52 protein-coding genes (2 of these 52 only partly in view) are annotated in these 56049 nt (G+C 63.0%); 31 read left to right on the top strand and 21 right to left on the bottom strand.

The genetic code is table 11. The annotated features are described in order from the left end of the window. Both pta and I6L45_RS02375 read right to left on the bottom strand, forming a co-directional pair. Positions 1 to 80 carry the beginning of a phosphate acetyltransferase gene (gene pta, locus I6L45_RS02380; protein WP_043758167.1) on the bottom strand. 2074 nt of this gene lie to the left of the window's left edge, so only the first 80 of its 2154 coding nucleotides appear in the window; it begins with the start codon at positions 78 to 80; its stop codon lies beyond the left edge, outside the window. A gap of 70 nt (positions 81 to 150) precedes the next feature. Then, positions 151 to 1353 carry an acetate kinase gene (locus tag I6L45_RS02375; RefSeq protein ID WP_010673162.1) on the bottom strand — a complete coding sequence of 401 codons (1203 nt, stop codon included), beginning with the start codon at positions 1351 to 1353 and terminating at the stop codon, positions 151 to 153. A 301-nt stretch (positions 1354 to 1654) separates the two neighbouring features. Here I6L45_RS02375 and yfbV point away from each other — a divergent pair, with 301 nt between their 5' ends. Continuing rightward, positions 1655 to 2095, top strand: coding sequence for a terminus macrodomain insulation protein YfbV (yfbV, locus tag I6L45_RS02370; protein WP_216983351.1), 441 nt, complete (start codon positions 1655 to 1657; stop codon positions 2093 to 2095). Between the two features lie 61 nt (positions 2096 to 2156). On the opposite strand, the gene I6L45_RS02365 is transcribed toward yfbV, so the two are convergent. The 3 genes from I6L45_RS02365 to I6L45_RS02355 all read right to left on the bottom strand — a co-directional run bounded on the left by I6L45_RS02365 (position 2157) and on the right by I6L45_RS02355 (position 4083). After that, complete coding sequence (locus I6L45_RS02365) at positions 2157 to 2657, bottom strand: YfbU family protein (RefSeq protein ID WP_043758173.1); 501 nt, start codon at positions 2655 to 2657, stop codon at positions 2157 to 2159. Positions 2658 to 3052: 395 nt separating this feature from the next. Continuing rightward, positions 3053 to 3532 (bottom strand): thioredoxin-dependent thiol peroxidase, encoded by a 480-nt coding sequence (gene bcp, locus I6L45_RS02360; protein WP_216983350.1) that lies wholly within the window; start codon positions 3530 to 3532, stop codon positions 3053 to 3055. A gap of 17 nt (positions 3533 to 3549) precedes the next feature. Further along, positions 3550 to 4083: a glycine cleavage system protein R gene (locus I6L45_RS02355; protein WP_043758179.1), complete on the bottom strand. Its 534-nt coding sequence runs from the start codon at positions 4081 to 4083 to the stop codon at positions 3550 to 3552. A gap of 201 nt (positions 4084 to 4284) precedes the next feature. Here I6L45_RS02355 and dapA point away from each other — a divergent pair, with 201 nt between their 5' ends. From dapA to I6L45_RS02340, 3 genes are all read left to right on the top strand, one after another. Beyond that, the gene (dapA, locus tag I6L45_RS02350; protein ID WP_216983349.1) at positions 4285 to 5172 is read left to right on the top strand and encodes a 4-hydroxy-tetrahydrodipicolinate synthase; all 888 of its coding nucleotides are present in this window, start codon (positions 4285 to 4287) and stop codon (positions 5170 to 5172) included. Further along, entirely contained in the window at positions 5165 to 6283 is a 1119-nt protein-coding gene (gene bamC, locus I6L45_RS02345; protein ID WP_043758184.1) for an outer membrane protein assembly factor BamC, read from the top strand. The genes dapA and bamC overlap by 8 nt, the downstream gene beginning before the upstream one ends. A 168-nt stretch (positions 6284 to 6451) precedes the next feature. Continuing rightward, complete coding sequence (locus tag I6L45_RS02340; protein WP_216983348.1) at positions 6452 to 7555, top strand: phosphoribosylaminoimidazolesuccinocarboxamide synthase; 1104 nt, start codon at positions 6452 to 6454, stop codon at positions 7553 to 7555. 123 nt (positions 7556 to 7678) lie between these two features. Here the strand turns inward: I6L45_RS02340 and I6L45_RS02335 are convergent, their stop codons facing one another. Beyond that, positions 7679 to 8281 carry a short chain dehydrogenase gene (locus tag I6L45_RS02335; RefSeq protein WP_210547952.1) on the bottom strand — a complete coding sequence of 201 codons (603 nt, stop codon included), beginning with the start codon at positions 8279 to 8281 and terminating at the stop codon, positions 7679 to 7681. Positions 8282 to 8379: 98 nt separating this feature from the next. Here I6L45_RS02335 and I6L45_RS02330 point away from each other — a divergent pair, with 98 nt between their 5' ends. The 4 genes from I6L45_RS02330 to I6L45_RS02315 all read left to right on the top strand — a co-directional run bounded on the left by I6L45_RS02330 (position 8380) and on the right by I6L45_RS02315 (position 11308). Further along, positions 8380 to 9282, top strand: a complete 903-nt coding sequence (locus tag I6L45_RS02330; protein ID WP_216983347.1) for a LysR family transcriptional regulator — start codon at positions 8380 to 8382, stop codon at positions 9280 to 9282. A 76-nt stretch (positions 9283 to 9358) separates the two neighbouring features. Next, positions 9359 to 9979, top strand: a complete 621-nt coding sequence (locus I6L45_RS02325) for a DUF2057 domain-containing protein (RefSeq protein ID WP_216983346.1) — start codon at positions 9359 to 9361, stop codon at positions 9977 to 9979. 71 nt (positions 9980 to 10050) lie between these two features. Further along, positions 10051 to 10497, top strand: a complete 447-nt coding sequence (locus tag I6L45_RS02320) for an HIT domain-containing protein (protein ID WP_043758265.1) — start codon at positions 10051 to 10053, stop codon at positions 10495 to 10497. 118 nt (positions 10498 to 10615) lie between these two features. Then, positions 10616 to 11308, top strand: a complete 693-nt coding sequence (locus I6L45_RS02315; protein ID WP_043758200.1) for a DUF3334 family protein — start codon at positions 10616 to 10618, stop codon at positions 11306 to 11308. A 63-nt stretch (positions 11309 to 11371) separates the two neighbouring features. Here I6L45_RS02315 and I6L45_RS02310 read toward each other — a convergent pair whose 3' ends face one another. Further along, positions 11372 to 12370, bottom strand: coding sequence for a DUF2860 family protein (locus I6L45_RS02310; protein ID WP_216983345.1), 999 nt, complete (start codon positions 12368 to 12370; stop codon positions 11372 to 11374). Between the two features lie 203 nt (positions 12371 to 12573). Here I6L45_RS02310 and arcB point away from each other — a divergent pair, with 203 nt between their 5' ends. The 6 genes from arcB (at position 12574) to I6L45_RS02280 (ending at position 24417) form a co-directional block, all read left to right on the top strand. Continuing rightward, the gene (gene arcB, locus I6L45_RS02305; RefSeq protein WP_216983344.1) at positions 12574 to 14886 is read left to right on the top strand and encodes an aerobic respiration two-component sensor histidine kinase ArcB; all 2313 of its coding nucleotides are present in this window, start codon (positions 12574 to 12576) and stop codon (positions 14884 to 14886) included. A gap of 33 nt (positions 14887 to 14919) precedes the next feature. Continuing rightward, on the top strand, positions 14920 to 16296 hold the full coding sequence (gene dgt / locus I6L45_RS02300) for a dGTPase (RefSeq protein ID WP_216983343.1): 1377 nt from the start codon (positions 14920 to 14922) through the stop codon (positions 16294 to 16296). 282 nt (positions 16297 to 16578) lie between these two features. After that, complete coding sequence (locus tag I6L45_RS02295; RefSeq protein WP_134696418.1) at positions 16579 to 16782, top strand: hypothetical protein; 204 nt, start codon at positions 16579 to 16581, stop codon at positions 16780 to 16782. Positions 16783 to 16924: 142 nt separating this feature from the next. Beyond that, on the top strand, positions 16925 to 21199 hold the full coding sequence (locus I6L45_RS02290; RefSeq protein ID WP_216983342.1) for a transporter substrate-binding domain-containing protein: 4275 nt from the start codon (positions 16925 to 16927) through the stop codon (positions 21197 to 21199). Then, positions 21192 to 22403 (top strand): EAL domain-containing protein, encoded by a 1212-nt coding sequence (locus I6L45_RS02285; protein WP_167576824.1) that lies wholly within the window; start codon positions 21192 to 21194, stop codon positions 22401 to 22403. Before I6L45_RS02290 ends, I6L45_RS02285 begins: the two co-directional genes overlap by 8 nt. A 37-nt stretch (positions 22404 to 22440) precedes the next feature. Further along, positions 22441 to 24417, top strand: coding sequence for a methyl-accepting chemotaxis protein (locus I6L45_RS02280; protein WP_216983341.1), 1977 nt, complete (start codon positions 22441 to 22443; stop codon positions 24415 to 24417). Between the two features lie 163 nt (positions 24418 to 24580). Here I6L45_RS02280 and rfaH read toward each other — a convergent pair whose 3' ends face one another. From rfaH to metN, 4 genes are all read right to left on the bottom strand, one after another. After that, entirely contained in the window at positions 24581 to 25081 is a 501-nt protein-coding gene (gene rfaH, locus I6L45_RS02275) for a transcription/translation regulatory transformer protein RfaH (RefSeq protein ID WP_043758217.1), read from the bottom strand. Positions 25082 to 25177: 96 nt separating this feature from the next. Continuing rightward, positions 25178 to 25978 (bottom strand): methionine ABC transporter substrate-binding lipoprotein MetQ, encoded by an 801-nt coding sequence (gene metQ / locus I6L45_RS02270; protein ID WP_043758219.1) that lies wholly within the window; start codon positions 25976 to 25978, stop codon positions 25178 to 25180. Between the two features lie 26 nt (positions 25979 to 26004). Beyond that, positions 26005 to 26658, bottom strand: a complete 654-nt coding sequence (locus I6L45_RS02265; protein WP_043758222.1) for a methionine ABC transporter permease — start codon at positions 26656 to 26658, stop codon at positions 26005 to 26007. Further along, positions 26639 to 27682: a methionine ABC transporter ATP-binding protein MetN gene (gene metN / locus I6L45_RS02260; RefSeq protein ID WP_043758223.1), complete on the bottom strand. Its 1044-nt coding sequence runs from the start codon at positions 27680 to 27682 to the stop codon at positions 26639 to 26641. Before metN ends, I6L45_RS02265 begins: the two co-directional genes overlap by 20 nt. 474 nt (positions 27683 to 28156) lie before the next feature. Between metN and I6L45_RS02255 the strand changes: the two genes are divergently transcribed. After that, positions 28157 to 28612, top strand: a complete 456-nt coding sequence (locus I6L45_RS02255; RefSeq protein WP_216983340.1) for a hypothetical protein — start codon at positions 28157 to 28159, stop codon at positions 28610 to 28612. Between the two features lie 55 nt (positions 28613 to 28667). On the opposite strand, the gene ppgK is transcribed toward I6L45_RS02255, so the two are convergent. Both ppgK and queG read right to left on the bottom strand, forming a co-directional pair. Further along, positions 28668 to 29411 (bottom strand): polyphosphate--glucose phosphotransferase, encoded by a 744-nt coding sequence (gene ppgK, locus I6L45_RS02250; RefSeq protein ID WP_043758227.1) that lies wholly within the window; start codon positions 29409 to 29411, stop codon positions 28668 to 28670. Between the two features lie 84 nt (positions 29412 to 29495). Continuing rightward, a complete protein-coding gene (gene queG / locus I6L45_RS02245) occupies positions 29496 to 30650 on the bottom strand; it encodes a tRNA epoxyqueuosine(34) reductase QueG (protein WP_216983339.1) in 1155 nt (384 codons plus the stop codon). Positions 30651 to 30722: 72 nt separating this feature from the next. On the opposite strand from queG, the gene I6L45_RS02240 reads away from it, so the two are divergent. The 10 genes from I6L45_RS02240 (at position 30723) to I6L45_RS02195 (ending at position 41478) form a co-directional block, all read left to right on the top strand. Further along, positions 30723 to 32225, top strand: coding sequence for an NAD(P)H-hydrate dehydratase (locus tag I6L45_RS02240; protein WP_216983338.1), 1503 nt, complete (start codon positions 30723 to 30725; stop codon positions 32223 to 32225). 17 nt (positions 32226 to 32242) lie between these two features. Beyond that, positions 32243 to 32716 carry a tRNA (adenosine(37)-N6)-threonylcarbamoyltransferase complex ATPase subunit type 1 TsaE gene (tsaE, locus tag I6L45_RS02235; protein ID WP_043758231.1) on the top strand — a complete coding sequence of 158 codons (474 nt, stop codon included), beginning with the start codon at positions 32243 to 32245 and terminating at the stop codon, positions 32714 to 32716. Then, on the top strand, positions 32707 to 34266 hold the full coding sequence (locus I6L45_RS02230; RefSeq protein WP_216983337.1) for an N-acetylmuramoyl-L-alanine amidase: 1560 nt from the start codon (positions 32707 to 32709) through the stop codon (positions 34264 to 34266). The genes tsaE and I6L45_RS02230 overlap by 10 nt, the downstream gene beginning before the upstream one ends. A 209-nt stretch (positions 34267 to 34475) precedes the next feature. Next, entirely contained in the window at positions 34476 to 36383 is a 1908-nt protein-coding gene (mutL, locus tag I6L45_RS02225; RefSeq protein WP_216983336.1) for a DNA mismatch repair endonuclease MutL, read from the top strand. A 93-nt stretch (positions 36384 to 36476) separates the two neighbouring features. Next, a complete protein-coding gene (gene miaA / locus I6L45_RS02220; protein WP_254204363.1) occupies positions 36477 to 37394 on the top strand; it encodes a tRNA (adenosine(37)-N6)-dimethylallyltransferase MiaA in 918 nt (305 codons plus the stop codon). Between the two features lie 72 nt (positions 37395 to 37466). Beyond that, on the top strand, positions 37467 to 37730 hold the full coding sequence (gene hfq, locus I6L45_RS02215; RefSeq protein WP_005304228.1) for an RNA chaperone Hfq: 264 nt from the start codon (positions 37467 to 37469) through the stop codon (positions 37728 to 37730). 63 nt (positions 37731 to 37793) lie between these two features. Beyond that, a complete protein-coding gene (gene hflX / locus I6L45_RS02210; RefSeq protein ID WP_043758245.1) occupies positions 37794 to 39080 on the top strand; it encodes a ribosome rescue GTPase HflX in 1287 nt (428 codons plus the stop codon). Positions 39081 to 39172: 92 nt separating this feature from the next. Next, positions 39173 to 40324 (top strand): FtsH protease activity modulator HflK, encoded by a 1152-nt coding sequence (gene hflK, locus I6L45_RS02205; protein WP_043758246.1) that lies wholly within the window; start codon positions 39173 to 39175, stop codon positions 40322 to 40324. Positions 40325 to 40327: 3 nt separating this feature from the next. Then, positions 40328 to 41212, top strand: coding sequence for a protease modulator HflC (gene hflC / locus I6L45_RS02200; RefSeq protein WP_043758249.1), 885 nt, complete (start codon positions 40328 to 40330; stop codon positions 41210 to 41212). A gap of 77 nt (positions 41213 to 41289) precedes the next feature. Further along, positions 41290 to 41478, top strand: a complete 189-nt coding sequence (locus I6L45_RS02195) for a DUF2065 family protein (RefSeq protein WP_134696409.1) — start codon at positions 41290 to 41292, stop codon at positions 41476 to 41478. Positions 41479 to 41546: 68 nt separating this feature from the next. Here the strand turns inward: I6L45_RS02195 and ispB are convergent, their stop codons facing one another. Then, positions 41547 to 42518 carry an octaprenyl diphosphate synthase gene (ispB, locus tag I6L45_RS02190; protein WP_216983335.1) on the bottom strand — a complete coding sequence of 324 codons (972 nt, stop codon included), beginning with the start codon at positions 42516 to 42518 and terminating at the stop codon, positions 41547 to 41549. A gap of 242 nt (positions 42519 to 42760) precedes the next feature. On the opposite strand from ispB, the gene rplU reads away from it, so the two are divergent. The 4 genes from rplU (at position 42761) to I6L45_RS02170 (ending at position 46476) form a co-directional block, all read left to right on the top strand. After that, complete coding sequence (rplU, locus tag I6L45_RS02185; protein ID WP_005304210.1) at positions 42761 to 43072, top strand: 50S ribosomal protein L21; 312 nt, start codon at positions 42761 to 42763, stop codon at positions 43070 to 43072. Between the two features lie 17 nt (positions 43073 to 43089). Further along, positions 43090 to 43347 (top strand): 50S ribosomal protein L27, encoded by a 258-nt coding sequence (gene rpmA / locus I6L45_RS02180; protein ID WP_010673199.1) that lies wholly within the window; start codon positions 43090 to 43092, stop codon positions 43345 to 43347. A 189-nt stretch (positions 43348 to 43536) separates the two neighbouring features. Next, entirely contained in the window at positions 43537 to 44739 is a 1203-nt protein-coding gene (gene cgtA / locus I6L45_RS02175) for an Obg family GTPase CgtA (protein ID WP_216983334.1), read from the top strand. 366 nt (positions 44740 to 45105) lie between these two features. Continuing rightward, positions 45106 to 46476 (top strand): YjiH family protein, encoded by a 1371-nt coding sequence (locus I6L45_RS02170; RefSeq protein WP_216983333.1) that lies wholly within the window; start codon positions 45106 to 45108, stop codon positions 46474 to 46476. A 67-nt stretch (positions 46477 to 46543) separates the two neighbouring features. Here the strand turns inward: I6L45_RS02170 and I6L45_RS02165 are convergent, their stop codons facing one another. After that, complete coding sequence (locus I6L45_RS02165) at positions 46544 to 49426, bottom strand: HD domain-containing phosphohydrolase (RefSeq protein WP_216983332.1); 2883 nt, start codon at positions 49424 to 49426, stop codon at positions 46544 to 46546. Positions 49427 to 49680: 254 nt separating this feature from the next. Between I6L45_RS02165 and I6L45_RS02160 the strand changes: the two genes are divergently transcribed. Both I6L45_RS02160 and I6L45_RS02155 read left to right on the top strand, forming a co-directional pair. Next, entirely contained in the window at positions 49681 to 50670 is a 990-nt protein-coding gene (locus I6L45_RS02160; RefSeq protein WP_134695496.1) for a luciferase-like monooxygenase, read from the top strand. Positions 50671 to 50918: 248 nt separating this feature from the next. Next, positions 50919 to 51404, top strand: coding sequence for a 2TM domain-containing protein (locus I6L45_RS02155; RefSeq protein ID WP_134695495.1), 486 nt, complete (start codon positions 50919 to 50921; stop codon positions 51402 to 51404). Positions 51405 to 51555: 151 nt separating this feature from the next. On the opposite strand, the gene I6L45_RS02150 is transcribed toward I6L45_RS02155, so the two are convergent. The 6 genes in view from I6L45_RS02150 to lptD are tightly spaced (at most 30 nt apart) and all read right to left on the bottom strand, a layout consistent with a single transcriptional unit that may run on beyond the window. Continuing rightward, positions 51556 to 52377: a symmetrical bis(5'-nucleosyl)-tetraphosphatase gene (locus I6L45_RS02150; RefSeq protein WP_216983331.1), complete on the bottom strand. Its 822-nt coding sequence runs from the start codon at positions 52375 to 52377 to the stop codon at positions 51556 to 51558. Positions 52378 to 52383: 6 nt separating this feature from the next. Then, a complete protein-coding gene (apaG, locus tag I6L45_RS02145; protein ID WP_043758284.1) occupies positions 52384 to 52746 on the bottom strand; it encodes a Co2+/Mg2+ efflux protein ApaG in 363 nt (120 codons plus the stop codon). 4 nt (positions 52747 to 52750) lie between these two features. Beyond that, the gene (rsmA, locus tag I6L45_RS02140; RefSeq protein WP_210558424.1) at positions 52751 to 53563 is read right to left on the bottom strand and encodes a 16S rRNA (adenine(1518)-N(6)/adenine(1519)-N(6))-dimethyltransferase RsmA; all 813 of its coding nucleotides are present in this window, start codon (positions 53561 to 53563) and stop codon (positions 52751 to 52753) included. Beyond that, positions 53553 to 54548, bottom strand: coding sequence for a 4-hydroxythreonine-4-phosphate dehydrogenase PdxA (gene pdxA / locus I6L45_RS02135; RefSeq protein WP_216983330.1), 996 nt, complete (start codon positions 54546 to 54548; stop codon positions 53553 to 53555). The genes rsmA and pdxA overlap by 11 nt, the downstream gene beginning before the upstream one ends. Continuing rightward, positions 54548 to 55840, bottom strand: a complete 1293-nt coding sequence (gene surA, locus I6L45_RS02130) for a peptidylprolyl isomerase SurA (protein ID WP_043758294.1) — start codon at positions 55838 to 55840, stop codon at positions 54548 to 54550. Before surA ends, pdxA begins: the two co-directional genes overlap by 1 nt. 30 nt (positions 55841 to 55870) lie before the next feature. Then, a protein-coding gene (gene lptD, locus I6L45_RS02125; protein WP_216983329.1) for an LPS assembly protein LptD crosses the window boundary here: on the bottom strand, positions 55871 to 56049 show its end. It continues 2254 nt past the right edge of the window; the window shows 179 of its 2433 coding nt (coding positions 2255-2433); its start codon lies off the right edge, out of view; it ends in the stop codon at positions 55871 to 55873.

The following is a 56049-nucleotide window of genomic DNA, read 5'->3' as shown; positions in this document are numbered from 1 at the left end:
ATGGCGCGAACGACGCCAAGACTCACGGAAGTTACGCCGACACCAGTGCCGACCGGGATGAGCATAATAGTGCGTGCCACTTATTACCCCTTGTTCATTTTTTGGGATCAGGAAAAGGCCGCCCTGGGGCGGCCTTGCTCTACAGCTAATTTATGCGCCGACCAGTTCCAGCGCGTCGTGGGCGATGACCCACTCTTCGTTGGTCGGGATAACCAGGGCCTTGGTGGAACCAGCCTTGGTGATCTCGCCGCCCTTGCCGAAGCGCGCTTTCAGGTTGGCGTCGTGGTCGACGTCAAAGCCCAGCAGGCCCAGCTTGTTCAGGGTGATCTCACGGATCGGGGCGGAGTTCTCGCCGATGCCACCGGTGAAGACCACGGCATCCAGACGACCGTCCATGGCGGCGGCGTAGGCACCGATGTACTTGGCCAGACGGTAGCAGTACACGTCCATGGCGCGCTTGGCTTCTTCCTTGCTGTCGTAGTTGTCTTCAACGAAACGGCAGTCGGAGGTGACTTCGGTCAGACCCTGCAGGCCGGATTCCTTGGTCAGCATGGTGTTGATCTCGGCAACACTCATGCCCAGTTTGTCGTGCAGGAAGAAGATGATGGCCGGATCGATGTCACCGGAACGGGTACCCATCACCAGGCCTTCCAGCGGGGTCAGGCCCATGGAGGTGTCGACGGACTGGCCGTTCTTGATGGCGCAGACGGAGCCGCCGTTGCCCAGGTGGCAGTTGATGATGTTGAGCTCTTCCACCGGCTTGTTCAGCTGCTTGGCGGCTTCCAGGCTGATGTAGTAGTGGCTGGTGCCGTGGGCGCCGTAGCGACGGATGCCGTTCTCTTTGTAGAGCTTGTACGGCAGGGCGTACAGGAAGGCTTCTTCCGGCATGGTCTGGTGGAAGGCGGTGTCGAACACGGCGACGTTCTTCTCGGCCAGTTCCGGGAAGACCTTCAGGGCGGCACGGATACCGATCAGGTGAGCCGGGTTGTGCAGCGGCGCGTAGGGGATGGCGGCTTCGATGCCGGCGATCACGTCGTCACAGATGCGCACGGAGGAGGTGAAGCGCTCGCCGCCGTGTACCACGCGGTGGCCGATGGCGATCAGGTTCTTGGACAGTTCGGGGTTGAGCGGCAGGATCTTGTGAACGATGAAGTCCAGCGCTTCCTGGTGAGCGGCACCGGCCCCCAGATCGGCGTTGCCTTTCTCGCCGTTCAGCTTCCACTTGATGCGGGCATCGTCGAGGTTGAAGCATTCGGCCAGGCCGGACAGCAGGTCATCACCGGTGGTTGCGTCAATGACAGCAAACTTCAGGGACGAGCTGCCACAGTTAAGAACAAGAACCAGCTTACTCATGAATAAATCCTATCGCAGATTGGGTTGGGTTGGAGGATGCGCCGGACGCGGTGCGTCCAAAAACAATCAACTTATCCTTATGAGGGTTGGCAATCTGTTGCTTGCCCCTTGTATAGTGATACAAGACCCGAAACTCAGACGTCCCTGACTGGCCAGCGAGCGTGCGCCAGCGTAAAAATGGGCGTACAAAGGATAACCTGATTGTTGAAAAATAACAAAGTCATCCTCAACCTTTGTTATTGCCTCTCAAATATTGTCGAGGTTTTGCCGTTAATGCGTTCGAAAAGAGCTCGGAGGTAGCATGAGCATGAACATTTTTGGAACTAAATTACAGCAAGGCCGTCATTATATGACTCTTTGGCCGCGCCGTCCCGAGCTTAATTCCATGTTCCCGGAGAATCGGGTGATCAGAGCTACCGAGTTCGCTCTCAAGGTGATCCCGGCGCTGGCGGTGCTCAGCGTCATGCTGCAGTTCCAGTTCGGCGAACAGCACTACTGGCCTTCCGTCATGACCTCCGTACTCTTCCTGCTCAGCCTGCCGCTGCAGGGCTACTACTGGCTGGGTCAGCGCGCCGACACCCGGCTGCCGCCTTCGCTGGCCAACTGGTACCGGGAGATCAACGGCAAGATGAACGAGCAGGGCGGCCAGCGCCAGCTGGTGGCCCGTCCCCGCTATGAGGAACTGGCTGACACCCTCAACGCCGCCTTCAAGCAGCTGGACAAATCCTTCCTCTACGAGTGAGGCCCGTGGGCCTGCCAACCGGACAAAGGCGCCTCGCGGCGCCTTTTTCATACCTGTCGTATCAGGCGGCCAGTATCTTGCCGATCTCCTGGATGGAGAGTTTGTACTGGCGGGGGCACTGACGCCAGACCGCCAGCATGCGCTGGTATTTGTCCCGCATGGCGATATCGCTGGAGAGCTCGTCGCAGGGGCAGGGCAGTTCGGGGAAGCGCTTGTCCACCTCCAGCAGGAAGCAGACATAATCCGCCAGCTCCCGCTCCTGGCTGCGGCTGTAGCCGTTGAAGGCCAGGCGGCTCTCGTTGACCTCGGCCCGGGCGCCTGCGTCGAGATTGCCCCAGGAGATAGCCAGCGCGTGGTGCATCTCCATGGTGTCCAGCACCTCCCGGCAGGTGGCGAGATCCAGGTGGCCGAAGCTCTTCTCCAGCTCGAGGATCTGCAGGCAGTAGCCGCGCTCGACTATGGTGCTGGCCCGCTGGTAAAACGCCGCCTTCTCCGGATTGAGTTTGGCCAGGATCTCGTACTGATTGCTCAGGATCAGGCGTTCGGTGTGGCTCATGTTCATGGGCTGTCTCACTGGAAAATGAATCTGGGGTCACGTTAACCCATATCCAGGATGAATTTTTTGATCTGGCAGGGGAGGTTGGCGAGAAAAACGGGGAAGAGGGGCCGCGCTGGCCTGCAAGCTCTGGTTAATTAAATACCGCCGACACAGCTTGCATTTTGTGCCGGGTCGGCAAGAATGGAGGCGTCATTCGGCTCATGCCAGATGACCCACCACCAAGGCACCCAACAGGGTGCAAGCAATCCTGATAAGTATCTCGCCGCAGCCCTTGGCTCGCAGGCGGGGCAGGCAGCTGCTTGCCCACCTTCCTATAAGAGTGGCCTCAGGCCATCGAAGCGTGACAACAAAGAGGGCCTGCAACAGCAGGCCCTCTTTGTTGTCAGAAGTGGCAGGAATCAGGCGCCCGCAGACTGTTTTTTAACCAGTTCGAGCACCACCTGGTGGTGATCACTGGTCTTGAACTTGTCGAAGCGATGGCTGATCTTGCCCTCCGGGTCTATGAGGAAGCTCAGGCGGTGGATGCCGTCATACTCCTTGCCCATGAATTTTTTCGGGCCCCAGACGCCGAAGGCATCGGCCACGGCGTGATCCTCGTCGGCCAGCAGGCGGAAGTTGAGGTTGTCGCGTTCCTCGAATTTCTTCAGGCGCTTGGCGCTGTCCGGGCTGATGCCGAGCACCACTACACCGAGGGCCGCCAGCTCGCTGTTGACGTCGCGCAGGCCGCAGGCCTGGCTGGTGCAGCCCGGGGTCATCGCCTTGGGATAGAAATAGACGAGCACCTTCTTGCCGCGCAGATCGGCAAGCCGTACCAGGTTGCCATCCTGATCGGAGAGGGAGAAGTCGGGGGCCTGGGTACCAGCTTCTAGTGGTGACATGGGGTCTCCAAACGCCGTCAGGCGTACTTGTGGTTGATGATGAATTCGAATGACTCGGCGCCCAGTTCGCGGCAGAAACCGGCAAAGGCGGCCTTGGAGCCGCTCTCGTCCCCCTGTTTGGCCAGGTTCAACTGGAAGTTGGCCTTGAGCAGGTTGAACGGCTGTTGTTCGAGAGTCATGGTCTGCATGGCCTGGATGTCCCAGCCGTGATCGCTGAAGAACTGGGTACACTGGCTTACGATGCCGGGCTGATCCCGGATCAGCACCTCGGCGCTGGCGCTGATGTCGTATTGCAGCGACTGGTGGCGCTCGGTGCGCTTCATCATGGTGATGAGATCCCACTCCTGACTGCGCAGGGGGAGGCTGATTTCGAGCTGCATCAGGCTGTTCCAGTCACCGGACAGCAGCATGATGAAGGTGAATTCGTTGCCGAAGATGCCAAGACGGCTGTCGACAATGTTGCAACCGCAGCCACTGACGTGGCGGGTCACCTCATTGACGATGCCAGGCCTGTCCGTGCCGATGGCCGTTACGACCAGGTAGTGAGTCATAAATCGTCTCTCGTCCATTTATTGCGAATGCGGAGACAGCGAGCGTTGCTGGCGGGCATGACACCCTGCTCCGGGCCCTGTCCTGCCCTCGTGCATCCATACGTTTTGTGGCGGATGGTAACACGGCTTGTCCCTTGCCTCCCTTGTTTTTCAAAAGGGGCAGCTTTACCATTACGCCCCTGAAAATCGGGAGAATTATCCATGTTACGCGGTAGTATTGTTGCGCTCGTTACCCCCATGCTGGCCTCGGGTGACATCGATTGGAGCAGTCTGGCTGCACTGGTTGAATATCATGTCGATGCCGGCACCAGTGCCATCGTTGCGGTGGGCACGACGGGAGAGTCGGTCACCCTGAGCGAACAGGAACACATCGCCGTCGTCGAAAAGACGGTGGAGTATGCCGCAGGACGCATTCCGGTCATCGCAGGATGCGGTTCCAACAACACGGCCCACGCCATCGCCCTCTCCAGGCGTTTCGCCAGCACCGGCGTGGTGGCGGGTCTCTCGGTCACCCCCTATTACAACAAACCCACCCAGGAAGGCCTCTATCGTCACTATTGTGCGATCGCCGAGGCTAGTGGTCTGCCCCAAATTCTCTATAATGTGCCCGGTCGCACCTGCTGTGACCTCAAACCTGAGACGGTGGCCCGTCTGGCCAGGGTGCCCGGCATCATCGGTTTGAAAGAGGCGACCGGCGATCTGAGTCGCACCCCGCTGCTGCGCGAGCTGTGCGGGCCGGATTTTGCGCTTTATAGTGGCGATGATGCCAGCGGATGTGATTTTATGCTGCAGGGGGGCGACGGAGTCATTTCGGTCACCACCAATATTGCGGCGCCCCAGATGGCCGACATGTGTTGTGCTGCGCTGGCCGGTGATGCCGGGCAGGCTCATGACATCAACAATCGATTGATGCCGTTGCATCAGACTCTGTTCTGCGAACCGAGTCCCATCCCGGTGAAATGGGCCTGTGCCCAGCTGGGATTGATGGCGACGGCGACCTTGCGCCTGCCCCTGACCGACCTCACCCCAGAGGGAGAACAGGCGATGGCGCGAGCACTGACGACTGCGGAGTTGATGGCGAGTGTTTAAAGCAAATGGAAAGGGAAATGCAGCGCGCCTGGTGCTGAGTGTCGCGACGGTGGCCGTGCTGGCCGCCTGTAGCTCGCCTCAGGATCGCAAGATGGCCAACCGTGGTTTCGAGTACGAAGAGAGCCGCCTCGAAGGCCGCGCCTTCCTTGTGCCCGCCGGGTTGAGTACCCCCGCCTTTAACAGCAATTTCGACATTCCCGCCCTGCCGGAAAGCAGCCGTGAGGGGGCCCTCGGGGCCAAGGTGGACGTGCGTCCTCCTGCCCAGCTGCTGACCGTGGTACCGGGTAGCCAGGTGGTGGCCAATGCCAGCGAACCCACCGTGGCCTTCTATGCCCTGAGCACCAGCCAGAGCGTCGAGCGCGACACCTGGGCCTTCCTGATGAACTTCCTGGCCGAACACAAGGTCACCACCGAGAGGCTGGATCAGCAGGCTGGAGTCTTGCAGACCGGCTGGTTCGACAACTCCGCCGTGCTTGATGGCTGGGCGGAAGAGGATGATGACTTCCAGATCCGCCAGCGCTACCAGTTCACCCTGCGCAACGATGAGCAGCGCCACGCCACCATGATGTCGGTACGGGTGCTGGATCATGAAGAGACCATCGATGGCGAGACCAGCACCGAGCTGACGCCGGCCGATGCCCAGCGCTACGCGACCCGCGCCCTGAACCAGTTCTCCCTCTATTACGACAAGCAGCTCAAGGCCCGGGAACAGCACAAGTCCAGCGATGGCATGGGGCTGCAGCTGGGACTGGACAACAACGAGCTGAGCGCCTGGATTGCCGAGGGGTCGTTTGACCAGGTCTGGCGCCGCCTCAACCAGGTGCTGCCGGCCTACGGCTTCACCATCAAGGATACCCAGCAGTCCCTGGGCTGGATCGACGTCGAGTATGACGATCCGGGCAGCGAATTCTGGCAGGCCAAGGGTGCCGAACCGTTCAAGCTGGAGGAAGACAAGTACCGCTTCCAGCTCGGTGAGATGGCGGGGGGCAAGACCTCCATCACCCTGTTCGACAAGGACAAGAAGCCTGTCTCGTCTGGCGTCATCTCCCAGATGTACATCAGCCTGTCCGAGGCCTTTGCCAAGGGCTTGGCCGATCAGGGAACAAAATAAACATGAAAACAGGGGCCTCGCGCCCCTGTTTTGTTATGCCCGACTCGCCGCAGGGCCTGCATGTCGGGCCGACGGCAAGGAGCCTTCGGGCTTGATGATGAGAATCCCCCACAGACAGGGGCCTGTGCGCCTGTCTTACTAGTCCCACAACAGGAAGTGTTATTAGCCATGAGTCTTGCAGATCAAGTATTGGCGGTGAACGACGATTTGCCGATCCGTACCGATAAACCTGTCCATTCCGGCAAAGTGCGCAGCGTCTACTGGTTGACCCCCGCAGACAGTGCCCGACTCATCAAAGAGAAAGGCTATGATGTGCCGGCCGATACGCCGCTGGCCCTCATGGTGATCAGCGACCGTATCTCGGCCTTCGACTGCATCTGGCAAGGGGTGGACGGCCTGAACGGCGTCCCGGGCAAGGGCGCGGCGCTCAACGCCATCTCCAGCCACTGGTTCAAGCTGTTCAAGGAGAAGGGGCTGGCGGACAGCCACATCCTGGACATCCCGCACCCCTTCGTCTGGATAGTGCAAAAAGCCCGTCCCGTGATGATCGAGGCCATCGCCCGCCAGTACATCACCGGCTCCATGTGGCGTGCCTACAAGGATGGCGAGCGCGAGTTCTGCGGCATCACCCTGCCCGAAGGGCTCAAGAAGGATCAGAAGCTGCCCGAGATCCTCATCACCCCCTCCACCAAGGGGATCCTCAAGGGGCTGGACGGTGTGCCGGAAGCGGACGATGTCAACGTTTCCCGCAGCGACATCGCGCGTCACCATCAGGCGTTCGGCTTCCGCTCCCCGGCGGACATCGACCGCTACGAGGCGCTGCTCAAGGAAGGTTTCAACGTCATCAGCGAGGCGTTGGCTGCGCTGGATCAGGTCTTCGTCGACACCAAGTTCGAGTTCGGTTACGTGACCGACGCCGCCGGCAACGAGAAGCTGATCTACATGGACGAAGTGGGCACCCCCGACAGTTCCCGTATCTGGGATGGCGCCGCCCTGCGTCATGGAGAGATCGTGGAGAAGTCCAAAGAGGGCTTCCGCCAGTGGCTGCTCAACCACTTCCCGGATCCGGACATCCTGCTCAACAAGAACCGCATGCCGGAGCGCTTCGCCCTGGCCCGGGACAACAAGCTGCCCACCGAGGTGATGATGGACATCTCCAACACCTATGTGGGGATCGCCGAGAAGATCATCGGTCAGCCGCTGGTGCGCAGTGCCAATCCGAAGCAGGAGATCATCGAGGTGCTGCACGAGCAGTACGGTCTGATCGACTGAGACCGGGCGCATTTTTTGCCGCTGGTGAACAAACGTTTGCTGATGGCGGGCGAGGTGTTCTCAAAACGGATAAGGAAACGGGCCCCATGACGGGGCCCGTTTTCATTGGTGTGTCCGGTGAATTCAGCCATTGACCCGGAAGATCTGGCCGGTCTGCACTCCCAGCACCGACTTCTTGTAGGCCTGGGCCACCCTGGCGGCGGGCACAGGCACGAAGCCCGGAAAGAAGTCGGCGTATTTACCCATGGACTCTTCCAGCACGGTGGGGCTCACCACGTTGATGCGCAGCCCCCGGGGCAGTTCGCAGGCGGCCGCCTTCACGAAGTGCTCGATGGCACCGTTGATGGTGGTGGCGCTCACCCCCCAGTTGATGGGGTCCTCGCTCAGGATGCCGCTGATGAGGGTGATGGATCCCCGATCGCTCAAGTGGGGGATGGCGGCCCGGGTCAGGTTGATCTGGCCCATCAGCTTGCTCTGGAGGCCCAGCTGCCACTGCTCGTCGCTCATCTCCGTCAGGGCGTTGAAGGCGACGCTGCCGCTGGCGACCACCAGGGCGTCGAAGGTCCCGATCTGGTCGAACAGCGCCTGGATGGAGGCCTGGTCCCGCATGTCGACGGTCGCATCGCCCCGGCTGTGGCCGACCCGGATCACCTGGTGCTCCTTGGCCAGCAGGTCGCTCACGGCGGAGCCTATGGTGCCGGAAGCACCCACAATCACAATTTTCATCTGCGTCACTCCTGGTTGGGATAGGTTGATGATAGCTGGATGAAAAGAGAGAAAAAGCGCTTATGATGAACCCATTGTTTCCGTATTGGAGCTAATGGATGGACATCGCCCATCTGAGCAGTTTCTATGAGGTGGTGCGGCGGGGCAGCTTCTCCGCCGCTGCCGATACCCTGGGGGTGAGCAAGGGGATGCTGAGCCGCCACGTCAGCGCCCTGGAGTCCTCCCTCAATGCCCAGTTGCTGCAGCGCACGACGCGCCGGCTGAGCCTGACCGAGGCGGGCAAGACCCTCTATCAGCAGGCGGGGGAGATCTTCGCACTGGCCCGCCAGGCGGAGCAGGACATCCAGGCCCTGACCGAGGAGGACGGCGGCCGACTGCGGTTCACCTGCCCGGTCAGCACGGGGGACAGCATGGTGAGCGATCTGCTTGCCCGCTTCGCCGAGCTTTGCCCCGGCGTCCAGGTGGAGCTCAACTTCACCAACGCCATGATCGACATGAGCCAGGGGGAGCATGACATCGCCCTGCGCGCCATGAGCCGCATCCCCGACAACCTGGTGGCGCTCTCCCTCGGGCAGTTGAAGGACGTGGTGGTGGCCAGCCCCGCCCTGCTGGCCCGGGAGGGGGTCCCCGCCACCCCCTATGAGCTGGGAGGGCGTCCCTGCCTGCTGCAGGGGCACAACCCGGACTGGGAGCAGTGGCACTTTCGCAAGGGGGAGGAGGAGGCGCGCATCCTGGTGCAAGGCAAGGTGCGGGCCAACCACTACAGCACCGTGCTGCAGCTGGCCCGGGCGGGCATGGGGTTTGCCAAGTGTCCCCTGATGCTGGTGGAGGCCAGCCTGGCGAGGGGGGCGCTGGTACCGGTGCTGGAGAGCTGGCAGACCGGGCTGCACCCGATCCATGTGCTGCACGCCCAGCAGCGGCGGGTGCCGCGCAAGATCCGGCTGTTCAAACAGGTGCTGGCCCAGTGGTTCGCCGAGCGCCCCCACTACCTGCTGCGGTGAGCCAGGGGGCCGTTATTTTTCTGTCATATGGGGCTGCTACCCTGCGCCATCATCGCGAAAATGAGAGAGACAGGGAATGAAGCGTCATCAGGGTTGGGCAGGCGTTGCGCTGCTGTGCTGCGCCGGTGTGCAGGCCGAGGTCAGGGTAGAGGTGCCCCGGGATTTCCAGATCCTGGCGGTGAGTGCGGGCAAGGTGCAGGACGAGCAGCACGCGGTGCTGGCGGACGGGGTGCAGCAGTTGCTGGTGCGCTATGAGGGGGTGATCCCGAGCCGCAACAGCAGCGACAACGATCGCCAGATCCGCTCCGAGCCCCAGGTGCTTCGCTACGAGGCCAGCGGGCAGTCGGTGCGTCTGCAGGCCACAGTGCCCAGCGACGAGAAGGGGATGGAGCGCTACGCCAGTGCGCCGACCCTGGGCCTGGTGGCCGGTGGGCAGCCCCTTGGCGTGCAGCAGGATGTGCTGGTGGTGCAGGGGATGCAGATAGGCATGGACTGGCATGCCAGGCTGATGGAGTACAACCGTGGCACGGGCGCTGCGGTGCTGGCCAGCGTGGCGCCCGTCACCCAGACTACCCCGATCCCCCAGGCAGCCACCGTCCCGGCCAGCGCCCTGGAAGGGCAGTTGCAGCAGCTCTTCCTGCAGGCGGACCCCGAGCTTCGCAAGCGCTTCATCGGCTGGGCAGTGCCCCGCCTTTAAGTTTGCCTCCCGTTGCAGTAACGTGGGCACTCTCATCCCCTGACGTGCCCATGTTGACCAGCGAGGCCCCCATGTTCGAATTGCATCCCCGCCTGCAGGCGGATACCCGTGTCCTCGGGGATCTGCCCCTTTGCCGCGTCCTGCTGGCCAGGGACAGCCAGTATCCCTGGCTTATCCTGGTGCCCAGGGTCGCCAACCTGCGGGAGATCCACCACCTGCCCCCTGCGCAGCAGCAGCAGCTGATGCAGGAGTCCTGCGCCGTTGCCACCCTGATGGAGCAGGCGCTGAACCCGGACAAGATCAACGTGGCGGCCCTCGGCAATATGGTGCCCCAGCTGCACCTGCACCACGTCGCCCGCTTCGCTTCGGATGCCGCCTGGCCAGGTCCCATCTGGGGTGCTCACCCCGCCGTGCCCTATGAGACGCAAGCATTGCAAACCGCGGCCGATAACTGGCGAACCCGGTTGCTTCCCCTCGCTGGATTCCAGCCCTGGCCGGACGATAATTGCATCAAGTGAGAGGTGGCTCCCGCTTTGCGCATCGGGAGCATGCAATCTGTTAGCGTCTCGCGCCCGTGCGTGATGACATGGGCGGCAAGCGAGACAAGCCTATTTTTTCGATCAGCAGGAAGGTTCCATGATAGTGACAAGATCCGAGGATGATGCCGTATTGACCACAGAGGATGTGCTGCTGAGTCTGTGCAATTCGGTGACGAGCGTATTGAGTGCGGCGACCCAGACCCAGGTGCGCTTCTCCGGCATGGTGCAACGGATCAGCAAGACCTGCCTCAAGCCTGACATCGGCTGCTTCGTGCTGTTTGACGGTGGCTTCTCCGGCCTGGTGGTGATCAACTTCTCCGCCGCCGCGGCAATGGAGCTCTACGAGAGCTACATGCTGAGCATGGGGCTCTCCAAGGAGGATCTCGCCATCTCCCACACCTCTGACGAGGTGAGCAACGTCATGGGCGAGCTGATGAACCAGATCGTCGGCAGCTTCACCACCAAGGTGGGGCGCGAGTTGCAGACCCACATCACCCAGAACCAGCCCAAGATGCTGGCTCTGAACAAGCAGGTGATGCTGAGCGTGGACACCAACCTAGACAACCCCGAGACTCGCCGGGTCACCTTCTTCACCGCCAGCAACAACATCTTCTATCTGGAGCTGGCCATGGACAAGACGGAGTTCATCCGGATTCACGATGGCGGCGTGCAGGAGGAGGTGGATCCTGACGAGCTGATCGCCCAGGCCAAGCTGGCGGCCAAGCCGGCCCCGGCCGCCGCCCCGGCGAGCAACGAGCACGACGATCTGCTGGATTCCCTCGGCATCTGATCGCGCCGGCACAAGACATGAGAAAGGCCACCCAGAGGGTGGCCTTTCTCGTTGGCAAAGGGCCTAGAAGTTGTAGAGCAGGCCGGTGCTGACGCGGGTGGCCTGGCTGTCGTAGAAGTCGATGTCGGAATCGGCGCTGGAGTAGGCCAGGGTGAAGGTGGAGGAGAGGGACTTCACCCCGAACAGGTTGTGCCAGAAGAAGGTGCCGTTGAGGGCGAACTCGCTGGCATCCGCGCGCTGGCCAAACAGGGGGTTCGCCTCGTCATACTTGCGCTTGCCGCCATAGACGTTGCTCACGATGGACCACTGGGGGCCGCGTTTGGCATAGGTCAGCTGCAGGCCGGTGTTCTGGTAGCTCTCGGCGCTGCCGTCGAGATCTGCCTCTTTGTAGAGGATCGCGGGCTCCAGCAGCTGGTTGCCGGCGAGGTGCCACTGGTAGGAGAGCTCAATGGCGTGGATCTTGCCGTTGCGATCCAGCATGGGGGCGTAGTGGGTGCCGTGGGTCAGATCGTATTGCTGGCCGCTGCGCTCCTCGTCGAGCTCCACTTCCCGGCTGGTCAGGGTGCCGTAGAAGTTGCTGCCCCAGATCCTGTCCCAGGCGAAACGCACCCCCTTCGACTCGAGATCGGTCTCGCTGCGATCCACCCCGGTGGCGAAGGGATCGCTCCACAGCTTCACCGGCATGAGGTTGAACACCAGGGAGGTCGCGACTATGCCCTTGTCGCCCATCTCCTGGCGCAGGCCGAACTGCTGGGTGAAGTCGAAGCGCACCGCGTCCTGGATCAGGTTGCCGAGGAAGATCTGGGTGCGGGTATCAGCGAAGGTGTAGCGGATGTCGGCGTTGATGAGGGGGCTTAGGCCGCTCTCGCTGTCGGGGGAGCCGAGATCCTGGATGCGGTTGTTGCTGTCATCGCCGGCATAGAAGTTGGACTCGTAGCTGGTGGCGTTGACCCCGCCCAGCAGAAAGCCGGACCAGCCTGACTGCTTGGGGATCTCGCCCAGGTCGGCGTGGGCGGCGTTGGCGACCAGCAGGCCAAGACTCAACAGAACATGATTGCGCATCGGGAGTGCTCCTGACATAACGGATGACAAGGGAGTCAGCAAGATCCGGCCTGGCAGGCTGAACCGGCGCTGACTGACGCATGGCGGGCATGCTACTCCAGTCGGAGTGTGACGTTAATCAATAATTTATGGTGCGGCGGGCAAGAGTTCAGGGCGCCGTACTGGTATCCTGTTTGCGCAATAAAAGGGGAGAAAATACCGCGATGAAGCAGATCAAATCCTGGGCGCAATATTACGTCGACCTGATGACCAAGCTGGGGCTGGTGCGATTCAGCATGCTCCTGGCGACCGGCATCATAGTGCTGGCGGTCTCCATCCAGATGGGGGTCACCCTGTTTCTGCGCGGCACCGTGGACATCGTCGACCTGGTGCGCTCGGTCTTCTTCGGCCTGCTGGTCACCCCCTGGGCCGTCTACTTCCTCTCCATCGTGGTGGATCAGCTGGAAGACTCCCGGCAGCGGCTGACCCGCATGGTGCGCAAGCTGCAGGACATGCGGGAGCGGGATCTCGAGCTCAACAGCCAGTTGCAGGAGAACATCAGCCGCCTCAACGCCCAGATCGCCGAGACCAACCGGGCCGAGACCCTGCGCCAGCAGGCCATCGAGGATCTGGAGAACGAGGTGTTCCAGCGGGAGAAGGCCCAGCTGCACCTGGGGGAGCGCACCGCCCTGCTGCGCTCCTTCATCGACTGTTCGCCGGACCTGGTTTACTACCGCAACGAGGACGAGCAATTCTCCGGCTGCAACCGCGCCATGGAGGAGCTGACCGGCAAGGTGGAGGCGGAACTCATCGGCCTGACCCCCTTCGACGTCTACAAGCACGACATCGCCAGCAAGGTGGTGGAGACCGACAAGCAGGTCTTCGCCAGCAACGAACCCCTCACCTACGAGCAGTGGCTGGAGTACCCGGACGGTCGCAAGGCCTACTTCGAGCTGCGCAAGGTGCCCTTCTTCGACCGCTTCGGCAAGCGTCTCGGCCTGCTCGGCTTTGGCCGCGACATCACCGAGCGCAAGCAGTACCAGGACAAGCTGGAGAAGGCGAGCCGGGACAAGACCACCTTCATCTCCACCATCAGCCACGAGCTGCGTACCCCCTTGAACGGCATCGTCGGCCTGAGCCGGATGCTGATGGACACGCCGCTGGATGCGAAACAGCAGCAGCAGCTCAAGACCATCCACCTGAGCGCGGTCACGCTCGGCAACATCTTCAACGACATCATCGATCTGGACAAACTGGACCGTCGCCGGCTGGAGATTGCGCCGGCTCCGCTGGATCTGCCCGCCTTCCTCGACGAGCTGGAGACGCTGTCGCGCATCCAGGCGGAGCAGAAGGGGCTCTATCTGCATTTCGACCGGGATGGCGACATGCCGCAGTTCGTGATGGCGGACGGAACCCGGCTGCGCCAGGTGCTGTGGAATCTGGTGGGCAACGCGGTCAAGTTCACCGACGAAGGAGGGGTAACGGTGCGCTGCCTCGCCCACGCCGCCGACGCGCCGGGCAAGCTGGCGCTGCACTTCGAGGTGGAGGACACTGGGGTAGGCATTCCCCGTGCCCAGCAGGAGAAGATCTTCGCCATGTACTACCAGGTGCAGGGCAAGAAGCACGCCACCGGCACCGGCATCGGCCTCGCGGTCTCCCGCCAGCTGGTGCAGGCCATGGGGGGCCAGCTCTATGTGGACAGCGATCCGGGTGAGGGCTCCTGCTTCACCGCAGAGCTGGAGGTGGCATGCGTCGAGCCCCAGGCCGCGGCCCCGGAGCCCGAGATGCCCTCCCTCGACATCCTGCTGGTGGAGGACGTGGAGCTCAACGTGACCGTGGCCTGCGCCCTGCTGAACAAGCTCGGCCACCAGGTCAAGGTGGCCCGGGATGGCGCCCAGGCGCTGGCCATGGCCAATCCGGACGATTTTGATCTGATCCTGCTCGACATCCAGCTGCCGGACATGACCGGCTTCGATGTGGCTGAGCAACTGCTGGCGCGCTATGGCGACAGCCTGCCCCCCATGGTGGCGCTCACCGCCAACGCCACCGGAGATCGCCAGTACTACCGGGATCACGGCATGCAGGACGTGATCAACAAGCCGCTCGGCTCCAGGGCGGTGCGGGAAGTGATTGGTCACCTGTTTGCGGATCTCGCCGACGACGAGGCGGACGAGCAGGATGATGCCCACCACCAGGATGCGCTGCTGGATCTGCCCTTCCTCACCGATTACGCCAGCACGGTCGGCAAGCCGGTGCTGCTCTCCAGCGTCGAGCTGTTCGAGAAGATGATGCCGGACTACATGGCGGTGCTGGACTCCAACATGATCGCCCGGGATCAGGCCGGCGTGGTGGAGGAGGCACACAAGATAAAAGGGGCGGCGGGGTCCATCGGCCTGCGCCGGCTGCAGCAGACGGCCCAGCTTATCCAGAGCCCGGATCACCCCGCCTGGTGGGAGAACGTGGAAGACTGGATTGAGACGCTGCGCCGGGAATACCCGGGCGATATCGCTCGCCTGCGGCGCTGGTTGCTGTCGTGACGCCACCGGGAGCCGCTGGCAAGGAGCCACACCATGTATGACCGTTTGATAACCCCCGAGCGCATCCACCCCTGGGGCGACGGCAGCCTGCTGGAGGCGACCGAACAGGATCGCGCACGCATCGTGCAGGCGGCGCCGGTGCGCCGACTGCAGCAGAAGACCCAGGTCTTCCCCCTGGACGTGAAGGCCTCGGTACGCAGCCGCCTCACCCACTCCCTGGAGGTGCAGGAGACCGGCCGCCAGATCAGCCGACGCATCCTGTCCCTGCTGCCTGCCAACACGGTGTGCGAGGGGGCCTTTATCAATCTGGTGGAGATGTCCTGCCTGCTGCACGACGTGGGCAACCCGCCGTTCGGCCACTTCGGCGAGCAGGTGATGAGCCAGTGGCTGGCTCAGGCGCTGGACGACCTCTTCGCCCGCGCCCACGATCGGCTGCCGAGCGCCCAGTGGGCCGAGCTTCGCCAGGATCTGCTGGTGTTCGACGGCAATGCCCAGAGCCTGCGGCTGGTGCACAGCCTGCACGAATTGAACCTCACCCTGGGCCAGCTGGCGGCCCTGTGCAAATACCCGCAGCAGCCCCAGCCGGGGCTGCACAGTCCCCAGGGTTATGGCCAGCATCATGGCTGGACCAGCAAGCGCGGCATCTTCTTCAGCGAGCAACCCCTCTACAGCGCCCTCGGCCAGAGCCTGGGGCTGGCGCCCGGGTGCCGCCATCCGCTGGTCTACATCATGGAGGCGGCGGACGACATCTCCTACTGCATTGCGGATCTGGAGGATGCGGTGGACAGGCATATCCTCACCCAGGGGGAGCTGCTGACGGCGCTGCGCACGGCCGATCAGGGAGACTACATGGCCGCCCTGCTCGACGAGGCGCTGGCCTCGGGCCGGGGCTTCTTCCCCCATTTCCGCCAGCAGCTGACCCGGGATCTGGTGGCACTGGCGGCCCACACCTATGTGAGCGAGCACGAGAGCATACTGAGCGGCGCCTACCCCAGGGCGCTGCTGCACGGCCAGGCCCCGGCGGCCCGGGTGCTGGATGTGCTCAAACAAGTCGCGAAGGCGCAGGTGTTCATGCGCCCCGAGGTGGAGGCCCTGGAGCTGGAGGGCTACGCCGCCCTGCGCGGCGTGCTCTCCACCTATGCCTGTCTGCTGGCCCTGCCTGCCAGCCAGTTCGAGCGGCTGCTGGCCGGTGACGGGGGCAGCGAGCTCTTCTTTGCGAGGCGGCTGTTCCACCGCCTGTCGGCCCGCCACCTCAAGGCGTATCGGCTGGCGGTGGCGAGCCGGGATCCGCGCTTCGCCGAGGAGGCCGAGCAGGAGTGGTACTACCGGGTGCGCCTGCTGCTCGACTACGTGAGCGGCATGACGGATACCTATGCGCTGGAGGAGTTCCGGCTGTTGTCCGGCATATGACGGTGTCTTGCCCCCACCCATATGGGTGGGAGCGATATTGCGTAAAATTCGGTGTTTTTTTACACTGTGGCAACTTGTTCAACTTTCACACGGTAAGGAGACGAATATGCAACATTCCATGCTAAACGTTGCGTTCGATCGCTGCTCTGGCAGCGCGAAGACTCGTGCTCTTTATTCACCGCGTGGAGGGAATAGGTAACACCTGCTTTTCCATCACCCGCGGTTGTCCCGCAGGGTGATCACCTCTCTCCGGGAGAACCGCACGTTCAACTGGAGATGATTATGTCTATCGAACTCACCCTGCTGCGCCACGTCGAGACCCTGGTTCAAAAACGGATCACCCGGCTGGAGCGTCGCGTCAGCTACCTGCACCTCTCCCCGGCCCTGCTCAAGGACATCGGGCTGGAAGGACAACAAGTGCACGTCGCCCATATCCGTGAGCGGGAGTTTCAAACCGGTTTCCGGCTCGGGAATCGAATAACCTGAGGGGAGGGGCACAAGCCCCCCCATCTCGTGGATGGCAGGCCTGGGCCTGCCATTTTTCTTTGCCCCCAGGCACGACGGCAATTTATATGTTTTAAAGGGGTCAAACCCCCTATGATCCCCCCAGTCTGTCAGGGAGTTGATTATGTTCCGCCGCTGTTGCCACCTCATCCTGTTCTGCTGGTTGACCTGCTGTAGCCTGGTGGCGACGGCGCATTCGTCTTACATGGACAGAAGCGTCTTCACACCGGCCGAGCAGCATTGGCTCGCGACCCACGACGAACTGGTGATCGGCATGCCGACGACGGCCTGGCCTCCCTATGTCTATACCGATGGCCGGGGCAATTTCACCGGTCCCCTGAACGAGTTTGCCTTGCTGATAGCGCAGCGGTTGGGGCTCGGGGTGCACTACCGGACCTATGTCAGCAACGCGGCGCTGCAGCAGGCCTTGCTGGATGGTGAGATAGACATGCTGTTTGGCGCGTCGCCGAGCCCGACCCGCACCTTGCGGATGCTGTTCACCACCGAGCTGATGGCGCTGCCCCGCGCCGTCCTGCTGGTCGGGGGACGGGAGAGCCTCTCCCTGGAGGAGGCTTATGGGGTGCGCTGGGTCTGCGTCTTCGGCGTCGGCGCCTGCGACGCGCTGCTGCACCTTGGCATCTCGAACCTGGTCACGGTCGACAGCCGGGACGAGGCTATCTTCATGCTCAAGGAGGGGAGGGCGGACGCCTACCTGGCAGATCTCCCCATGTTGAGTCGCCTGCAAGCCATGGCGGGCATGACCCTGACCACGGTGGACTGGATGAGGGACTCCTCGCTCACCATGGCGGTCGCCCCGGATCAGGCACCCTTGCAGGGGCTGCTGGAGCGTGCCCTCGACGACATATCCCCTCTGGAGCGCCGTCGCATCCTGGAGGCGGGGGGCATTCTCGACTACGACCTGGTGCAGGAGAGCAGGGCGATTGCCTTCACGGCGCAGGAGCAGGCGTGGCTGCAAACGCACCCGGTGATCCGCTACGGGGTCGCTCCGCAGTGGACCGGCATGAGCGAGCTCGACGATCAGGGGCGGCTCAAGGGGTTCGTCGCCGACCTGCTGGCGATGATGAGCCAGCGTGCCGGGCTCCAGTTTACCCTGGTGCCGACCAGGAGCTGGGCCCAGACCGTCGAGCTCTTCCAGGGACACAAGCTGGATCTGATCCCGGCCATGACCCCAACCGCGGAGCGGCAGCAGTTCGCCCGCTTTACCCCCCACTTCGCCTCCCTCAACCGGGTGGTCGTGGCCAGGCAGGGCACGGCCGAGCTGGCCAGCCTCAAGGAGTTGAAGGGACGCAGGGTGGGCATGGTGGGAGGCTCGGTGGAGCAGTCCCTGCTGAGGGAAATGGGGGCCGAGTCCGTTGCCGTCGGGAGTGACGCCGAACTGTTGCCGCTGCTGGATGCGCAGAAGGTCGACTATGTGCTGATGGGGGTGACCTTGCTTGGGCAGTCGCTGCAGAAGGGATTCAGCGATCGCTACCAGGTGGTCTTCTCCGGCAGCGATCTGCGGGTTCCCATCGCCATGGCCACGCACCTGCAGGATCCCATGCTGCAGCAGATCATGACCAAGGTGCTGCTCTCCCTGCCGCCGGAGGAGCTGACCGCCCTGGAGAAGAAGTGGCTCTCCCTGACCATACAGACGGGGCTGGATCCCCACAAGGTGCTGCTCTGGTCCTCCCTCGGAGTCGGCCTCTTCCTGTTAAGCCTGCTGCTGTTCCTGGGCTGGAACCGGACGTTGCGCCGCCAGATGAGTCAACGACGGGAGGCGGAGCGGCGGCTCGAGGAGCAGCTGGCGTTCGTCCAGATGATGCTCGATGCCCTGCCGAACCTGGTGGTACTGACCAACGAGCACTACGAGGTCGCGATGACGAACCAGGCGTACCGACAGGTTTTCTTCGGGGGAGAGAACCTGAAGGGCTCCTACGAGCGGCTGCTCCAGCATCAGCTGCCGGAGGCGATCCGGATCAAGGTCATGAAAGAGGATGCCCGGGTGTGGGAGAGCGGGGAGGAGCTGCGTGGCCGTGGCGAGCACCAGAATGAAGACGGCAGCCCGCACCAGATGATCTACACCAAGCGCCTGTTCGTGGGGCCCGACGGCAAGCGACTCGGGATCCTGACCGTGCTGACCGACGTGACCGAGCTGGAGCAGGCGAGGTTTGCGGCCCAGGAGGCCCAGACCCGGCTGACCCAGATCACCGACAGCATGCCGGGAGTCGTCTATCAGTATCAGTGGCTGGGGCCGGGCGAGGGGCGCTTCCTCTACACCTCCCAGGGGCTTAAGGAGATGATGGGCCATGACACGGATCCGGTGACCGAGATGACCCGGGGATCCACTATCCTGGGGCTGAAAGGACAGGCTCAAGAGGAGTTCGTGGCCACGGTCGCACGCCATGCCAGGGCCATGGAGCCGCTGGATCTGGAAGTGGAGATCCAGCGTCAGGGACAGCCTGGCTACCTGCAGATCCGGGGTCACTTCGTACATCAGGAGGGAATGGACGGGGTCATCCTGAACGGGGTGGTGCAGGACATCACCAAGCTCAAGCGCCAGGAACTGGAGCTGCGCGAGGCCAGGCGGGTCGCGGAGGAGGCAACCCAGGCCCGCAGCCGCTTCCTCGCCACCATGAGCCATGAGCTGCGCACCCCCATTTCCGGCATGCACGGCATGCTGGAGCTGCTGCAGATGAGCGCGCTGGACGACGATCAGCGCTACATGTTGCGCAATATTGCGACCTCCACCAACCACCTGCTCTATCTGGTCAACGACATCCTGGACTTCTCCAAGATGGAGGCGGGGCAACTGCAGCTGCATCCTCACCATTGCCGGCTGACCTCGGTCATCTGCGACATCATCCGCGGCCATGCGGCCCTGGCCTATGGCAAGGGGCTCAACGTGACGCTGGCATGGGGGCTGGCGGTGCCGGATCAGGCCAGCATAGACGCGGTGCGGGTGGGTCAGGTGATCTCCAACCTGTTGAACAACGCGGTGAAGTTCACCGAGGCGGGGGAGATTGCCATCCAGGTGGACTACCACGACAACAGGCTCACCCTGCGGGTGCGGGACACCGGGATCGGCATCGCGACGGAGCAACAGGACAACCTCTTCATCCCGTTCAAGCAGGTGGAGTCGGACATCAACCGGCGCTTCGGCGGCACCGGGCTCGGGCTCGCCATCTGCCATCAGCTGACCGAGAAGATGGGTGGCAGCCTGACGCTGGAGAGCAAACCCGGAATAGGCACGACGGTGACCTTCGCGATCCCCCTGGCCGAGAGCCAGTGGGATGCGCCGCCCCTGGCCGGTCAGACATGGTGGTGGTACGGCGAGGACGAAGCCTTGCAGTCGGTGATGGCACGCTTCGGCGCTACCCTGCGGCGGCTGGATGCCCGCCAGTGGCAGCCGCCCCCCTCGGGGTACCTGCTGGCGCAGGAGGGCCATCTGGAGCAGGCCCTCGGCAGCGACTGGCTGGCTCATTTGCAGCACTCCGCGCTCAAGGGCATAGTACTTTCCCCCCATGAGGCGCTGCGTGGCCGCCTGGACAGCGATGCCTGGTGGCGGCTCGGCCAGTCTCCCCTCTATCCCGATCTGCTGCTGGAAACTTGCCAGCAGCTCTTGAGCCAGGGGCCGAGCCCGGCGTTGCAAGTGCCCGGGGAGAAGCTCGGCGGCCGCGTGCTGGTGGCGGACGATCACCCCGTCAACCGAGCGCTGCTGGCTCGCCAGCTGGCCATCCTGGGGCTGGAGTCCGAGGTGGTGGATGACGGGGAGAAGGCGCTGCGCGCCTGGCAGGGGCAGGATTTTGCCCTGCTGTTGACGGATTGCCACATGCCGGTGAGGGATGGCTATGCCCTGGCACGGGCCTTGCGTACTGCGGGAGATGAAGCTCCCATTATCGGGGTCACGGCCGATACCTCGGAGGAGGCGATCGAGCAGATGCGGGAGGCCGGCATGAATGACATGCTGTTCAAGCCCTACAGCCTGGAGGTCCTGCGCCAGACCCTGATGCGCTGGTTGCCCGCGCCGGGCGCACACGAGGGGGCAATCTCTCCCCGGCAAGCCCGGGCCCAGGCGTCAGGCATAAGCTGGTTGACCCTGTTCGGCGACGAGGGGGTGGCGCGCAGCATGGCCATCGAATATCTGGAGGCCAATGAGCAGGATGGCGAGGACATGAAACAGGCCCTGGCGAGGCAGGATACCCAGGCGCTGGTGGAGACCGCCCACCGTATCAAGGGGGCCGCCCGCATGGTGGGCCAGACGCCCCTGGCGGAAGAGGCGGCCAGGCTGGAGGCGGCTGCCCGGTTGAAGCAGGTGGACAGTCTCGACGAGCTGGCTCGGACGGTACAGGGATTGATGGACGCTATCAGAGGTGAAACGGGGTTATGGCTCGATGAATAATGCACGGCATGAGTTGGTGATCATGGTGGTGGAGGATCACAGCTTCCAGCGCAAGGCCCTGATGCACCAGATCCGCGGCCTTGGCTACGGCCGGCTACTGGAGGCACAGGACGGAGAGGAGGCACTGGCTCTGTGCCAGCACCATCAGGTGGACATCCTGTTCTGCGATCTGCGCATGCCAGGTATGGATGGCATGGCCCTGCTGCGTCGCCTCTCTCTTGGCGGGTTTCGCGGCGGCATAGTGCTGTGCAGCGCCCTGGAGGACGATGTGGTCGATGCCGTGCTGCGCATGAGCCGGGCCTATGGTCTGCAGGTGCTGGGACGCATCGACAAGCCCGCCTCGGCCCAGCAGATCGCCCAGCTGATCGCGGCTTGGCGTCCAGAGATGGCGCGCAGTCAGGAGGAGGACGGCTATCACCTCACCCTGGACGAGCTGTGTCGGGCCCTGGAGCAGGACCAGCTGCTGCCCTGGTATCAGCCCAAGGTGAGTTTCGACACCGGGGACTGGGTCGGCATGGAGGCGCTGGCCCGCTGGCAGCACCCGGAGTACGGCCTCATCTCGCCAGCTCGCTTCATCCCGCTGGCGGAGCACAACGGCCTTATCGATCAGTTGACCGAGGTGATCATCGGCAAGGCGCTGCGCGACGGTCACCTCTGGGCGCAGACCGGGCTCTCGCTCAACCTGTCGATGAACCTCTCCACCACCTCGCTCATCGAGGGGGATCTGTGCTACACCCTGCTCAATCACTGCCAGCGCTGGAGTATCAACCCCGAACTCATCACACTGGAGGTGACCGAAAGCGCCTTCGTCAAGGATCTCGGCAAGTCGCTGGAGGTGCTGACCCGGCTGAGGATGCACGGTTTCGGCCTCTCCATCGACGACTTCGGTACCGGCTACTCCTCCATGCAGCAGCTGGCCCTGCTCCCCTTCACCGAGCTCAAGCTCGACAGATCCTTCGTCGATCGCTGCTATGAGGATCCCTCCCGGCTCGCCATCATCGAATCCAGCATCGAACTGGCCCATAAGTTGGGGTTGAAATCGGTGGCCGAAGGGGTCGAGGATGAGGCCACCTGGCAGCTGCTGGCGAAGCTGGGGTGCGATCAGTGCCAGGGGTTCTTCTCCGCCCGTCCCATGCCTAGCGAGGAGCTGAGCGTGTGGCACGAGGCCTGGCTGGCTCGGCTGCCCGCGTTGATCGGGCACTAAATCAGGGCAGGATGCCCGTCGCGATACAAGGATGTACATGAAACTATCAAGCAAGTTGCTGTTGAGCTTCTGTTTTATCAATCTGCTGATCATTCTCTCCTCCGCCCTCGTCTACCATCAGCTCGGCCGGATCGAGGGCTCCCGGGAGGCCCTGCTGGGGCAGACCCTGCCCGCCCTGCAGCGGGACGAGGCGAGCCAGAAGGCCCTGATCGCCACCGTTTCCTCCCTGCGGGCCTACCTCATTCTCGGCAAGGACCCGGTGCAAGGTGCGCGTATCCAGCAGGAGTGGGAGGGGGCCTGGCACCTCATCGAGCGCCAGCGCTTCGCCCCCGCCCTGACCCGTGACCTCAAGGCATTCAAGGGGGCCCAGGAGAAGGTCTGGGCCCTGGCCCATACCGAGGAGAACCTGCCGGCCCATACCCTGATGCTGCTGGAGGCGGGCCCCCTGGCGGAGGCCGCCCTGGATCAGCTGCAATCCATCGCCAACGAAGAGGTGGCGACGCCCGAGGCGGCGCTGCCGGGGGATCGCCGTCTGCTGCTCAAGCAGGTGGGGGACGCCTACAACGGTCTGGCAAACGCCCTCTCCGCCCTGCGGGACTTCCTCATCTCGGGGGAGAAGGAGTACCGCGACAAATACCAGGACTACTACCAGTTTCACCAGCAGCGGGTGGCGGAGCTGAAACAGCAGCAGGAGCACTTCACCGAGGCGCAGAAGGGGCTATGGACACTGTTCGAGGAGATGTCGGCCCCCTTCGCCGAGCTGGTCGGCCAGGTGATCGAGAAGCGCCAGTCACCGGACTGGAACCGGGCCAATCATCTGATGGCCACCGACATCGAACCCGCCCTGACCCGGCTCGCCGATCGGCTGGCGACCCAGGTGAGCCATACCCGGGGGGAGGTGGACAAGATGGCCGGGGAGATGACCGCCGCCGGCCAGACCATTCACCGCACCCTGCTGCTGGCGACCACCAGCGTCATCCTGCTCGGTACCCTGGTGGCCCTGCTGTTCAGCCGGCGTCTGACCCGGGACATCGCCAGCCTGGTGAAACGGGCCGGTCTGGTGGCCGATGGCCGGCTACCGCTCGACCCCCTGCCGGTGCGGAGGCAGGATGAGCTGGGGGGCCTGACGGGCTCCATCAACCGGATGTCGGCCCAGCTGCGCGAGCTGGTGGGGGAGATCCAGGGGGCAGTCGCGCAGGTGGAGGGGGCAGGCCGGGAAGTCGGCCATACCACCAATGCCATCGCGGACGATCTGGCGAGCCAGAGCCTGCGGCTGGATTCGGTGGCGGCGGCCATCGAGCAGGTGTCGGTCAGCACCCGGGATGTGGCGGGCAACATCGCGGGGGCGGCCGGGGCGGCCCGCGAGACGGAGCTTCAGGCCAGGCAGGGGGAGCAGGCACTCGGGCGCATGGGGGCGACCATGGCGCAGATTGCCGCCATGATAGCCCAGGCGAACCAGGCGATGACGCAGCTCAGCAGCCAGAGCGAGCAGGTGGGGCGCGTCACCGAGGTAATCGCCACCATCGCCGAGCAGACCAACCTGCTGGCCCTCAACGCCGCCATCGAGGCGGCCCGCGCTGGCGAACAGGGCCGCGGCTTTGCCGTGGTGGCCGACGAGGTGAGGCAGCTGGCGAGCCGCACCAGCGCGTCGACCATGGAGATCAACCAGACCATCGCCAGCATCCAGCAGCAGACCCGGGAGACTGCCGACACCGTGGGCAGTGGCACCCTGCTGGTGGAGCAGGGACGGGGGGCCATGGCCTCGGTGACCGAGACCCTGAACGCCATGACGCTGCTGGTGCAGGATCTGAGCGGCCAGCTTGCCGCCATCGCCGCGGCGACCGAGCAGCAGTCCAGGGTAGCCCAGGAGGTCGCTGGCACGGTGGAGGAGATCGCCGGGCTCAGCCACCAGTCCAGCGAGCACAGCCAGCAGGGGGAGCAGATCGCCGCCCGGCTGACGCGGGAGACGGGCAGGTTGACCTCGACCATCAGCCGGTTCGATCTGAATGCCTGACGAGGGTACGGGAGAGCGCAAGGGGCAGGCCGGGAGGTCTGCCCCGTTTTATTGGGCCCAAAGGTGGGAACTGGGAGATGTCACTCCAGATGGTCTGGTTTCCGACGAGCCGGTTCACCAGCAGGAGAGGAGGGCTTCTCGATGTGGATAGCCCCCTGCGCCGTCATTCCAGACGGCGGAAGGACTGATTCTCGAAGCTGCTGCAGGTCTCCTGATTGAGCAGGTTTACCAGCAGGATGGCCCGCTTCTCGCCATCGGGTTCCAGATAGATGGCCTCGAACCCGGCGAGGGGACCCGATTCGATGAGGACCTTGTCCCCCTGGGACGGCAGGCGGGCATAGCTGGCGCGCGCCTCGTCGCTGTCGTCCCGGCTCATCAGCCGGTAGATCAGCTGGCTGCTGACGGGGGTCCACTCCTTGCCGAAATGAATGATGCGGCTGATGCCCCGGGTGGATTTCAGGGTCACCGGGGTCACCTCTTCCAGATCCACATAGATGAACAGGTAGTTGGGGAACATGGGTTCACGCTGGGGAACCCGCTTGCCCCGCCGCAGCTTCTCGATTTCGACCATGGGGTAATAGGATTCGACGCCCTGGGCAGCCAGATGAGCGCGGGCGCGGGCCTCTTCTTTTGGCTTGCAGTAGGCCAGATACCATTTTTTCATGTGATCAATACGTTCGTGTTGCCGTGCTCGCGGATATGATAGCGGCGCCCAATAAAAAGGCCACGCAAAGCGTGGCCTTTTTTACTGAATGAACAATTACCAGCCTTTCACCAGGCCGCCCTTGAACAGCTCGGTACCCTTCTTGTAGACCTCGTCGGTCTGGAAGGACTGGACGAACTCCTTGACCTTCTCGTCGTCCTTGTTGTTTTCGCGGGCAACGATCAGGTTGACGTAGGGGGACTCCTTGTCTTCGACAAACAGGCCGTTCTCGGTCGGGGTCAGGCCAATCTGACCGGCGAAGGTGTTGTTGATGATGGCCAGATCCACGTCTTCCAGGGAGCGGGGCAGCTGTGCGGCTTCCAGCTCGACGATCTTGAAGTTACGCGGGTTGTCGACGATGTCCAGCACGGTCGCTTCCAGACCGGCACCCTCTTTAAGCTTCAGCAGGCCCTGCTTCTCCAGCAGGATCAGGGAGCGACCCAGGTTGGTCGGATCGTTCGGCACCGCGATCTGGGCACCGTCCTGGATCTCGGAGAGCGCCTTGATCTTCTTGGAGTAACCGGCGATCGGGTAGACGAAGGTGTTGCCAACCGGTACCAGCTTGAAGCCGCGATCACGGATCTGGGCGTCCAGATAGGGTTTGTGCTGGAAGGCGTTGACGTCGACGCTGCCGTCGTTCAGAGCCACGTTAGGGGTGACGTAGTCGGAGAAGGTGACCACTTCGACGGTCAGACCGTATTTCTCCTTGGCCACCTTGGCCGCGGTCTCCACCAGCTCGGTCTCGGGACCGGCGATGGCGCCTACCTTCAGGGTCTTGTTCTCTTCTTTCTGGCCGCAGCCGACCAGTACCAGGGTAGCCAGCAGGGCTGCCGCCGCGGATTTGATGCCCAATTTCATAAAAACCTCCTGTCAGAAATCGACGATTAACGATGATCACATTGTTTGACCAGGCGCTCACCCGCGCTCTGGATGAGTTGAACCAGCACCACCAGGATGACCACGGTGACCAGCATGACGGTCGGATCGAAACGCTGGTAGCCGTAGCGAATGCCCACATCGCCGAGACCACCGCCCCCGATGGCACCGGCCATGGCGGAGTAGTTAACGAGCGTGACGAGCGTGATGATGATGCTGTTGAGGATCCCCGGCAGGGCCTCGGGCAGCAGCACCTTGGCGATGATTTGCAGGGGCTTGGCCCCCATGGCCTTGGCCGCTTCCAGCAGGCCGTCAGGCACTTCCATCAGGGCCCCTTCCACCAGGCGGGCGATGAAGGGGATGCAGCCGACGGTCAGCGGCACGATGGCGGCGATGGTGCCGATGCTGGTGCCGACGATGAAGCGGGTCAGCGGGATGATGGCCACCAGCAGGATGATGAAGGGCACGGAGCGACCGACGTTGACGATGACGCCCAGGGTCCTGTTGAGCACAGGGTTGGCCAGGATCTGGCCGGCCTTGGTCACGTGCAGCGCCACGCCGAGCGGCAGGCCGAGCAGGCAGCCGAACAGGGCGGAGGCAAACACCATGATCAGGGTGTCGCCGAGGGCCGAGATCAGCAGATTAATCATTGCTTCGGACATAACCCATTACCTCCAGCTGAATGTGGTTGTCGATGAAGAACTGCTGGGTGGCCTCGCACTGGGCCTCGTCCCCGAACAGTTCCGCCAGCAGGAAGCCGAACTTGACGCCACCGGCGTACTCGATGTCTGCGCTCAGGATGCTGATGTCGATGTTGAAACGGCGGCTCACCTCGGAAATCAGCGGTGAATCGACGGTGGTGCCGGTGAAGCCGAGCTTCACCAGGGGATAGCTGCCGGGCACCCGATCGCGGCTCATCCGATCCTGATACTCCTGGGGCACTTCCAGGTGGATGGTGGAGTGGATGAAGTCACGGGCCAGCTGGGTCTTGGCATTGCTGAAGAACCAGGCGACCTCGCCCTGCTCGATCAGGCGGCCGTCGCTGATGATGGCCACTTCGTCGCAAATCCCCTTCACCACGTCCATCTCGTGGGTGATGAGCAGTATGGTGAGCCCCAGCTTGACGTTGATCTCCTTGAGCAGGCTCAGGATGGAACGGGTGGTCTGGGGATCCAGGGCCGAGGTGGCCTCGTCGCACAGCAGCACCTTGGGGGCCGGCGCCAGGGCGCGGGCGATGGCGACGCGCTGCTTCTGACCGCCGGACAGCTCGGACGGATAGGCGTGGGCGCGGGCTTCCAGCCCGACCAGGGCCAGCAGCTCATCGACCCTGGCCTGGATCTGCGCCTTGCTCCAGCCCGCCAGTTCCAGCGGGAAGGCGATGTTGGCGGAGACGGTACGGGAGGAGAGCAGGTTGAAGTGCTGGAAAATCATGCCGATCTGGCGGCGAGCCTGGGTCAGATCCCGCTCGCTCAGGGCGACCAGATCCTGGCCGTCGACGATGACCTGGCCCTCGGTGGGGCGCTCCAGCAGGTTGACACAACGAATGAGGGTGCTCTTGCCGGCACCGGAGGCGCCGATCACCCCGAAGATCTTGCCTTGCGGCACATGCAGGCTGACATCACGCAGGGCGTGCACGGCATCACTGCCTTTACCGTAGACTTTGTTGAGACCGATCAACTTAATCATGGATTCTTCCGTGCTAACAGCCTTAAAGCACAGGGCGCTACAGGCGGGTGAACTGGGCAGAGGTTTCACTGGGTGACACTGCCATCATGGAGGATGATGCTAAGATGTCCGGATGGCCGTGTCAACGTATGTTTCTACGTCTAGACGTCTAAAAAATGGATAAGAATTGCCGCTCATTGACTATGGCACAACGGGACATGGGAGAGTCCCAATATTAGATTCTGACATGATGATTCATGGCCGAATATAACCTGGATAATCACCCATAAACTGACGATCTGATGTTTTCTCCCGGGGGCGTGGTGGAAAAATCACCGGTTGTCGTCCCGGCACCGCTGTCCGCCATGCGCGCACTTCTTTTCTTTTATTTCTTCTCCATCTCCTTGATGCAGAACAATAAGTGACCTGTTATCGGCCGGGGCGAGGCGCCGCCTCCTTATACTGGCAGAAGGTGGATGCCAGGAGGGAGGAGAGATGCGATTTCAACAGATCAAGGACCTGATGCTGTATCTCGAACAGCTTCATCACCAGCAGGGGCTCGGTTATGGGCGCCAGATCTCCCGGGTGGACGGGGAACGCAGCCGGATGCTGCTGGCCTATCTGCAGGGGCGGGAGGACGCGGCGGCGGCCCATCTGCACGACTATCGCGAGCAGATGGGGAAGGCGGTCAGGGAGACCTGGCTGGATCAGGGATTCAACGAGGATCTGCTGGCGGAGTGCGAACGCCTGGCGCTGGAGGCCGGGACTCGGCCGGAAGAGATAGTGGCGCTGGCGTCGCGGCAGGAGGAAAAGCTCATCGGCGAGTTGTCACGCCTGGCCCGGGAGTGCCCCACGCCGGGCACGGTGGCACTGCTGAAGGCCCTGGCCTCGATGGCACAATCCCGCCTGACCCGGCTGGTGCACGGGGCCCATCGATTCGACGACATCTGACCCGATGGCTGGGGGCCGGCAAGGGACGGGCCCCCGAGTTCAGAGCGGGGAGGGACTACTCCCCCTCGCGGGACGCACCGTAGAGGGCAGCCCCTATGATGCCGGCCTGGTTGAGGCTGGCCGCCGCGACCAGGGGGGCGCGGGTCTCTATCCTGTCGATGAACTTGTCGAGCTTGGCGGCGCTGCCGCCCCCCAGGATGAAGAGGTCGGGGGAGAAGAGGAACTCCAGCCTGGCGAGGTACTTGTTGAAGCGCTTGCCCCAGCGGCTCCACGAGAGATCCTCGCGCTTGCGCACCGCGTCGGAGCAGTAGTGCTCGGCGACCATGCCCTCCAGGATCAGGTGCCCCAGCTCGGTGTTGGGCAGCAGCTGGCCATTGACGAAGACGGCGGTGCCGATGCCGGTCCCCACCGTGATGAGGATGATGATCCCCTTGCGATCCCGCCCCGTGCCAAAGCGCATCTCGGCGAGGCCGGCCGCGTCGGCGTCGTTCAGCACGTGGCAGGGCAGGCCGGTCACGTCGGCAAACAGATGGGCGACATCGGTCTCAATCCAGCTCTTGTCGATGTTGGAAGCGTTCTTGGCGATGCCGTTGTGGATGGTGGCAGGGAAGCCGCAGCCCACCGGGCCTTTCCACTGGAAGTGCTCGACCAGCGCCTTGAGGGTGTGCGCCACGGCGGCCGGGGTGGCCGGCTGCGGCGTAGGGATGCGGTGGCGCTCGCCAATCAGTTCCCCGGTCTCGGTGTCGACCAGGCAACCCTTGATCCCGGACCCACCAATATCTACTCCCAACATCTGCATCAAAATTTTCCTTTTTATAGTGCCGATGACCAATGGTCGACAGAGCATGAAAAAATGGCTGCGATCCGACAAGGGTCAGATCGTCTATGCGTGATCCGGCAGACCTTTTTCGATGCAGCGGATCAGCAAACGAGTCTTTTTATTCTCATCTTGCTGGCGCCTGGCCAGGGTGGCCAGGGCCCAGTCGATGTGCTCGGCTACCATGGGTTCGGCCCCGGGCCTTGCCTGTTGCAGGGCGGCCATCACCTCCGGGGTCGCCGGCCCGTTGCCGAGGGCGACCGCCAGGTTGCGGCGCCAGCGCTGGTAGCCGATGCGGCGAATGGGGCTGCCCTCGGTGTGCTTCAGAAACTCGCTCTCGCTCCAGCCCCACAGGTCAATCAGGGGAGGGCGGTGCAGGTTGGGCCTGGGGCTGAAGTCGGGTTCGGGGCTCGCGTCCGCGTAGCGGTTCCAGGGGCAGATGAGCTGGCAGTCGTCGCAGCCATAGATACGGTTGCCCATGAGCGGCCTGAACTCTTCCGGGATGGGGCCGTCGTTCTCAATGGTGAGGTAGGAGATGCAGCGACGGCCGTCCACCACATAGGGGGCGACGATGGCCCCGGTCGGGCAGATGTTGATGCAGGCCACGCACTTGCCGCACTGCTCCTTCTCCACCGGGGCATCCAGGGGCAGCGGCAGGCTGACGAGGAGCTCCCCCAGGAAGAAGAAGGATCCGGCGGATTCGTTGAGCAGCAGTGAGTGCTTGCCCACCCAGCCAAGCCCGGCCTTGGCCGCCAGCGGGCGTTCCAGGATGGGGGCCGAGTCGACGAAGGGGCGCCACTCGCCCATGGGAGCTGTGGTGGTGTGAAACAGCTCGGCGCAGCGCCGCTCGATGCGCTCCCCCAGCTGCTTGAGCCGGTTTCGCAGCACCTTGTGGTAATCGCGGCCGAGGGCGTAGCGGCTGATGTAGCCCAGGGTAGGATCCTTCAGGGTGGCGGCGAAGCCGGCCTCGAAGGGAAGGTAATTCATCCGCACCGACAGCACCCGCAGGGTACCCGGCAGCAGATCAAAGGGGCGGGCCCGCATCATGCCGTGGCGCGCCATGTAGTCCATGGTGCCGTGATGGCCTGCATCCAGCCAGGCCTGCAGCCTGGGCTCTTCCAGAGCGAGGTCCGTGTCTGTGATTCCGACCTGGTCAAATCCTAGCTCCCGCGCCCAGAGCTTGATATCTTGGGCCAGTTGTGCGAGTTCGGCGGCCATCATGCTGCGGCGCCTGCCGGCCGGCCGGTGCGCCGTCTGTGCCGGGTCATGGGATGAGGAAGGTTGGAGGCCGTCATGGTACAGGTGTTCGGGGACGCTATCCGCAAAAATGAGTGGGAGAGTCTAGCACAACCCCTGTGGCGGGCCGAGCAGATCCGCAGCATGGAGGAGCGCTGGGCCGCGCGCGAGGGGTTGCCCCTCTATGTGCTGATGGAGCGCGCCGGCGCCGCCTTGTGCAGCTATGCCTGCCACCACTGGCCCGAGAGCCGCAACTGGTGGATTTTCGTCGGCCCTGGCAACAACGGAGGGGATGGCTATGTCCTGGCCCGCCTTGCCAGGCGCCTTGGCCTCGAGCCCCTTGTGATCGCATGCCGGGCGCCCGACCTGCTTCGCGGCGACGCCAGACGGGCGGCCGAGGAGTGGCTGGCGGCGGGGGGCGGCGTGATGATGGTGGAGGAACTGGCGCAGGCGCCGCTGCCATCGCCGGATCTGGTGATAGATGCACTGCTTGGCACCGGTGTCCAGCTCCCCCTCTCCTCCTCAATGACAAAGATCGTCGCAACAATCAACGACTTGAACGCCCCCGTGTTGGCGGTGGATCTGCCCTCCGGGCTCAATGCCGACACTGGCCGCGCCATGGGCGCCCTGGTTCGCGCCACCCGGACTCTCACCTTTATCGGCATCAAGCAGGGCATGCTCACCGCCGACGGAGTGGACGGCGTGGGCCACCTCGACTGGGACCCCCTCGGGGTCACGGTGGAGGACGGCGTCCCCCCCGCCGCCTGGCGCATCGACTACCCCCGTCTCAAGGCACTGTTGCCCCCTCGTGCCCGCTCCGCCCACAAGGGGCGCCACGGCCGGGTGCAGCTGGTAGGGGGCAACCTGGGGATGCAGGGGGCCATCCTGCTGGCGGGACAGGCCTGTCTGAGGGCGGGAGCGGGCCTGGTGCGCCTGTGCCAGCACCCGGACGCCCCCCCGGCCAGCCTGGTGCAACCCGAGCTGATGGGGTGCCCGGACGGCATGGACGAGGCGTGGGCCTCGGTGCGAGTGCTCGGACCCGGACTCGGCCAGGATGAGTGGGCCAGGGCGCAGTTCGATCGCCTGATCGCGACCCCGGATCCGCTGGTATTGGACGCCGATGGATTGAATTGGCTGGCGCAGGCCCCCCGTCATCAGGATAATTGGGTGCTTACCCCCCACCCGGGGGAGGCGGCCCGTTTGCTGGGTTGTACCATCGCCGAGGTCGAAGGGGACAGGTTCGCCGCCGTTTCGCGGCTGCAGCGGCGCTACGGTGGCGTGGTGCTGCTCAAGGGGGCCGGGTCGCTCATCTGCGATGGCCGGCACATCAGCCTCTGCGACGAAGGCAACCCCGGTATGGCCAGCGGCGGCATGGGGGACCTCTTGTCTGGTATAATCGCCGCCCTTCTGGCCCAGGGCTGGACCGCCGGGACAGCCGCCCGACTGGGGGCCGTCATCCACGGGGAGGCTGCCGATCTGGCCGCCGCCGAGGGGGAGAGGGGCATGCTGGCATCGGATCTGCTGCCCTGGATCCGTCGTCTGGTCAATCCGACACTGTAACTAGTAACAAGAAGAACATGGCAAAAACGTTGATGATGACACTGCCGGACGAGGCAGCAACCGTGGCTCTGGGGGGCCGTCTGGCGCAGGCGTGCCAGCAGGCGACCACTGTCTTTCTGCACGGTGCCCTCGGGGCCGGCAAAACCACCCTGACCCGCGGTTGGGTGCAAGGGCTCGGCCATCAAGGCAAGGTTAAGAGTCCGACCTATACCCTGGTCGAGCCTTATGAACTGGCACAGTGGCAGGTCTATCACTTCGATCTCTATCGACTGGCTGACCCGGAAGAGCTGGAGTTCATGGGTATCCGCGACTATTTCGGCGCCGATACCCTCTGCCTGGTGGAGTGGCCGGAGAAAGGGGAAGGCTGGTTGCCCGCCCCGGATCTCGAGATCACCCTGACATATGTAAACGAGCAGCGCGAGGCCCTGATCGCGGCCCGCACTGCTATCGGCGAAGCCATTCTGGAACGGTTGTCATCTCAGTGCGCGTGATCCTTGTCTTTCTTCTCTCCCTGATGGCCCTGCCTGCCTGGGCGAATCAGCTCAAGAGTGTGCGGGTGTGGCCATCCCCGGACAACACCCGGGTGGTGCTCGACATGAGCAGCGCCCCCAATTTCAATTACTTCACCCTGACCGGCCCGAATCGCCTGGTGATCGATCTCAAGGGTGCCAGCAATGCCGCCAACCTGACGCGCATCGAGAACAAGAGCGAGCTGGTGCGCAAGATCCGCGAGAGCACGCCGCTGGAGAAGGGCAGCCTGCGCCTGGTACTGGATCTCGACTCCGCCATCAAGCCTGTGGTCTTCCCGCTGGCGCCGGCGGGCCCCTACGGTCACCGGTTGGTGATCGATCTGCCCTATGAAGAGAAGGGGAGCGCCCCGGCCCAGCCCGCGCCCGTCGGGGGACAAGGCAAGGCCGTCGTCATCGCCATCGACCCGGGCCACGGGGGGGAAGATCCCGGTTCCATCGGCCCGCGCCGTACCTACGAGAAGCGGGTGACCCTGTCGGTGTCGCAGAAGCTGGCGGCCCTGATCGACCGCGAGCCCGGCATGCGTGCCGTGCTGACCCGTCGTGGCGACTACTTCGTCGATCTGAACAAGCGATCCGAGATTGCCCGCAAGGCCAAGGCGGATCTGCTGGTATCGGTCCACGCCGACAGCTTCCACAACTCGACACCCCGGGGCGCGTCCGTCTGGGTGCTGTCGACCAACCGCGCCAACCGCGAGATGGGCAGCTGGCTCGAGAAGCAGGAGAAGCAGGGGGAGCTGCTGGGCGGGGTCGGCAAGGTATTGGCCGAATCCGATCCCAACCCCTATCTGGCGCAGACCTTCCTCGATCTCTCCATGGACAAGTCCAGGGCCGAAGGCTATGAGGTGAGCCGCCAGATCCTGCGCTCCATGGGCCGGGTGGCCCGGTTGCACAAGAAGGCCCCCGAGCACGCCAGCCTGGCAGTGCTGAAGGCGCCGGACATCCCCTCCGTGCTGGTGGAGACGGGCTTTATCTCCAACCATGCGGAAGAGAAGCTGCTGGCCACTGCCAGCTATCAGGATCAGCTGGCCCGCGCCATCTTCGAGGGGATCCGCGCCTATTACCGCAGCCACCCGACCAAGGGGCCCGTGCTGACCGGCAAGGGGCAGGTCGCCTCCACACAGGCGACTAGCCGCCCGGCGCCCGCGAGCAAGCCGGTGGCCGCCAGCAAACCGGCCGCGCAGCCAGCACAGCAGATTGTCACCAACCGGATGCCGGCGACCGAGCCATATCGCGTCGGCGATAGCGGTGCCCCGGTCAGCAGCGTGGGCAGCGCCTCCGGCGCCGGGGTGATCAAACCCTACAAGGTGGCGGCCAAGGAGCCGAGCGCGCCGGCCGCCAGCAGCCAGAGCAACGACAAGAGCAAGATGATCCGCCACGTGGTCACTCGGGGCCAGAGCCTCTCCCGCCTCGCGGAGAAGCACGGCGTGAGCCAGGCGCGGCTGGTGGAGATCAACAAGCTCAAGTCACGGGACATCCAGATAGGGCAGGTGCTCTACATCCCGCAAAAATAGTGCCATATGAGTGTTGCGCCCATCAGTGCCAGTGGCACCGTGGGCGCGGCACCTCTTAAGCCATGAACGCCACGGGTTTCCCCAGGCTTCATCTCGCGAGCGGGTGATGTCGCTCCCCATAGTGCCGCCGAGCTTGGTCCGCCAGCTTGCTGCGGGAGATGGCCGGACAAAGGAACCCGCTTCCCCAGATCCACGCTCAGGAGTCAGCGATGCCGATCCGTATATTGCCTCCTATCCTGGCCAACCAGATCGCCGCCGGCGAGGTGGTGGAGCGGCCTTCGTCCGTGGTGAAAGAGCTGGTGGAGAACAGCCTGGATGCGGGTGCCGACCGGGTGGAAATCGACATCGACAAGGGCGGGGCCAAGCTCATCCGCATCCGTGACAACGGCTGCGGCGTCGCCAGGGATGAACTGGTGCTGGCGCTGTCGCGCCATGCCACCTCCAAGGTCGCGACCCTGGACGATCTGGAGGGGATCAACAGCCTCGGCTTTCGCGGGGAGGCGCTTGCCTCCATCAGCTCGGTCTCCCGACTGACCTTCACCTCCCGCACGGCGGAGCAGGCCGAAGCCTGGCAGGCCCAGGCCGAGGGGCGCGAGATGAGCGTCACCATCAAGCCGGCGGCCCACCCTGTGGGCACGACGGTGGAGGTGGTGGACCTCTTCTTCAATACCCCGGCGCGGCGCAAGTTCATGCGCAGCGAAAAGACCGAGTTTGCCCACATCGACGAGCTGGTGCGCCGCATCGCGCTCTCCCGCTTCGATGCCACCCTGATCCTGCGCCACAACGGCAAGGTGGTGCGCCAATACAAGGCCGCCAACACGGTGGCCGAGCAGGAGCGTCGCCTCGCCGCCGTCTGTGGCTCCCCCTTCATGCACCACGCCCTGGCGGTATCGAGCGAGCACAGCGACGTGCGGCTCTGGGGCTGGCTGGCAACCCCGGAAGGAGCCAGGCCGCAGAACGATCTGCAATACACCTATGTGAATGGCCGCATGATGCGCGACAAGCTCATCAATCACGCCATCCGCCAGGCCTATGACGAGCTGCTGCCCGCCGATCGCTTCGCGGCCTACGTGCTCTACATCGAGCTGGATCCGCGCCAGGTGGATGTGAATGTCCACCCGGCCAAGCACGAAGTGCGCTTCCATCAGGCGCGCCTCATCCACGACTTCATCTTCCAGGCGCTCTTTACCGCCCTGCGCCGGGAAGGCGTTACCCGGGAGGAGCCGCTGGCCGAGACCCTGGTCGAGCTGCCGGGCAGCCCGGAGGTCACTTACCCCGGTCAGGCGCCGCGTACCGAGTGGTACGGTGCCGAACATAGTTATCGGGCCCCCGCCCAGACGAGAGAGGGGGGCGCCGTACGAGAAGGGGCCGGGCGCGGGGGCAACTACCAGCCCCCCGAGCCCCCGAGCCGGGCAGCGATGCGTGGCATGGGCGCCCTGCTCACCACCTTGCCCAAGGTGACGCCGGCGACCGAGGCGCCAGAGCGCTTCGCGAGCTCCACGCCAGGCACTACGCCGAGCACTGTCCCGGGCACCGCCCCGAGCGGGCAGCCCGGGGAGTGGCGTGCTTTGACACTGGTGGAGCAGGCTTATCTGCTGCTGGAGCGCAGCGGTCAGCTGGCGCTGCTCTCCCTGGTGCGGGCGGAGCGCCTGCTGCTGCGCCACTGGCTGCTGGACGCCTGGGGTCAGGGGCTGGCGGCCCAGCCCTTGCTGCTGCCGGTCTCCTTCAAGCTGCCGAAAAACCTGGTCGCCCTGGTGGAAGAGCGGGATCGCCTGCTCAAACGCATGGGGCTGGAGTTGAAAAGCGGGGGGCGCGACACCATGATCCTGACTCGGGTACCGGCCCTGCTGCGCCAGACCGATCTGGCCCGCCTCTTACCCGAATTGCTGCAGCTGGTCGAGAGCGGATCTGACAGTGATGCGGATGCGCAGGCTGGGGTACTATGCCAATGGCTGGTAGAACAGGGCATAAGTGCCGATAAAATATATGATTTTGCCACGGCAAACCGATTGCTGACGGAACTAGTTGCCGATTTCAGTGACCAACTGGCAGACGCGCGCCTGGTGCGCCCGCTGCCGCTGGCCAGCGTGCTGGCCGAGTTCGCCGATGGCAAGTGAGGGGGGGGCCCCCTCTTGAACCCATAAACCAGTTTTTTGCAGGTGCGCCGCCAGGGTGGCGACCATGCAAGGGGAGTTTTTCACGTGGCTGACTTGCCGACTGCAATTTTTCTGATGGGGCCGACGGCCTCCGGCAAGACGGATCTCGCCATCGAACTGTGCCAGGCACTGCCCTGCGACATCATCAGCGTGGATTCCGCGCTCATCTATCGCGGCATGGACATCGGCACCGCCAAGCCGACGCCGGCCGAGCTGGCGCAGGCGCCGCACCGGTTGATCGACATCCTGGATCCCGCCATGAGCTATTCGGCGGCGGATTTTTGCAAGGATGCCCTGCGCGAGATGAAGGAGATCGCCGACCGTGGCCGTATTCCGCTGCTGGTGGGCGGCACCATGCTCTATTTCAAGGCGCTGCTGGAGGGGCTCTCCCCGCTGCCTTCCGCCGACCCCGCCATTCGTGCCGGCATTGAAGAGGAGGCGGCGCGCCTTGGCTGGCAGGCGTTGCACGACGAGCTGGTACGCATCGACCCGGTAGCCGGCGCCCGCATACACCCCAATGACCCGCAGCGGCTCAGCCGGGCGCTCGAGGTCTACCGCATCAGCGGCAAGACCCTCACCGAGCTGACCCGGGTGCAGGGGGAGGGGCTGCCCTACCGTGTGCTGCAGTTTGCCATCGCCCCCCAGGATCGCGCCGTGCTGCACCAGCGTATCGAGCAGCGCTTCGACAAGATGCTGGGAAGCGGCTTCGAGCAGGAGGTCAGGGCGCTTTACGAGCGGGGGGATCTCACCCCGGAACTTCCTTCCATTCGCTGCGTGGGATACCGCCAAATGTGGGACTACCTGGCGGGGGAAGTGGAGTATGATGAGATGCGTTATCGTGGAATTGTTGCCACCCGCCAGTTGGCCAAGCGTCAGATGACCTGGTTGCGCGGTTGGTCTGATGTGACCTGGTTGGAATCTGGTGAGTCTGGCAATCTGGCCAGGGTCGTCGCCCGAGCCGGTGCGGCTTGACACTCCTGTATAATCAGGTTGTTATATTGAATATCCGGTGTTTAAAAACAACAAACTATAAGGAAAAGAAAGATGGCTAAGGGGCAATCTCTCCAAGACCCGTTTTTGAATGCGCTGCGCCGTGAGCGGATTCCTGTTTCTATCTATTTGGTGAACGGCATCAAACTGCAGGGTCAGATCGAATCGTTTGACCAGTTTGTCATTCTGCTGAAGAACACCGTGAGCCAGATGGTCTACAAGCACGCCATTTCCACCGTGGTGCCGGCCCGTGCCGTCAACCATCATCAGCACGCCCAGGGCGCTGCCGGTGAAGAGCAGGGTGAAGCCGAGGCGTGATATCCCGCGGCGAGCCCACTCGCCAACACAGATCCATCATGATACCTGTCAAGGAGCAAGCGCTTGTTTGACCGTTACGAAGCTGGTGAACAGGCCGTTCTGGTACATGTCAACTTCAGCGATGAGGGTGAGCGGGAGGATCTGGACGAGCTCAAGATGTTGGTGAGCTCGGCCGGGGTCAATGCACTGGGGGTGATCACCACCAGTCGCAGCGCGCCCAGCGCCAAGTTTTTTGTCGGTAGCGGCAAGGCGGAAGAGATCGCGTCCCAGGTCCAGATGCTGGATGCGGACGTGGTCATCTTCAACCATGCCCTGACCCCCGCCCAGGAGCGCAACCTGGAGCGTCTGTTCCAGTGCCGGGTGGTGGACAGGACTGGCCTCATCCTCGATATCTTCGCCCAGCGCGCCCGTACTCACGAAGGCAAGTTGCAGGTCGAACTGGCCCAGTTGCGCCATCTTTCCACTCGCCTGGTGCGAGGCTGGACCCACCTTGAACGTCAGAAGGGGGGGATCGGCCTGCGCGGCCCGGGTGAAACCCAGCTTGAAACCGACCGCCGCCTGCTGCGTGAACGCATCAAGGCGATTTTGCGCCGGCTCGACAAGGTGGCCAAGCAGCGGGAGCAGGGGCGTCGTGCCCGCAACCGCAACGAGGTACCGACCGTTTCCCTGGTGGGTTACACCAACGCCGGAAAATCCACTTTGTTCAACCAACTTACAGATGCCAGCGTGTATGCTGCCGACCAGTTGTTCGCAACCCTGGATCCCACCCTGCGAAAATTGGTGATCCAGGATGTGGGTGATGTGATCCTGGCGGACACAGTTGGATTTATTCGGCACTTGCCCCATGATCTGGTCGCGGCCTTCAAGGCGACGCTGCAGGAGACCCGCGAAGCGGATCTTCTGCTGCACGTGGTGGACTGCGCCGATGAACAGATGCAGGAGAATATCGACTCGGTCCAGCAAGTCCTGGCCGAGATCGAGGCGGATGACCGTCCTCAGCTGATGATCTGCAACAAGATTGACAAGCTGAGCGATCGTCCGGCCGGCCTGGAGCGTGACGAGGCGGGTCGCCCGGTGCGAGTCTGGCTGTCGGCCCAGACCGGCGAAGGCAGCGAATACCTTTTCCTGGCCCTGACCGAACTGCTGGCCGGTTCCATGGTCCATCACACCCTGCAGTTGCCGCCGTCGGCCGCCAGATTGCGCAGTGCGCTCTATCGGCTGAAGGGCATCGAGCAGGAAGGTTTCAGCGAGGAGGGGGATTTCGTCCTGGAAGTCCGCCTGCAACTGGCCGACTGGAACCGCCTCATGAAACAAGAAGGTGAGAGTTTACAACGCTTTATCAGGCATTGATTCGTCGATGACGATGAATGTTTACAGGTTTCATCGACGAGAGATGGCCCGATAGAGATGATATCCATCCGCATGTATTAATGGAGACGCTGATGGCTTGGAATGAGCCTGGTAACAATGGCAAAGACCGTGACCCCTGGGGGAACAACGGCAAGAATCAGGGCCCCCCTGATCTGGACGAGATGCTGCGCAAGGTGAGCCGTCGTTTCGGCGGTCTGCTCGGTGGTGGCAAATCCGGTGGTGGTGACGTGGGCAAGTTTGGCCTCTCCATCGCCCTGGTGGTGGCCGTGGTGGTGTGGGTCGTCAGCGGCTTCTACACCATTCGCGAAGCCGAGCGGGGCGTGGTGCTGCGCTTTGGCGAGTACTCCCACAACGTGGATCCGGGCCTGCGCTGGAAGCCGACCTTCATCGATCGGGTGATCCCGGTGGATGTGGAGTCCGTGCGCTCCCTGCCGGCCTCCGGTTTCATGCTGACCCAGGACGAGAACGTGGTGCGGGTCGAGATGGACGTGCAGTATCGCGTGGTCGACCCGGAGCAGTACCTGTTCAGCGTGACCAATGCCGACGAGAGCCTGAGCCAGGCGACCGACAGCGCCCTGCGCTATGTGGTGGGTCACACCAAGATGGACGACGTGCTGACCACGGGTCGTGAGAAGGTGCGCCAGGAGACCTGGCAGGTGATCGACAGCATCATCGAGCCCTACCACATGGGTCTGCAGATCGTGGACGTCAACTTCCTGCCGGCTCGTCCACCGGAAGAGGTGAAGGACGCCTTCGATGACGCCATCTCCGCTCAGGAAGATGAACAGCGCTTCATTCGTGAGGCGGAAGCCTATGCCCGTGAAGTGGAGCCCAAGGCCCGCGGCCAGGTCAAGCGCCTGGAGCAGGAAGCCGAAGCCTACAAGTCCCAGATCGTGCTGAAGGCCAAGGGTGAGGTCGCTCGCTTCAACGAGCTGCTGCCCCAGTATCAGGCTGCCCCGGAGCTGACCCGCGATCGTATCTACCTTGAAACCATGGAAGAGCTCTATCAGCAGGCCAACAAGGTCCTGGTGGACATGCCGGCTGGCAACAACAGCATGATCTACCTGCCGCTGGACAAGCTCTCCGGCAAGGCGAATGCCGTGCAACCGGCGCGTCCGGCGAGCACCCCTGCCGTCGAGCCAGCCCAGCCGTCCAACGAAGGGGCCAATTCCACACCGACCCCGCTGCGTGGCGGTGATCGTTTCAGCACAGGGAGAAACTGATAGATGAAGAAGATAGCTATTGGTGTCATCGCTGTGGCCGCCATGGTCTGCTTCTCTTCCGTCTTCATCGTCGATGAAGGCCAGAAGGGGATAGTGGTGCAGTTTGGCAAGGTGAAGCGGGTGGATTCCGGTGAGCCTCGTCTGTATGAGCCGGGCCTGCACTTCAAGGTGCCGCTCATCGACCAGGTGCGCAAGATGGATGCCCGTATCCAGACGCTGGAAGGCCAGGCGGATCGTTTCGTCACCTCCGAGAAGAAAGACCTCATCATCGACTCCTACGTGAAGTGGAAGATCGAGGACTTCTCCAAGTACTACCTGGCGACCGGTGGTGGCAACAAGATCCAGGCCGAAGACCTGCTCAAGCGCAAGATCAACAACGGCCTGCGTTCCGAGATCGGTAACCGCACCATCAAGGACATCGTCTCCGGCGAGCGCAGCACCGTGATGGAAGATGCCCTGATGAAGATGGCGCGCTCCTCCGAGCTCGGCATCAAGGTGGTGGATGTGCGGATCAAGCAGATCAACCTGCCGGTGGAAGTCTCCAGCTCCATCTATCAGCGGATGCGTGCCGAGCGGACCGCTGTGGCCCGTGAGCACCGCTCCCAGGGTCGCGAGCAGGCCGAAATCCTGCGCGCCGACATCGATCGCAAGGTGACCGTCATGATCGCCGACGCCGAGAGTAACGCCCGCCAGCTGCGCGGTGAAGGGGATGCCGAAGCCGCCAGGATCTACGCTGACAGCTACAAGAAGGACCCCGAGTTCTTCAGCTTCGTGCGCAGCATGGAGGCCTACCGCAAGAGCTTCGCCAGTGGCAATGACCTCATGGTCCTGAAGCCGGACAGCGAGTTCTTCCGCTACCTCAAGTCGCCTAACGGGGACAAGCAGTAAACACCGAATGGTGATAGCAAAGGGCCTGAGCATTCAGGCCCTTTTCCATTGTGAGGCATTTCTTGTGAGGAGGGGGGATGCTGACATCCATCCTGATGGGGTTGGGGTTGCTGCTGCTGTTCGAGGGACTGGGTCCCTTGCTGGCCCCCAAGGCCTGGCAGCAGATGCTGCGGATGCTGAGCGATCAGCCACCTGAACAGCTGCGCCGCATCGGCGGCTGCCTGGTGGTGGCAGGGGCTGTCATCCTCTGGGCACTCGGCCACTAGCCACCCCGGCGATAGAGAATGAAAAAAGAGGCCAATGGCCTCTTTTTTAGTGGATTCGGAAATTCGACTCAGGCGCTGCGCTGTACCGCCATGTGGGCCAGGGTTTCCAGTGCCTGCTTGTGCTGGGAGTCCGGCAGGATGGCGAGGGCGGCAATGGCCTTGTCGGCCTCTTCCCGGGCCCGCTGGCGAGAGTATTCGAGGGCACCGGTACGGTCGAGGATGGCTAGGATGCGTTCCAGGTGATCCATGCCGTTGCGGTGCTCGATGGCGTCGCGTACCAGCTGGCGCTCTTCCAGTGTACCCACTTCCATGGCGCGCAACAGCGGCAGGGTGGGCTTGCCCTCGGCCAGATCGTCGCCCACGTTCTTGCCCATCTCTTCGCTCTGGGAGCAGTAGTCCATGACATCGTCAATGATCTGGAAGGCGGTGCCGAGATACTTGCCGTAGTCGGTCATGGCCTGCTCGACGGGGGCGGGCTGATGGGTCAGCACGGCGGCGAGGCGGGTCGCGGCCTCGAACAGCTTAGCGGTCTTGCAGTAGATGACCGTCATGTAGCTCTTTTCCGTGGTATCCGGGTCGTTGCAGTTCATCAGCTGCAGCACTTCCCCTTCGGCGATGGTGTTGGTGGCATCGGAGAGGATCTCCATCACCTTCAGGTTGGAGAGCTCGCTCATCATCTGGAAGGAGCGGCTATAGAGGTAGTCACCCACCAGGACGCTGGCAGCGTTGCCGAACAGGGCGTTGGCGGTTTCCCGGCCGCGGCGCAGGTCGGATTCATCGACCACGTCGTCGTGCAGCAGGGTGGAGGTGTGAATGAATTCGATGATGGCGGCCAGCTTCAGGTGATCTTCACCCTCGTAGCCCAGGGCGCGCGCCGCCATCACGGTCAGCATGGGGCGCATCCGTTTGCCACCGGCACTGACAATATAGAAACCCAGCTGGTTGATCAGGCTGACATCGGACTGGAGTCTTGCCAGGATCAGTTCATTGACCGCCGTCATGTCGGCGGCACAGAGCGCACGGATAGTCTGTTGGTCCATAAGTCTCGTAACGTGACGGCAGCATTTACTGCGTTTTTAGCAATGCCGGGGATTCTACACGATTTCACAATGGGTTACAGTTAAGCGTTTATTCACGGCGAGGGATATGCGCACAAAATAAACTTTTTGCTAAATTGGCCTTGCCTCGGCAAATCGTTCTGCGTAGAATGCCCGCCCATTGTTATAGGTTTTTGCGCGTGTCTGGCCTTGAGCAAAAGACACGCCTTTACGGAGTTAATCAAATGTACGCGGTATTCCAAAGCGGCGGAAAACAACACCGTGTGGCCGAAGGTCAAATCGTTCGTCTGGAAAAGCTGAACGTTGAGACTGGCGCTACCATCGACTTCAACGAAGTACTGATGGTTGCTGCAGGCGACACTTTCAAAGTAGGTGCTCCTTTCGTTGAAGGTGGCAAGGTTGTGGCTGAAGTTGTGGCTCACGGCCGTGGCGAGAAAGTGACTATCGTCAAGTTCCGTCGTCGTAAGCACCACCGTAAGCAAGCGGGCCACCGTCAGTGGTTCACTGAAGTCAAAATCACTGGCATCAGCGCTTAATTAGAGGAGTCCGATAGATGGCACACAAAAAAGCTGGCGGTTCATCCCGCAACGGTCGCGATTCTGAAGCTAAACGCCTGGGCGTGAAGCGTTTCGGCGGCGAAACAGTTCTGGCTGGCAGCATCATCGTTCGTCAGCGCGGCACCAAGTTCCACGCTGGTGAGAACGTTGGTCTGGGCAAGGACCACACTCTGTTCGCTACCGCGAATGGTAAAGTGCAGTTCGAAGTTAAAGGTCCGCAGAATCGTAAGTACGTCAGCATCGTTGCTGAGTAATTACGGACCGCAAGGATCCGAAGCCCCGCCCACCTGGCGGGGCTTTTGTTTTTCTGATGAGTTTGACGAAAAAACGGCACGCGGATGAGCTGGCGCAGGCAGGCTCTATCGGCCAGATGCGTCTCGCCCGAAGGGGCCCGTATCACTATAATTGCGTATCGGTTTTTCGAATTAAGGTGACGGTTACCTATGAAGTTTGTTGATGAAGTCCAGATTCGAGTCGATGCCGGTGACGGTGGTAACGGTTGTGTGAGCTTCCGCCGCGAGAAGTACATCCCGAACGGTGGCCCGGACGGCGGTGACGGCGGCGACGGCGGCGACGTGTATCTGGTTGCCGATGAAAACCTGAACACCCTGATCGACTACCGCTTCGAGCGTTTCCATGCCGCCGAGCGTGGCGAGAATGGCCAGAGCGCCAACTGTACCGGCCGTCGTGGCAAGGACAAGATCCTGCGCGTGCCAGTCGGTACCCGTGCCAGCGACGAAGACACCGGCGAGCTGCTGGGGGATCTGACCTGCCACGATCAGAAGCTGCTGGTCGCGAAGGGCGGCTTCCACGGCCTTGGCAACACCCGCTTCAAGAGCTCCGTCAACCGGGCCCCGCGCCAGAAGAGCAACGGTACCCCGGGTGAGGTGCGTACCCTGAAGCTGGAGCTGCTGCTGCTGGCGGACGTCGGCATGCTGGGCCTGCCCAACGCGGGCAAGTCCACCTTCATCCGCGCCGTCTCCGCCGCCCGTCCCAAGGTCGCTGACTACCCCTTCACCACCCTGGTGCCGAACCTCGGCGTGGTGCGTGGCGAGAACTCCCGTTCCTTCGTCATTGCCGACATCCCGGGTCTGATCGAAGGGGCTGCCGAGGGGGCCGGTCTGGGGATCCGCTTCCTCAAGCACCTGGAGCGTTGCCGCGTTCTGATCCACCTGGTGGACATCTGCCCGGTAGATGGCTCCGATCCGGCTGAAAATGCCGTGACCATAGTCCGGGAGCTGGAGAAATACAGCCCGGAGCTCGCGAGCAAGCCGCGCTGGCTGGTGTTCAACAAGATGGACCTCATCCTGGAAGAGGAAGCGGGCGAGGTGATGGAGCGCGTCAAGGCCGCCCTGAACCACGAGGGCCCGGTCTACGCCATCACCGCCATCAGCAAGGAAGGCACCAAGAAGGTGTGCTACGACATCCTGGATCTGCTGGACACCATGCCCCGTCAGCTGGATGCCGATGCCAAGGCCGCCATCGAGAAGGTGGAGTTCAAGTGGGACGACTACCACAAGAACCAACTGGCCCAGGCCGAGGCGGATGCCCTGGCGGCGTCCAAGGCTTTCGATGATGGCCTGGACGATGATGACTGGGACGACGAGGATGACGACGGCGTCGAAGTCATCTACGTCCGCGATTGAGTATCGCTTCAGTGACGAAACCGGAGCCCCGAGAGGCTCCGGTTTTTTTATGGGAGGATCGACGGGATCACCCTATAGATATATTTTTCATCTCTCTTATTGCCTGCCTGCGGCTGCAGATTATACTGCGCTCCTGAACTTAACCTCCTTGAAACATTATGCTAACCAATAAAAATGAATTGATATGCATGACTGTTTTGGTTTGTTCTTATGGATGGTTTGCCTGATAAAATATTTATGCTTGAAGTAATGTATAAAAAGCTTGTTTGTGCACTTTTTTACGTTATTCTTGCGCCCGCTTGCCGGGCAAGAGCATGGATATGCAGGTGGCCTGGCTGAAGGAAAAGTCACATTTAAGGTTTTATCATGTTGGAAAAGACCCTGGAGGCACCGGCGATCCGTACTCGCCGCAACGTGCTGATGTTTTTGATCCCGTCGCTGATCGGGATCCTGCTGTTCATGACCCCGGTCCTCTACGACGGCAATGTCACCATCCCCGTCGCCGTGCTGGCGAAGCTGGTGCAGACGGTGTTTGCCGATCATCTGGTTGCCATGGTCAGCGCCATCATCACCACCACCATGCTGATGACCCTGGTCGCCTGGCTGTTCAAGCCGGCCATCCTGGTGCGTCGCCCCTTCCTGAACAGCCTGTTCAACGTCTCCCCCTTCTGGGCCTGCGTGCGGGTGTTGGGCGGGATCTTCGTGCTGCTGACCTTCTTCGAGGTTGGCCCCGAGGTGCTGCGTTCCGGCGCGACCGGCGGCCTGGTGCTGCACGATCTGCTGCCGGTGCTGTTCTCGGTATTCATCTTCGCCGGCTTGCTGCTGCCGCTGTTGCTCGACTTCGGTCTGCTGGAGTTTGTCGGCACCATGATGACCCGCATCATGCGCCCCGTGTTCCGCCTGCCGGGCCGTTCTGCGGTGGACTGCTTCGCCTCCTGGCTCGGGGATGGTAGCGTCGGCATCCTGCTCACCAGCAAACAGTACGAAGGCAAGTTCTACACTCAGCGGGAAGCCGCCGTCATCGGCACCACTTTCTCTGCCGTCTCCATCACCTTCTGCCTGGTGGTGATCTCCCAGGTGAAGCTGGAGCACATGTTCGTGCCCTTCTACCTGACCGTCTGCCTGGCCGGGGTGGTGGCCGCCATCGTGGTGCCGCGCCTGCCGCCGCTCTCCTGGAAGAAGGATGTCTACAGCGACGGTACTCCCCTGTGCCGCAAGCAGGAGGCGATCCCCCATCAGCACAGCGTGCTGAGCTATGGCTATGAGCGGGCCCTGACCAAGGCCGACAGCATGACGGATCTCGGCGCCGTGGCGCGGGAAGGGGTGAAGAATGCCCTGGACATGGTGTTTGGCGTGCTGCCGGTGGTGATGGCGGTGGGTACCTGTGCCCTGATGCTGGCCGAGCACACCCCCATCTTCAACTGGCTGGGGGCCCCCTTCGTCCCCTTGCTGGAGCTGCTGCAACTGCCGGAGGCGGAAGCCGCTTCCAAGACCATCATGGTGGGCTTCGCCGACATGTTCATCCCGGCGGTGCTGGCCTCCACCATCGAGAGCGAGATGACCCGCTTCGTGATCGCCGCCATGTCGGTCACCCAGCTCATCTACATGTCGGAAGTGGGCGCCCTGCTGCTGGGCAGCAAGATCCCGGTCAAACTGTGGGAGCTGTTCGTGATCTTCCTGCTGCGCACCCTGATCACCCTGCCGGTGATTGCCGGTGTGGCCCATCTGCTGTTCTAAGAGGCAGTGCTTTAAGAAAAAACGGTCAACCCAGGTTGACCGTTTTTTTTATGGACGGCGGTGAAGGCTAGTGTGCCTCTGCCAGCAGGGACTGGCAGGCCGTCTCGTCGAGCTGCTCGGGGGCGAGGAAACGCCTGGCATAGTCGCGCCAGACGCCGCTCTCGATGAAGAGGGCGAACAGGGTCGGGTCTATGTGCTGCTCTTCTACCATTTTCTGCATGATGCCCAGGGACTGGGAGACAGTCTTGCCCGACTTGTAGGGGCGATCGCTCGCGGTCAGCGCCTCGAAGATGTCGGCGATGGCCATGATGCGGGCGGGAATGCTCATCTGCCCCCCCTGCAGCTGGCGTGGATAGCCGGTGCCATCCATCCGCTCGTGATGACCCCCGGCTATTTCGGGCACCTTGCTCAGGTGGCGGGGGAAGGGGAGGCGCTCCAGCATGCGGATGGTCTGGATGATGTGCTCGTTGATCTTGTAGCGCTCCTCCTCGGTAAGGGTGCCGCGGCCGATGGCGAGGTTGTAGTGCTCCCCCCGGTTGTAGAGGTGGGTGGGCACCCTGACCTTGAAGCCCCAGGGGTTGTTGCGGGCGAGGTTGTCCTGGTCCGGGCGGGGAATGAGGTGAACCGGCTTGTCGGCGAGCAGCTGCTCGCGGCAGGGCAGGGGGGAGGGGCCTGGATGGCGCTTTCTCTCCTCCTGGCTGATGCCGAGGCGATCGTCCAGGGTGCGTAGCCAGCTACGTTTGGCGATGGCATCCAGCCTGGCCAGCTTCTCCGGCGCCATCCACTCGCCTCCCAGGTTGCACTCGGCCACGAAGGCAAACTCCTCATCCAGGGTTTGCCAGTGGGATGCCAGCGCCTCCTCGGCCGCCTGCCGCTCCGAGGCCGGCAGTCTGGCCGCCAGCGCCTCGATGTGGGCATCGCGCTTGAGCACCTCGAAACGGGTGCGGATTTCGTGGATCCGGTCGTAGATGGTCTCCAGCTTGGTGGCCTTGTCGACCACGAACTCCGGGGTGGTCACCTTGCCGCAGTCGTGCAGCCAGCTCGCGATGTGAATGGCCTCCCACTCCTCGTCGTTGAGGTTAAAGTCCCTGAAGGGCCCCTGCTGCTGTGCACAGGCCGCCTCCGTCAACATTTTGGTCAGTTCGGGGACGCGCTGGCAGTGGCCGCCGGCGTAAGGGCTCTTGGCGTCGATGGCGCCTGCGATGAGCTCGATGAAGGCCTCCAGCAGCTGTTTCTGCTCTTCCAGCAGGCGCTGGTTTTCGATGGCGGAGGCGGACATGCCCGCCAGCGCCTCGATGAGGCTGATGCGTGAAACCAGCTCCCGGGGGGAGCAGTCCGGCAACACCAGCAGCAGGCTGCCGATCAGCTCCTGGCGGTGGTTGTGCAGGGGTTCGACCAGCAGCTGGCAAGGGCCGGGGAAGGGGCCCCAGCCCACGAGGCAGCGGTTCCACTGCTCCTCATCGAGGCGGAGGTTGAGACGCTCCGTGTGATAGAGGCCGGCGAGCAGGGTATCCTGCCAGATCACCTGTTCGCAGGGCAGCGGCTGCCCCTGCCAGATGGCCTGAACGGCCTGCATCTGCTTCTTCTGCGCCAGGTAGAGGGCGCCTCCTTCCGCCTGGGCCGCGGACACGGTTTCATGCAGGATGCGGCTCAGCAGGGAATCGAAGCGGTGTTCGGCCGTCAGTGCCCGTCCCATGCTCATGAAGTTGCCCAGGGTCAGCCGCATGCTGGACATGGCGCGGGCGAGATCGTCTATCTCCCGGATGGCCGAGCCGGGCTCCTTGCTCTGGCCAAAGTCGAATTGCTGGATCCGCTCGGCCTCTGCGGTCAGAGCCAGCAAGGGGGTGGCCGTCCGTCTGGCCACCAGCCAGATGACGGGCAGCAGCAGGAGCAAGCCGGCGAATGCCCAGGCCAGGTTGTGCAGGGCATCCTGGCGAGCCGGGGCGGTGAGCACCTTCGCCGGAACCAGCAGGGCGAGATAGAAGGGGGAGCCTTCCCCGAGGGAGGAGAGGTTGATCAGCCAGTCCTCCCCCTTGTCGGTGCTCAGGGTCAGCTCGGAGGGGTTGTGCAGCAGGGTGGGCTGGCTCGCCATCTCCTGCTGCAGCAGGGCCAGGACGGGATGCCTGAGTGCCGTCAACATGGGCAGGCGGCTCAGCTGGTCGAAGCTCGGCAACTGTTTCGGGTCCGTGGCCAACAGGGTGCCGGCCTCGTCGAACAGCACCAGCTGGCTGTGGCTGGGAAGGGGCAGCTCGCCGATGAGGGAGGAGAGCCCCTCGACACCGGCATCCAGCCCGATCACTGCCCGGCGGTCATCGCTCTCCACCGCCAGGGTCATGCCAGGCTCCCGGGTGGTGAAGAAGAGGTAGGGGTGGGTCACTATGATGCCGGTGTTCCAGCGTGCCTGCTTGTACCAGCCGCGATCGCGGGGATCGAAGCGGTACTCCGGCATGGGGCGTCGCTCCAGCAGCCGCTGGCGCTGATCAAAATAGAGAAATTCCCCCCGACCCTGACTCAGGCTCTGGACCAGCAAACGGCTCTCGGCGGGCGGATTGTCCAGCGCCCCTTTCGCCCGTTCGGTCAGCTTGCGCACCAGGAAGAAATCACCATTGTCATAACCCACATAGATGGCGCCATAGCTGCTGCTGTTGGCCAGCACTTCAGCCAGCTGGGGCAGAAAGGCGAGGCGTGCCTCCAGGTCCGGCATGGCAGAGAGCTGACCGCTGCGCAAGAGGCTCAGTGACATGCGCGCGGGGCGCTGGTTCAGCGTGATGGCCAGCGCCAGCTGCTCCCGATAGTGCTGGAAACTCTGTCGTTCGTGCGCCAGCCCCTGTTGCATGCCCTGCTGGAACTGCAGGAGGATGAGGGCCCCTCCCAACACGGAGAAGAGCAGGATGAAAAGGGTGGCAATGTGTACGTAGAAGGGTTTGCGGCTGAGTTGTGTGCTTGTCATGGACGGGTCCTTGTCCTCCGGCGATCGCGGTCATGATCGCCTATCAGTGTGCTCGCTTAATGACAAAAAGCATAGGGCCTGATGGGATGGAATGAGGCCTTAGTGACCTCTTTACACAGCGCATAGTGAATGCGTACCGACGAGTGGACCGCTCGGGAACGTCTTGCCAGCCTGCTCCGGTCACGTGATTCATTCAGATATCTCGTGCTACATTGCTGCACTGGCAAATGCCCTGTGAATCAAAGGAGTGTCCCATGTCTGTCGTTCCCTATTCCGTACTGGATCTGGTGCCCGTTCCCGAGGGCTCATGGCCGGCCGAGTCGTTTCGCCGCTCTCTGGACCTGGCCCGGCATGCGGAGCGCTGGGGGTACCACCGCTACTGGCTGGCGGAACACCACAACATGCCAGGGATCGCCAGTGCCGCCACCTCGGTGCTCATCGGTCACCTGGCGGGGGGCACCTCCACTCTGCGGATCGGTGCCGGTGGCATCATGTTGCCGAACCATTCGCCGCTGGTGATTGCCGAGCAGTTCGGCACGCTAAGCTCCCTTTACCCGGATCGTATCGATCTCGGCCTCGGCCGCGCTCCCGGGAGCGATCAGCGCACCATGCAGGCGCTGCGCCGGCAGCGCAGTGGCGAGGTGGACGATTTCCCGGCGGACGTGCGCGAGCTGATGGGCTACTTCGGGGACGAGATCGGCGCCGTCCAGGCGGTACCTGGCCAGGGGCTGCACGTCCCCATCTGGCTGCTGGGCTCCAGTCTCTACAGCGCCCAGCTGGCGGCAGCCATGGGGCTGCCGTTCGGCTTTGCCTCCCATTTTGCCCCCGGTCTGTTGCTCCAGGCGTTGGAGCTTTACCGCACCCAGTATCGCCCCTCGGTTCGCTGGCCCAAGCCCTATGCAGTGGTCTGCGTCAACCTGATCGCCGCCGACAGCGAACGGGAGGCCCGCTTCCAGTTCACCACGGTACAGCAGCAGTTCCTACGCCTCTACCGAGGGGATGCCGGCAAGCTGCCGCTGCCGGTGCAGGCGCTGGGGGAGGAGTGGTCCCCCCGGGAATTGATGGCGATGGAGCAGACCCTGGCCCGCTCCCTGGTGGGGGATCCGGAGCGGGTACGCCACGGTCTCAAGGCCCTGCTGGCGGAAACCGGGGCTGACGAACTGATGTTCAACGGGCCCATCGTGGATCATCAGGCCAGGCTGCGTTCCTTCGAGATCGGCGCCGAGCTGATGCAGGGGCTGTAGACCAGCCCTTTGGACCTGTTTCGTTCCCATGCCGGGTCGCCCGGCTGGATGCTCGGCCGGATCCGCTTTGCGGCGAGACCCCGCATGGCAGGTCTGGCCCTGTCTGGTTTCATGGACGAAAGATCGGCTGTGCACAATCCTAATTGTCTGATTTTAAAAGCAAGTCAGCTAAGTGTCGGCCCTCTGTCGTGTCTCTCGTTCGGCTCTGTCCCTATGCTGGTCCTGTCAATCACCACAAGGAGCACAAGATGATCGTCAGGAAGTTGAGATTGCAACGGGGATGGTCCCAGGAACAGCTGGCGACCCTGACTGGCCTGAGCGTTCGCACCATCCAGCGGATAGAGCAGGGACAGTCACCCGGACTGGAATCCCTCAAGGCCCTGGCCGCCGTCTTCGAGCTCGATGTGACCCAACTGCAGGAGAGCGAGATGAGAGGAAACGAAGTGGACGGTCGGGAAGCTGTGTCAGTGGCGCGGGATGAGCGGGAGGCGATGAAGTTCGTGGAGGGGTTGCGGGGCTTCTATGGCCACCTCATCAGCTATGTGCTGGTGATAGGGGGGCTCTTCGTCATCAACTACCTGAGCAATCCGGACTACATCTGGGCTTGGTGGCCCATGCTGGGGTGGGGGCTGGGGCTGGCTTCCCACGCCATCAATCTGTTCCAGCCGTTCAGGCTGTTCGGCCCCGAGTGGGAGCGGCGCCAGATTGAGAAGCGGCTGGGGCGCAGGCTATAGCCTTGTGGGTTGTGATAACAAGACGGGCCCGGTGATGCCGGGCCCGTCTTGTTTTCTTCGCCCCTGACTGGTGTTTGCTGCCTGGCAAAGGCTAGGCGGGAGTCCTGTGATTGTGCCGGAGCGTCAGGCCCAGCTGGCTAGGCCCAGATCCTTACTTGGCATAGACAGGGCAGGGCGTCGCTATCAGGGCGTCGTCCTCGTAGCGCCACAGGGTGAGACTGTTGCCCCAGACGCAGCCGGTATCCAGCCCTTTGATGTCGTCCTTGCCGGTCTTGCCCATCAGTGCCGCCCAGTGGCCAAACACCAGGATGGGGTCATCCACATGGTGCTCGCGCTGCTCGAACCAGGGGCGCAGGCCCGGGGTCGATTCGGTGGGGCCCTTCTTGCATTTGAAGTCGAGCCGGCCATCGAAGTAGCAAAAGCGCATGCGGGTGAAGCTGTTGATGATGTAGCGGTAGCGCTCTATCCCCAGCAGACCCTCGTCCCAGCTGTCCGGCTGGTCGCCGTACATATTGTGCAGCAGCCAGCTGTACTGATCCCCGCGCAGCAGGGTCTCCACTTCCCGCGCACAGCTGCGAGCGGTGTGGGCATCCCAGGCGGGGGAGAGACCGGCGTGGATCATCATGATGGGGAGATCGGGATGCTCAGCCAGCAGCGGCCGGTGGCGCAGCCACTCCAGCAGCTCGTCCCGATCCGGTGCTTCCATCAGTTCCTGCAGCTTGTCCTTCTTCTTGAGGGGCGCGACCCCGTGGGCCACGGCCAACAGGTGCAGGTCGTGGTTGCCGAGCACGGTCACGGCCTGGTGTCCCAGTGACTTGACGAAGCGCAGGGTGTTGAGAGAGTCCGGGCCGCGGGCGACGAGATCACCGCACAGCCAGAGCACGTCGTTATCGAAGTCGAACTCGGCAAGATCCAGCAGGCGGCGCAAGTCGTCGTAGCAGCCCTGGATATCGCCGACGAAACAGTTCGCCATGAAACCTCAGTTGATAATGTTTGGAATGGCCAGTGTGAAGGGGGCGATGGGCGCCTCGAATTGCTGGCCAGATTCATCTTGCAGGATGTAACTGCCTTCCATCACGCCGAGCGGCGTGGCGAGCGGCACGCCGCTCTGGTAGGTAAAGGTCTCGCCTGGGGCGATCAGGGGTTGTTCACCGACGACCCCGGGCCCTTCCACTTCCTGCATCTTGCCATTGGCGTCCGTGATGAGCCAGCGTCGATGCAGCAGCTGCACCGTGCCCGGACCCAGGTTCTCTATCTCGATGCGATAGAGAAAATGGTAAGGGTCTGCGGTCCCTGCCACATAGCTGGGGTGGGGGCGGACCAGGATCCGGGCTTTCGTCATGGGATCAGGCCTGCTGCTGATCGGCCAGCCAGTTGGCGATCGTGACGAACTGCTCGAGGGAGAGGTTCTCCGGGCGCAGGTTGCCATCGATGCCAAGCTCGGTCAGCTGGGCGTCTGTGATGAAGTTGGCGAAGCTGTTGCGGATGGTCTTGCGACGCTGGCCGAAGCCCTCGGTGCAGACCCGGTTCAGGCAGCGGATATCCTTCGCGACTATGGTCGGGTTCTTGTGCGGCACCAGGCGTACCACGGCGGAGTCCACCTTGGGGGCCGGCTTGAAGGCGCCTGGGCCCACTTCCAGCACCGGGATCACCTGGCAGTAGTACTGGGTCATCACGCTCAGGCGGCCATAGGCCTTGCTGCCCGGACCGGCGGCCAGACGCAGTACCACCTCTTTTTGCAGCATGAAGTGCATGTCTTCGACCCGATCGGCGAACTCGCACAGGTGGAAGATGAGCGGGGTGGAGATGTTGTAGGGCAGGTTGCCGAAGATGCGAAGCGGCCCCTTGCCTTCCCCCATCAGGGTGCTGAAGTCGAAGCGCATAGCATCGGCCTCGATGACGGTTAATTTGTCTTTAAGAGTGGGGTGCTCGCGCAGGCGTGCGGCGAGATCCCGGTCCAGCTCGACCACGGTCATCTTGTCCATCTGGGCGGCGACGGGTTCGGTTAGCGCCGCCAGACCCGGCCCGATCTCCACCAGGTTCTGACCTGGCTGGGGGTTGATGGCGGCCACTATCTGGTCGATCACATAACGGTCGTGCAAGAAGTTCTGACCGAAACGCTTACGGGCCGTGTGGCCCATGTGCACCTTACTGCTCATATCTTTTTTTCTCTACCATCTGGATGGCGTGGTTGATCGCGGTGATCAGGCTGCCGGGATCGGCCAGGCCCTTGCCTGCCAGATCCAGCGCGGTGCCGTGATCCACCGAAGTACGGATGAATGGAAGTCCGAGGGTGATGTTGACCGAGTTGCCAAAGCCCTTGTACTTGAGCACGGGCAGCCCCTGGTCGTGGTACATGGCGAGTACCGCATCCGCATCCTTGAGGTATTTGTCCTGGAACAGGGTATCGGCCGGCAGGGGGCCGACGAGATCGATCCCCTCCTGGCGCAGAGCGGCCAGAGCGGGTTCGATCACCTCGATCTCTTCACGACCGAGGTGCCCCCCTTCCCCGGCGTGGGGGTTGAGGCCGCAGACGTAAATCCGGGGCTGTTCGATGCCGAACTTGCGCTTGAGATCCGCATCCAGGATGCGGATCACCTTGCCAAGGCGCTCCTCTGTGATGGCCTTGGCCACATAGGCCAGCGGGATGTGGGTGGTTGCAAGCGCCACCCGCAGCCCTTCGGTGGCCAGCAGCATCACCACGTCGGCGGTGTCGGACTGCTGGGCGAAGAACTCGGTGTGGCCGCTGAACGACACGCCCGCCTGGTTGATGATCCCCTTGTGCACCGGTCCGGTCACCACGGCGGCAAACTCGCCGCTCAGGTTGCCGTCGCAGGCCCGTTGCAGGGTGGCCAGCACATAGGCGCCGTTGCCTTCGTCGAGCATGCCCGGCACCGCAGGGGCGCCAAGGGGCACGGCGCAGAGGCTCAGGGTGCCCGCCCGCTGGGGGCGGGCAGGGGCCGTGGCGTCGTAGGGTTCCAGCTCGACAGACAGCCCCAGCAGGGCTGCCCGCTCTCGCAGCAGGGCGGGATCGGCGATCACCACCAGTTGATGGGGCCAGCCCCGCTGGGCGATGTGCAGCACCAGATCCGGACCTATGCCCGCCGGCTCACCCGGGGTGATGGCAAGACGATGACAGCTCATCAGTTCGGTTCGATCTGGATGTAGGCTTCGTCGCGCAGCTCATCCAGCCAGGACTGGGACTCTTCGGCGAAGCGGCGGTTGAAGATGAGCTGGTAGGCTCGTTGTTCCTGGGCCTTGCCGGTGGCGTCCTGGCTGCGGCGATCCTCCAGCTGGACGATGTGCCAGCCGTGGGTGGTGCGGAAGGGTTCGCTGATCTGGCCAGGTTGCAGGCGGCCCACCATGTCGCGGAACTCCGGCACGTAGACGTTGGGATCAGACCAGCCCAGCTCGCCGCCCTGTACCGCGGAACCCGGATCCTCGGAGTACTTCTCCGCCATGCTGGCGAAGCTCGCCTTGCCGCTCTTGATGTCGTGCAGGATGCCGTCCAGGGTGCTCTTGGCCTTCTCCTCGCTCAGGATGATGGAGGGCTTGATCAGGATGTGACGGGCCTTCACCTCGGTCTGCATCACCTGCTGCTGACCCTTGGTGTCGAAGATCTTGACGATGTGCAGACCGGCACCGGAGCGCAGCGGGCCGACGATGTCGCCTTTCTTGGCGCCCTGTACCGCTTCGGCCATCAGGGTGGGCATCTCCTGCGGGCTCATCCAGCCCCAGTCACCCCCTTCCAGGGCCTTGGGACCGTTACTCTCGGCGATGGCCAGCTTGCGGAAATCCGCCCCCTCTTTCAGGGCGGCGAGGATGCGTTCGATCTTGGCCTTGGCGGCGTTGAGCTGTTCGGCATTAGGGTTATCCGGCAGGGCAACCTGGATGTGGCCGATATGGAACTCGGTCTGCTGCTGGCCCTGCTTGCTCAGCGCCTCGACCACCTGCTTGACCTCCTGATCGGAGATGTTGATGCGGCGACGCACCTGGCTGCGGCGGACTTCGTTCATCAGGATCTCGCGACGCACCTCTTCCCGGTACTGGGCATAGGTCAGCCCTTCCCGATCCAGCTGGGCACGCAGCTGCTCCAGGGTCATCTTGTTGTCGGCGGCGATGCTCTGGATGGCCTGCTCCAGCTGGGTGTCACTGATCTTGAGCCCCTGGCGCTCCGCCAGTTGCAGCTGCAGGCTCTCCTGGATCAGGCGGTCCAGCGCCTGCTTGCGCAGGGTGACGTCATCGGGCAGGGACTGGCCACTCTCCTGGGCGGATGCCTTCACCTTCTGTACCAGGGCTTCCTGCTGACTGGCCAGCACCACGTCCTTGTTGACCACGGCCAGCACCTTGTCCATCAGCTCGGGGGCGGCGAAGGCGCCCTGGCTCATGACACCGAACAGGCCTGCGGTCAGCAGGGAAATCAACGTCTTCTTCATATCCATCTCTCAAGGCGTTTGCCAGACCGGTTATTGGTCTCGCAGGTTAAACGGACGAATGTAAGGCAGTGCTTCGGTGTCCAGGGAGGTGCCCTTGGCGCCGGTACCCACGCTACCCAATCCTTTCATTTCAAATTGAATGCCGAAACTGCGCTCCGAAGTCGGTTCCAGATTCACGTTATCCGGTGTGTTGACCCACTCCAGGTTGA

The sequence above is a fragment of the Aeromonas sp. FDAARGOS 1415 genome, from assembly GCF_019048365.1.
In the GTDB taxonomy this organism is placed as follows: domain Bacteria; phylum Pseudomonadota; class Gammaproteobacteria; order Enterobacterales; family Aeromonadaceae; genus Aeromonas; species Aeromonas taiwanensis.
Note: the sequence above shows the minus strand (reverse complement) of the source record. Positions and strands in the feature narration are given on the sequence as shown.

Excerpts from the sequence above, each read along its gene's own strand:
- I6L45_RS02375 (WP_010673162.1), bottom strand. The coding sequence starts at position 1,353 with ATGAGTAAGCTGGTTCTTGTTCTTAACTGTGGCAGCTCGTCCCTGAAG.
- yfbV (WP_216983351.1), top strand. The coding sequence starts at position 1,655 with ATGAGCATGAACATTTTTGGAACTAAATTACAGCAAGGCCGTCATTAT.
- I6L45_RS02365 (WP_043758173.1), bottom strand. The coding sequence starts at position 2,657 with ATGAACATGAGCCACACCGAACGCCTGATCCTGAGCAATCAGTACGAG.
- bcp (WP_216983350.1), bottom strand. The coding sequence starts at position 3,532 with ATGTCACCACTAGAAGCTGGTACCCAGGCCCCCGACTTCTCCCTCTCC.
- I6L45_RS02355 (WP_043758179.1), bottom strand. The coding sequence starts at position 4,083 with ATGACTCACTACCTGGTCGTAACGGCCATCGGCACGGACAGGCCTGGC.
- dapA (WP_216983349.1), top strand. The coding sequence starts at position 4,285 with ATGTTACGCGGTAGTATTGTTGCGCTCGTTACCCCCATGCTGGCCTCG.
- I6L45_RS02340 (WP_216983348.1), top strand. The coding sequence starts at position 6,452 with ATGAGTCTTGCAGATCAAGTATTGGCGGTGAACGACGATTTGCCGATC.
- I6L45_RS02335 (WP_210547952.1), bottom strand. The coding sequence starts at position 8,281 with ATGAAAATTGTGATTGTGGGTGCTTCCGGCACCATAGGCTCCGCCGTG.
- I6L45_RS02330 (WP_216983347.1), top strand. The coding sequence starts at position 8,380 with ATGGACATCGCCCATCTGAGCAGTTTCTATGAGGTGGTGCGGCGGGGC.
- I6L45_RS02325 (WP_216983346.1), top strand. The coding sequence starts at position 9,359 with ATGAAGCGTCATCAGGGTTGGGCAGGCGTTGCGCTGCTGTGCTGCGCC.
- I6L45_RS02320 (WP_043758265.1), top strand. The coding sequence starts at position 10,051 with ATGTTCGAATTGCATCCCCGCCTGCAGGCGGATACCCGTGTCCTCGGG.
- I6L45_RS02315 (WP_043758200.1), top strand. The coding sequence starts at position 10,616 with ATGATAGTGACAAGATCCGAGGATGATGCCGTATTGACCACAGAGGAT.
- I6L45_RS02310 (WP_216983345.1), bottom strand. The coding sequence starts at position 12,370 with ATGCGCAATCATGTTCTGTTGAGTCTTGGCCTGCTGGTCGCCAACGCC.
- arcB (WP_216983344.1), top strand. The coding sequence starts at position 12,574 with ATGAAGCAGATCAAATCCTGGGCGCAATATTACGTCGACCTGATGACC.
- dgt (WP_216983343.1), top strand. The coding sequence starts at position 14,920 with ATGTATGACCGTTTGATAACCCCCGAGCGCATCCACCCCTGGGGCGAC.
- I6L45_RS02295 (WP_134696418.1), top strand. The coding sequence starts at position 16,579 with ATGTCTATCGAACTCACCCTGCTGCGCCACGTCGAGACCCTGGTTCAA.
- I6L45_RS02290 (WP_216983342.1), top strand. The coding sequence starts at position 16,925 with ATGTTCCGCCGCTGTTGCCACCTCATCCTGTTCTGCTGGTTGACCTGC.
- I6L45_RS02285 (WP_167576824.1), top strand. The coding sequence starts at position 21,192 with ATGAATAATGCACGGCATGAGTTGGTGATCATGGTGGTGGAGGATCAC.
- I6L45_RS02280 (WP_216983341.1), top strand. The coding sequence starts at position 22,441 with ATGAAACTATCAAGCAAGTTGCTGTTGAGCTTCTGTTTTATCAATCTG.
- rfaH (WP_043758217.1), bottom strand. The coding sequence starts at position 25,081 with ATGAAAAAATGGTATCTGGCCTACTGCAAGCCAAAAGAAGAGGCCCGC.
- metQ (WP_043758219.1), bottom strand. The coding sequence starts at position 25,978 with ATGAAATTGGGCATCAAATCCGCGGCGGCAGCCCTGCTGGCTACCCTG.
- I6L45_RS02265 (WP_043758222.1), bottom strand. The coding sequence starts at position 26,658 with ATGTCCGAAGCAATGATTAATCTGCTGATCTCGGCCCTCGGCGACACC.
- metN (WP_043758223.1), bottom strand. The coding sequence starts at position 27,682 with ATGATTAAGTTGATCGGTCTCAACAAAGTCTACGGTAAAGGCAGTGAT.
- I6L45_RS02255 (WP_216983340.1), top strand. The coding sequence starts at position 28,157 with ATGCGATTTCAACAGATCAAGGACCTGATGCTGTATCTCGAACAGCTT.
- ppgK (WP_043758227.1), bottom strand. The coding sequence starts at position 29,411 with ATGCAGATGTTGGGAGTAGATATTGGTGGGTCCGGGATCAAGGGTTGC.
- queG (WP_216983339.1), bottom strand. The coding sequence starts at position 30,650 with ATGATGGCCGCCGAACTCGCACAACTGGCCCAAGATATCAAGCTCTGG.
- I6L45_RS02240 (WP_216983338.1), top strand. The coding sequence starts at position 30,723 with ATGGTACAGGTGTTCGGGGACGCTATCCGCAAAAATGAGTGGGAGAGT.
- tsaE (WP_043758231.1), top strand. The coding sequence starts at position 32,243 with ATGGCAAAAACGTTGATGATGACACTGCCGGACGAGGCAGCAACCGTG.
- mutL (WP_216983336.1), top strand. The coding sequence starts at position 34,476 with ATGCCGATCCGTATATTGCCTCCTATCCTGGCCAACCAGATCGCCGCC.
- hfq (WP_005304228.1), top strand. The coding sequence starts at position 37,467 with ATGGCTAAGGGGCAATCTCTCCAAGACCCGTTTTTGAATGCGCTGCGC.
- hflK (WP_043758246.1), top strand. The coding sequence starts at position 39,173 with ATGGCTTGGAATGAGCCTGGTAACAATGGCAAAGACCGTGACCCCTGG.
- hflC (WP_043758249.1), top strand. The coding sequence starts at position 40,328 with ATGAAGAAGATAGCTATTGGTGTCATCGCTGTGGCCGCCATGGTCTGC.
- I6L45_RS02195 (WP_134696409.1), top strand. The coding sequence starts at position 41,290 with ATGCTGACATCCATCCTGATGGGGTTGGGGTTGCTGCTGCTGTTCGAG.
- ispB (WP_216983335.1), bottom strand. The coding sequence starts at position 42,518 with ATGGACCAACAGACTATCCGTGCGCTCTGTGCCGCCGACATGACGGCG.
- rplU (WP_005304210.1), top strand. The coding sequence starts at position 42,761 with ATGTACGCGGTATTCCAAAGCGGCGGAAAACAACACCGTGTGGCCGAA.
- rpmA (WP_010673199.1), top strand. The coding sequence starts at position 43,090 with ATGGCACACAAAAAAGCTGGCGGTTCATCCCGCAACGGTCGCGATTCT.
- cgtA (WP_216983334.1), top strand. The coding sequence starts at position 43,537 with ATGAAGTTTGTTGATGAAGTCCAGATTCGAGTCGATGCCGGTGACGGT.
- I6L45_RS02170 (WP_216983333.1), top strand. The coding sequence starts at position 45,106 with ATGTTGGAAAAGACCCTGGAGGCACCGGCGATCCGTACTCGCCGCAAC.
- I6L45_RS02165 (WP_216983332.1), bottom strand. The coding sequence starts at position 49,426 with ATGACAAGCACACAACTCAGCCGCAAACCCTTCTACGTACACATTGCC.
- I6L45_RS02160 (WP_134695496.1), top strand. The coding sequence starts at position 49,681 with ATGTCTGTCGTTCCCTATTCCGTACTGGATCTGGTGCCCGTTCCCGAG.
- I6L45_RS02155 (WP_134695495.1), top strand. The coding sequence starts at position 50,919 with ATGATCGTCAGGAAGTTGAGATTGCAACGGGGATGGTCCCAGGAACAG.
- I6L45_RS02150 (WP_216983331.1), bottom strand. The coding sequence starts at position 52,377 with ATGGCGAACTGTTTCGTCGGCGATATCCAGGGCTGCTACGACGACTTG.
- apaG (WP_043758284.1), bottom strand. The coding sequence starts at position 52,746 with ATGACGAAAGCCCGGATCCTGGTCCGCCCCCACCCCAGCTATGTGGCA.
- rsmA (WP_210558424.1), bottom strand. The coding sequence starts at position 53,563 with ATGAGCAGTAAGGTGCACATGGGCCACACGGCCCGTAAGCGTTTCGGT.
- pdxA (WP_216983330.1), bottom strand. The coding sequence starts at position 54,548 with ATGAGCTGTCATCGTCTTGCCATCACCCCGGGTGAGCCGGCGGGCATA.
- surA (WP_043758294.1), bottom strand. The coding sequence starts at position 55,840 with ATGAAGAAGACGTTGATTTCCCTGCTGACCGCAGGCCTGTTCGGTGTC.